46 protein-coding genes and 1 tRNA gene (1 of these 47 running past the window's edge) are annotated in these 57,671 nt (G+C 60.4%); 34 read left to right on the top strand and 13 right to left on the bottom strand.

Annotation, left to right across the window (positions count from 1 at the left end; genetic code table 11):
* The 9 genes in view from I2F59_RS04405 to cobK are tightly spaced (each overlapping or abutting the next) and all read left to right on the top strand, a layout consistent with a single transcriptional unit that may run on beyond the window.
* On the top strand, window positions 1-186 hold the 3' portion of the coding sequence (locus I2F59_RS04405) for a bifunctional adenosylcobinamide kinase/adenosylcobinamide-phosphate guanylyltransferase (RefSeq protein WP_195503380.1). The gene continues 363 nt to the left of window position 1, outside the view; 186 of the gene's 549 nt are visible here — the last part of the coding sequence; its start codon lies off the left edge, out of view; its stop codon occupies window positions 184-186.
* Window positions 183-950: an adenosylcobinamide-GDP ribazoletransferase gene (locus I2F59_RS04400; protein ID WP_195503379.1), complete on the top strand. Its 768-nt coding sequence runs from the start codon at window positions 183-185 to the stop codon at window positions 948-950. The genes I2F59_RS04405 and I2F59_RS04400 overlap by 4 nt, the downstream gene beginning before the upstream one ends.
* Window positions 947-1,948: a histidine phosphatase family protein gene (locus tag I2F59_RS04395; RefSeq protein WP_195503378.1), complete on the top strand. Its 1,002-nt coding sequence runs from the start codon at window positions 947-949 to the stop codon at window positions 1,946-1,948. The genes I2F59_RS04400 and I2F59_RS04395 overlap by 4 nt, the downstream gene beginning before the upstream one ends.
* Window positions 1,948-2,922 carry an adenosylcobinamide-phosphate synthase CbiB gene (gene cbiB / locus I2F59_RS04390; RefSeq protein WP_195503377.1) on the top strand — a complete coding sequence of 325 codons (975 nt, stop codon included), beginning with the start codon at window positions 1,948-1,950 and terminating at the stop codon, window positions 2,920-2,922. Before I2F59_RS04395 ends, cbiB begins: the two co-directional genes overlap by 1 nt.
* A complete protein-coding gene (locus I2F59_RS04385; protein ID WP_195503376.1) occupies window positions 2,919-4,142 on the top strand; it encodes a pyridoxal phosphate-dependent aminotransferase in 1,224 nt (407 codons plus the stop codon). Before cbiB ends, I2F59_RS04385 begins: the two co-directional genes overlap by 4 nt.
* Window positions 4,135-5,634: a cobyric acid synthase gene (locus I2F59_RS04380; protein WP_271755827.1), complete on the top strand. Its 1,500-nt coding sequence runs from the start codon at window positions 4,135-4,137 to the stop codon at window positions 5,632-5,634. The genes I2F59_RS04385 and I2F59_RS04380 overlap by 8 nt, the downstream gene beginning before the upstream one ends.
* On the top strand, window positions 5,631-6,146 hold the full coding sequence (locus I2F59_RS04375; protein WP_195503375.1) for a cob(I)yrinic acid a,c-diamide adenosyltransferase: 516 nt from the start codon (window positions 5,631-5,633) through the stop codon (window positions 6,144-6,146). Before I2F59_RS04380 ends, I2F59_RS04375 begins: the two co-directional genes overlap by 4 nt.
* Window positions 6,147-6,788, top strand: coding sequence for a precorrin-8X methylmutase (locus I2F59_RS04370; RefSeq protein ID WP_195503374.1), 642 nt, complete (start codon window positions 6,147-6,149; stop codon window positions 6,786-6,788).
* A complete protein-coding gene (cobK, locus tag I2F59_RS04365; RefSeq protein WP_195503373.1) occupies window positions 6,785-7,558 on the top strand; it encodes a precorrin-6A reductase in 774 nt (257 codons plus the stop codon). Before I2F59_RS04370 ends, cobK begins: the two co-directional genes overlap by 4 nt.
* 211 nt (window positions 7,559-7,769) lie before the next feature.
* Here the strand turns inward: cobK and I2F59_RS04360 are convergent, their stop codons facing one another.
* From I2F59_RS04360 to metK, 6 genes are all read right to left on the bottom strand, one after another.
* Complete coding sequence (locus I2F59_RS04360; protein WP_195503372.1) at window positions 7,770-8,984, bottom strand: ABC transporter permease; 1,215 nt, start codon at window positions 8,982-8,984, stop codon at window positions 7,770-7,772.
* Window positions 8,981-9,754: an ABC transporter ATP-binding protein gene (locus I2F59_RS04355; RefSeq protein WP_195503371.1), complete on the bottom strand. Its 774-nt coding sequence runs from the start codon at window positions 9,752-9,754 to the stop codon at window positions 8,981-8,983. Before I2F59_RS04355 ends, I2F59_RS04360 begins: the two co-directional genes overlap by 4 nt.
* Window positions 9,754-11,190, bottom strand: coding sequence for an efflux RND transporter periplasmic adaptor subunit (locus I2F59_RS04350; protein ID WP_195503370.1), 1,437 nt, complete (start codon window positions 11,188-11,190; stop codon window positions 9,754-9,756). The genes I2F59_RS04355 and I2F59_RS04350 overlap by 1 nt, the downstream gene beginning before the upstream one ends.
* Before the next feature lie 132 nt (window positions 11,191-11,322).
* Window positions 11,323-13,056, bottom strand: a complete 1,734-nt coding sequence (locus I2F59_RS04345; protein WP_195503369.1) for a L,D-transpeptidase — start codon at window positions 13,054-13,056, stop codon at window positions 11,323-11,325.
* A 149-nt stretch (window positions 13,057-13,205) separates the two neighbouring features.
* Window positions 13,206-14,813 (bottom strand): L-serine ammonia-lyase, iron-sulfur-dependent, subunit alpha, encoded by a 1,608-nt coding sequence (sdaAA, locus tag I2F59_RS04340; protein ID WP_195503368.1) that lies wholly within the window; start codon window positions 14,811-14,813, stop codon window positions 13,206-13,208.
* Between the two features lie 312 nt (window positions 14,814-15,125).
* On the bottom strand, window positions 15,126-16,406 hold the full coding sequence (gene metK / locus I2F59_RS04335) for a methionine adenosyltransferase (RefSeq protein ID WP_195503367.1): 1,281 nt from the start codon (window positions 16,404-16,406) through the stop codon (window positions 15,126-15,128).
* A 276-nt stretch (window positions 16,407-16,682) separates the two neighbouring features.
* Between metK and gltX the strand changes: the two genes are divergently transcribed.
* The 5 genes from gltX (at window position 16,683) to I2F59_RS04310 (ending at window position 23,869) form a co-directional block, all read left to right on the top strand.
* On the top strand, window positions 16,683-18,158 hold the full coding sequence (gltX, locus tag I2F59_RS04330) for a glutamate--tRNA ligase (protein ID WP_195503366.1): 1,476 nt from the start codon (window positions 16,683-16,685) through the stop codon (window positions 18,156-18,158).
* A gap of 88 nt (window positions 18,159-18,246) precedes the next feature.
* Entirely contained in the window at window positions 18,247-20,673 is a 2,427-nt protein-coding gene (gene priA, locus I2F59_RS04325; RefSeq protein ID WP_229065335.1) for a replication restart helicase PriA, read from the top strand.
* Between the two features lie 18 nt (window positions 20,674-20,691).
* Window positions 20,692-21,228: a peptide deformylase gene (gene def / locus I2F59_RS04320; protein WP_138374697.1), complete on the top strand. Its 537-nt coding sequence runs from the start codon at window positions 20,692-20,694 to the stop codon at window positions 21,226-21,228.
* Window positions 21,229-21,551: 323 nt separating this feature from the next.
* Entirely contained in the window at window positions 21,552-22,472 is a 921-nt protein-coding gene (gene fmt / locus I2F59_RS04315) for a methionyl-tRNA formyltransferase (protein WP_195503364.1), read from the top strand.
* Entirely contained in the window at window positions 22,469-23,869 is a 1,401-nt protein-coding gene (locus I2F59_RS04310; protein ID WP_195503363.1) for an RsmB/NOP family class I SAM-dependent RNA methyltransferase, read from the top strand. Before fmt ends, I2F59_RS04310 begins: the two co-directional genes overlap by 4 nt.
* A gap of 140 nt (window positions 23,870-24,009) precedes the next feature.
* On the opposite strand, the gene I2F59_RS04305 is transcribed toward I2F59_RS04310, so the two are convergent.
* The 7 genes from I2F59_RS04305 to glgB form a co-directional block, all read right to left on the bottom strand.
* Entirely contained in the window at window positions 24,010-24,246 is a 237-nt protein-coding gene (locus I2F59_RS04305) for an FmdB family zinc ribbon protein (protein WP_006233925.1), read from the bottom strand.
* 88 nt (window positions 24,247-24,334) lie between these two features.
* Window positions 24,335-27,631 carry a 4-alpha-glucanotransferase gene (locus I2F59_RS04300; protein ID WP_195503362.1) on the bottom strand — a complete coding sequence of 1,099 codons (3,297 nt, stop codon included), beginning with the start codon at window positions 27,629-27,631 and terminating at the stop codon, window positions 24,335-24,337.
* Window positions 27,632-27,849: 218 nt separating this feature from the next.
* Window positions 27,850-30,195 (bottom strand): glycogen synthase GlgA, encoded by a 2,346-nt coding sequence (glgA, locus tag I2F59_RS04295; protein WP_195503361.1) that lies wholly within the window; start codon window positions 30,193-30,195, stop codon window positions 27,850-27,852.
* A gap of 90 nt (window positions 30,196-30,285) precedes the next feature.
* Entirely contained in the window at window positions 30,286-31,413 is a 1,128-nt protein-coding gene (gene glgD / locus I2F59_RS04290) for a glucose-1-phosphate adenylyltransferase subunit GlgD (protein WP_117736345.1), read from the bottom strand.
* Window positions 31,414-31,417: 4 nt separating this feature from the next.
* A complete protein-coding gene (locus tag I2F59_RS04285) occupies window positions 31,418-32,566 on the bottom strand; it encodes a glucose-1-phosphate adenylyltransferase (protein ID WP_006233920.1) in 1,149 nt (382 codons plus the stop codon).
* 108 nt (window positions 32,567-32,674) lie between these two features.
* Window positions 32,675-35,101, bottom strand: coding sequence for a glycogen/starch/alpha-glucan phosphorylase (locus I2F59_RS04280; protein WP_117769654.1), 2,427 nt, complete (start codon window positions 35,099-35,101; stop codon window positions 32,675-32,677).
* A gap of 94 nt (window positions 35,102-35,195) precedes the next feature.
* Window positions 35,196-37,457 (bottom strand): 1,4-alpha-glucan branching protein GlgB, encoded by a 2,262-nt coding sequence (gene glgB, locus I2F59_RS04275; RefSeq protein ID WP_195503360.1) that lies wholly within the window; start codon window positions 37,455-37,457, stop codon window positions 35,196-35,198.
* A gap of 331 nt (window positions 37,458-37,788) precedes the next feature.
* On the opposite strand from glgB, the gene I2F59_RS04270 reads away from it, so the two are divergent.
* From I2F59_RS04270 to I2F59_RS04175, 20 genes are all read left to right on the top strand, one after another.
* On the top strand, window positions 37,789-38,478 hold the full coding sequence (locus tag I2F59_RS04270; RefSeq protein WP_195503359.1) for an HAD family hydrolase: 690 nt from the start codon (window positions 37,789-37,791) through the stop codon (window positions 38,476-38,478).
* A 9-nt stretch (window positions 38,479-38,487) separates the two neighbouring features.
* Window positions 38,488-39,129, top strand: coding sequence for a thiamine diphosphokinase (locus tag I2F59_RS04265; protein WP_195503358.1), 642 nt, complete (start codon window positions 38,488-38,490; stop codon window positions 39,127-39,129).
* A 115-nt stretch (window positions 39,130-39,244) separates the two neighbouring features.
* Window positions 39,245-39,320, top strand: a tRNA-Ala gene (locus I2F59_RS04260).
* 779 nt (window positions 39,321-40,099) lie between these two features.
* On the top strand, window positions 40,100-40,651 hold the full coding sequence (loaP, locus tag I2F59_RS04255; RefSeq protein ID WP_324249580.1) for an antiterminator LoaP: 552 nt from the start codon (window positions 40,100-40,102) through the stop codon (window positions 40,649-40,651).
* A 53-nt stretch (window positions 40,652-40,704) separates the two neighbouring features.
* The gene (locus tag I2F59_RS04250) at window positions 40,705-41,499 is read left to right on the top strand and encodes a sugar transferase (RefSeq protein WP_198019959.1); all 795 of its coding nucleotides are present in this window, start codon (window positions 40,705-40,707) and stop codon (window positions 41,497-41,499) included.
* Window position 41,500: 1 nt separating this feature from the next.
* Window positions 41,501-42,604, top strand: coding sequence for a glycosyltransferase family 4 protein (locus tag I2F59_RS04245; protein WP_195503356.1), 1,104 nt, complete (start codon window positions 41,501-41,503; stop codon window positions 42,602-42,604).
* Window positions 42,604-43,887: a glycosyltransferase family 4 protein gene (locus I2F59_RS04240; protein WP_195503355.1), complete on the top strand. Its 1,284-nt coding sequence runs from the start codon at window positions 42,604-42,606 to the stop codon at window positions 43,885-43,887. Before I2F59_RS04245 ends, I2F59_RS04240 begins: the two co-directional genes overlap by 1 nt.
* Window positions 43,888-43,890: 3 nt before the next feature.
* Window positions 43,891-45,027 (top strand): radical SAM protein, encoded by a 1,137-nt coding sequence (locus I2F59_RS04235; RefSeq protein WP_035138273.1) that lies wholly within the window; start codon window positions 43,891-43,893, stop codon window positions 45,025-45,027.
* Window positions 45,028-45,099: 72 nt separating this feature from the next.
* Window positions 45,100-46,203 carry a polysaccharide pyruvyl transferase family protein gene (locus I2F59_RS04230; protein WP_035138275.1) on the top strand — a complete coding sequence of 368 codons (1,104 nt, stop codon included), beginning with the start codon at window positions 45,100-45,102 and terminating at the stop codon, window positions 46,201-46,203.
* Between the two features lie 43 nt (window positions 46,204-46,246).
* On the top strand, window positions 46,247-47,335 hold the full coding sequence (locus I2F59_RS04225) for a Coenzyme F420 hydrogenase/dehydrogenase, beta subunit C-terminal domain (protein ID WP_035138278.1): 1,089 nt from the start codon (window positions 46,247-46,249) through the stop codon (window positions 47,333-47,335).
* A 46-nt stretch (window positions 47,336-47,381) separates the two neighbouring features.
* Window positions 47,382-48,320, top strand: a complete 939-nt coding sequence (locus tag I2F59_RS04220) for a glycosyltransferase (protein ID WP_082421944.1) — start codon at window positions 47,382-47,384, stop codon at window positions 48,318-48,320.
* A 1-nt stretch (window position 48,321) separates the two neighbouring features.
* Window positions 48,322-49,599, top strand: coding sequence for a glycosyltransferase family protein (locus I2F59_RS04215; protein ID WP_055287332.1), 1,278 nt, complete (start codon window positions 48,322-48,324; stop codon window positions 49,597-49,599).
* A 94-nt stretch (window positions 49,600-49,693) separates the two neighbouring features.
* Complete coding sequence (locus tag I2F59_RS04210) at window positions 49,694-50,968, top strand: hypothetical protein (RefSeq protein WP_195503354.1); 1,275 nt, start codon at window positions 49,694-49,696, stop codon at window positions 50,966-50,968.
* Window positions 50,969-50,970: 2 nt separating this feature from the next.
* Window positions 50,971-52,044, top strand: coding sequence for a polysaccharide pyruvyl transferase family protein (locus I2F59_RS04205; protein WP_117774364.1), 1,074 nt, complete (start codon window positions 50,971-50,973; stop codon window positions 52,042-52,044).
* Window positions 52,037-53,542 (top strand): lipopolysaccharide biosynthesis protein, encoded by a 1,506-nt coding sequence (locus I2F59_RS04200; protein ID WP_052044164.1) that lies wholly within the window; start codon window positions 52,037-52,039, stop codon window positions 53,540-53,542. The genes I2F59_RS04205 and I2F59_RS04200 overlap by 8 nt, the downstream gene beginning before the upstream one ends.
* An 8-nt stretch (window positions 53,543-53,550) precedes the next feature.
* On the top strand, window positions 53,551-54,768 hold the full coding sequence (locus tag I2F59_RS04195) for a Coenzyme F420 hydrogenase/dehydrogenase, beta subunit C-terminal domain (protein ID WP_052044165.1): 1,218 nt from the start codon (window positions 53,551-53,553) through the stop codon (window positions 54,766-54,768).
* Window positions 54,769-55,155 carry a hypothetical protein gene (locus tag I2F59_RS04190; protein WP_195503353.1) on the top strand — a complete coding sequence of 129 codons (387 nt, stop codon included), beginning with the start codon at window positions 54,769-54,771 and terminating at the stop codon, window positions 55,153-55,155. It abuts the gene before it with no gap.
* Window positions 55,082-55,723, top strand: coding sequence for an acyltransferase family protein (locus I2F59_RS04185; RefSeq protein WP_035138284.1), 642 nt, complete (start codon window positions 55,082-55,084; stop codon window positions 55,721-55,723). The genes I2F59_RS04190 and I2F59_RS04185 overlap by 74 nt, the downstream gene beginning before the upstream one ends.
* Window positions 55,724-56,064: 341 nt before the next feature.
* Window positions 56,065-56,964: a glucose-1-phosphate thymidylyltransferase RfbA gene (gene rfbA / locus I2F59_RS04180; RefSeq protein WP_195503351.1), complete on the top strand. Its 900-nt coding sequence runs from the start codon at window positions 56,065-56,067 to the stop codon at window positions 56,962-56,964.
* 12 nt (window positions 56,965-56,976) lie between these two features.
* The coding region (locus I2F59_RS04175) for a dTDP-glucose 4,6-dehydratase (RefSeq protein ID WP_195503350.1) at window positions 56,977-57,671 on the top strand (695 nt) is incomplete at its 3' end.

The raw sequence follows: 57,671 nt of genomic DNA, 5'->3' as shown, positions 1-57,671 counted from the left end.
GCTGCGTATACGGTGGTGGTCTCCGTCGACGTGTTCGCCGATGGGATGCGCTACGATGAGGGGACCGAGGCATGGAGGCGCGCGCTCGCGCGCGTGAACGCGGGCGTGGCGGCGCTGGCCGACCGCGCAGTCGAAGTGGTATGTGGGATTCCCGTGTGGATGAAAGGCGAAGGACCTACAAGGTGAAGATAGCAGAGGCAATTGGCGCGGCGTTCGGAACGTTCTCGCGCATCCCCGTCCCGAAATCGGCCTGGTCCGATTTCGGATCAACCCATGCGCTTGCCGCGTTTCCCCTGGTGGGCGTTGCGGAAGGTTTCCTCATGACGGCGTGGGGGCACGTGGCGAACCTGCTCGGCGTGCCCGCTACCATCGTCGCGGCCGTGCTCGTGGCGTTGCCTGTGGCGGTGACGGGAGGCATCCACCTAGACGGGCTCTGCGACACCTCCGATGCGCTTGCAAGTTGGGCCCCGCGCGAGCGAAAGCTCGAGATCATGCACGACCCGCGGGCGGGCGCCTTCGGGGTCATCGGTGTTGTTGTGTACCTTATTCTGCAGTTTTCCCTGTTCACCGCGCTGCCGCTTACGGCGGGGGCGTTCCTCGCGCTTCTGTGCTCGCTCGTGTTCTCCCGCGCGCTTTCGGGGCTCGCCGTAGAATGCTGGCCTGCCGCGCGGGCGGACGGCATGGCCGCGGGACTCTCGCCTGCTAAGAAGCGCGCGGCGATCTTCGTGCCGCTTTGCGCTTTCGCTGCGGCTTCGGCTGCAGGGATGGTCGCGTGCGCTCAGGCCGTCGGCGCCCTTATGGCGGTGGCGGGGCTTTTGGCGCTCGCGTGGTACCGTCATGTTGCCCTGTCCCGCTTCGGCGGGGTGACGGGTGATTTGGCCGGATGGTTTCTGCAATGGGCCGAGCTCGCGATGCTTGCCATGCTGGTGGCGGGAGGCATGCTCCTATGATTCTCGTGGTAGGTGGCGCGCATTCGGGGAAGAGGACCTTCGTGCGCGAAAAGCTCGGGTTCGCGGCGGACGATTTCGTCGACGCGGCGCAGCTTGCGGAGGGCGGCGTGCCCGCGGCTTTTGCCGGCCGTGTCGCGTACCGTGCTGAGGAACTCGTACGCGCGCTCGACGCTGACCGGGCGCTCGAGCGGCTGATCGGCTTCGACGCAGTGATTCTGTCCTTGGTCGGCTCGGGGGTCGTCCCCATGCGTGCGGAAGACGCCCAATGGCGCGAGCGCGCGGGGCGTCTGGGATGCGCGCTCGCTGCGCACGCCGACGTCGTCGTGCACATGACGTGCGGGATTCCCCAGGTCATCAAAGGAAACCTTACCGATGCGCCTCGAGGGACGCAGGGCGCGGGCGCGCCTTTGGAAGTCGTCTTCGTGCGCCATGGTGCCACGGCGGGCACGGAAGACCATCGCTACAGCGGGGCGGGCACCGACGAGCCCCTGTCGAGTGCGGGCGAGCGCGCTTTGCGCGAGCTCGCGTGCGATCGTGACGTGATCCGTGTTATCACGAGTGGCATGGCCCGCACCGACCAGACGGCACGCATCCTCTTCCCGAATGCGGAGCTTATGGCATGCCTCGGTCTGCGCGAGATGGATTTCGGTGACTTCGAGGGGCGAAGCGCCGCCGAGCTTAAAGAGGATGCGCGCTACCGCGCCTGGGTAGACTCCTGGTGCGAGACGCGCTGCCCGCATGGCGAGGGCAAGAGCGATTTCACCCGCCGCGTCGTCGCGGCGTTTCGGGAGGCGTGCGAATCGGAGCGCGCCCAGGGGAGTGGGCGTGCCGTCTTCGTCGTTCACGCGGGTACCGTGAAAGCGCTTCTTTCCGAGCTAGCTGTCCCGAAAATGGGATACTTCGACGTGCATACCGAGCCGGGCGGCGCATGGGCCGCCACCTGGGATGGGCGCTGCCTTCGCGACGTTCGCCCCGCTTCGGGGGGCGATGCACGGTGATGACGTTTCTTGCCGTCGCCGCCGGGTTCGCGGCCGACCTTGCCTTCGGCGACCCGCGCTGGCTTCCCCATCCCGTCGTCGCCATGGGGCGCGCGATCACGTGGGCCGAAGGCCGCCTGCGGGGCGCATTCCCGCAAACGTTCGCGGGCACGCGCGCCGCAGGGCTTGTGCTCGCCGTGGCGCTTCCGCTTGCGTGTTGGCTTTTGACCTGGGGAATCCTGCATCTTTGCGGCATGGTTCACCCCGGCTTGCGCTTTGTGGCCGAGGCATGGGCGAGCTATCAGATTCTCGCGGCATGCGAGCTGCGCCGCCAGAGCCTGGCCGTGGCCCGCGCGTTCTCGAAGGGCGGCCTTGTCGCGGCGCGCGAAGCCGTCGGGCTCATCGTGGGACGCGACACGTCTGTTCTCGACGAGCAGGGCGTTGCGCGCGCCGCCGTGGAAACGGTGGCGGAGAACGCGAGTGACGGCGTCATCGCGCCGCTTTTCTACCTTATGATCGGGGGTGCGCCCTTGGGCATGGCGTACAAGGCGGTGAACACGCTCGACAGCATGGTGGGCTACAAAAACGAGCGCTACATCGACTTCGGCTGCGCCTCGGCGCACCTCGACGATGCGGTGAACTGGATTCCCTCGCGCTTATCGGCCCTGCTCATGATCGCCGTGTGCCCGATCGTCGGGCTTGACGCGCGCGGGGCGGCGCGCATCTGGCGCCGCGACAGGCGTCGCCATGCGAGCCCCAACTCGGCGCAGACCGAGTCAGCGTGCGCGGGCGCGCTCGGGCTGCGCCTGGCAGGACCTGCGGTGTATTTCGGCAAGCTCGTTGAGAAACCGACGATAGGCGACGCGTCCCGTGAAATCGAGTGGGGCGACATCGCCCGGGCGACAAGGCTCATGCTCGCCGCGTCCGTATGCGCGCTCGTCGTCTTCGGCGCCGCGCGCGCGGCGGTCGTGCTCGCCGTGGGGGCGATGGCATGAGGGAAGACCACGCCGCGTCCCGGGCTGCCGGGGGAATCCTGCGCGCCCGTGCGCATGGGGGCAGCTCGCAATCGCTCGGCATCGCTTGCGAAGGGGGCGCCTCCGGCCTCATCGACTTCTCGGTGAACGTGAATCCGGCAGGCCCCTCGCCGCGCGCCGTCGCCGCAGCTTGCAAGGCGCTTTCTCGAATCGACGCCTACCCCGATAGGGAAAGCCGCGCCCTCGTTCGCGCCCTAGCGCGCGCCCAGGGCATTCCCGAAGATACTATCGTCTGCGGCGCGGGCGCGTCCGACATCATCTGGCGGCTCGCCGCGGCGGTGCGCCCGAAACGCATCGTCGTGTGCGCGCCGACGTTCTCTGAATATGCGGAGGCGGCATCGTACTATGGCGCATGCGTGCAGGAGTTCCCGCTCTCCGAAGCGGACGACTTCGACGTGCCCGCCTCCTTCGCCCGCACGATCGAGGGGCCGGGAGACGTGGCGTACCTCTGCAATCCGAACAACCCGACGGGGCGCCTCGTCGACCCCCGCGTGATCGATGCCGCGGCTTGCCGCTGCGAGCAGGTGGGCGCGCTGCTCGTCGTGGACGAGTGCTTCCTCGGATTTGCGCCCGACGCCCGCGAAAGGAGCGTGGCCGCACGCGCCGCGTGTTCGCGCCATGTGGCCGTGCTCTCCGCGTTCACCAAGCTCTACGGAATGGCGGGGTTGCGGTTGGGATATCTGATCAGCGGAAATGCCCAACTCATCGAGGGGATTCACCGGGCGGGGCAGGCGTGGCCCGTCTCCTCGGTCGCCGAGGCCGCGGGCATCGCCGCCCTGGAAGACGTCGAATACGTCTCGCGCACGCGCGATGTATTGGCGGGCGAGCGAGCGTGGCTTTCCCACGAGCTCTCCTTGCTCGGGCTTTCCGTCGTGCCGTCGGATGCGAACTTCCTTTTAGTCCGCACGCCGGCGAAAGACATCCCCGAGCGCCTGTATAAACAGGGGGTTTTGGTCCGCACGTGCGACTCGTTTTCGGTACTGTCCCGTTTCTGGTGCCGCGTCGCGGTGCGCACGCGCAAGGAGAACGCCCGGCTTGCGATGGCGTTCAGCCGCGCGCTTCGGGCGGAAGGCGCATCGGGCGAAGGCGAACCCGACGAACGGGGCGGCGCTTCTTGCAGCGGCGCTATGGCGGGCGCGGATAGCCGAGACTCGGCGAAGGAGGTCGATACCCGTGGGTAGGGCGAAGCCCATCATGATCCAGGGCACCATGTCGAACGCGGGGAAGAGCCTGCTTGCGGCGGGGCTGTGCCGTGTGCTTTCGCAGGACGGCCTGCGCGTGGCTCCCTTCAAGAGCCAGAACATGGCGCTCAACAGCGGTGTCACGGCCGACGGGCTCGAGATGGGGCGCGCCCAGATCATGCAGGCCGAGGCGTGCGGCATCGCGCCCGACGTGCGCATGAACCCCATCCTGCTCAAGCCCGAAAGCGACCACCGAAGCCAGCTCATCGTGGCCGGCAAGGCGCAGGGAGCCTTCGCTGCGAGGGACTACTTCGCGCGAAAGAAGGCGCTCATGCCGCAGATTTTGGAGGCGTTCGATTCGCTTGCTGAGGAAAACGACGTCATCGTCATCGAGGGCGCCGGCAGCCCCGCCGAAATCAACCTTGCCGAAAACGACATCGTCAACATGGGGCTCGCGCGCGCCGTGTCCTCCCCCGTGCTGCTAGCGGGCGACATCGACCCAGGCGGGGTGTTTGCCCAGCTCTACGGCACGGTCGCGCTCCTTGCACCCGAGCACCGCGCGCTTTTGCGGGGGCTTGTGGTGAACAAGTTCCGCGGCGATGTAAAAATCTTGCGCCCGGGTTTGGCTCCGCTCGAGAAGATGTGCGGGGTTCCCGTCGTGGGGGTCGTGCCGTATCTTGCGCTCGACCTGGACGACGAGGACTCGCTCGCGCCGCGCCTATCTGCCCGCGAGGCGCGCGGCGTCATCGACGTCGCCGTCGTGCGCCTTCCGCATCTGTCGAACTTCACCGACTTCGACCCGCTTTCGCGCGTGCCCGGCGTGGGCGTGCGCTACGTTTCCTCGACGACCGATCTGGGCCGACCCGACCTGGTGGTGCTTCCCGGCTCGAAGTCCACGCTCGACGACGCGCGCTGGATTGCGGCTAGCGGCATCGGAGCCTGTGTGCGCGCGCTTTCGGGTGCGGGCACGCCGGTGCTCGGCATATGCGGAGGCTACCAGCTTTTGGGAGACGAGCTTTCCGACCCGCACGGCAGGGAAGGCGCTGGCACCGCGCGCGGGCTCGGGCTCATCCCGGCAAGTACGGTGTTCAAGGAGGAAAAGCGCCTCGCCCAGTCGGAGCTGCGCATCACGGGCGCCCAAGGCGCGTTCTCGGTGTGGAACGGCATGACGGCGCGCGGGTACGAGATTCACGACGGCGAAACGACCGTCTCCTGCGCCCATGCGGGCACGATTGGCGGCAAACCAGAAGGCGCGGCCTGCGGAAACGTGTTCGGAACCTATCTCCACGGCCTGTTCGACGAACCGGGGGTGGCGCTCACCCTCGCGCGCTCGCTCGCGCGCATGCGCGGCCTGCCCGAGGGCGTCGTGGGTGCTGCGGGCGCGGCGTCCGCGGCCGATCACCGTGCGCGCGAGTTCGACCGCCTGGCCGACGCCGTGCGTGGGGCGTTCGACATGGAGTATCTCTACCGCATCATCGAGGAGGGCGTATGATCCACGTGTATCATGGCTACGGCAAAGGCAAGACCACGGCGGCGATGGGCCTCGCCCTTCGCATGCTCGCCGCAGGCCGCCGCGTCGTCGTCGTGCAGTTCCTGAAAGATGGCGAAAGCGGGGAGGCGCGCCTGCTCGTTGAGCATTTCGGCGTGCCAGTGTTCGCGGGGAAGGCGTCGGACAAGTTTACCTGGTCGATGACGTCGGAAGAACTTGCCGCGACGCGCGAGCTGCACGATGGGAACCTCGCTTCCGCGCTCGCCGAGCTCGAGGGCGCGCAGGAGGGGCTACTCGTGCTCGACGAGGCGCTCGACGCGCTTTCGAAGGGGCTTGTCGACGAGGCGCTCGTGGACCGCGCGCTCGATATGTCCGCGCGCGGCGTCGAAGTAGCGCTCACCGGGCGCGCGCCTTCCCGCAAGATCGTGGAGAAGGCTGACTACATAACCGAGATGCGGTGCGAGAAACACCCTTACGAGCAGGGGATATGTGCAAGGGAAGGAGTGGAGTACTAGATGGATTCCAAGGAGATGGCGCCCGGCGACATCGAGCGGCGCAGCTTCGAGATCATCACCGAAGAGCTCGGCGGCCGCACGTTCCCGCCGCTCGAAGAGCCCGTCGTGAAGCGCGTCATCCACACCACTGCCGACTTCACGTACGCCGATTCCCTCGTGTTCACCCATGGCGCCGCGCACTGTGCGCTCGACGCACTGCGCGCAGGGGCCACGGTGCTCACCGACACGAACATGGCGCTTGCAGGCATAAGCAAGCCCGCGCTCGCGAAGCTCGGCTGCAAGGCCGTGTGCTACATGGCCGACCCTGATGTCGCCGCGGCTGCGCGCGCCGCGGGCACGACTCGCGCCGTTGCGAGCATGGACAAAGCTTGCGGCATCGAGGGTCCGCTCATCGTGGCCGTCGGTAACGCTCCCACAGCACTTCTGCGCCTCGCCGAGCTCATGGACGCGGGGAAGATCGCGCCTGCGCTCGTCGTTGGGGTGCCGGTCGGGTTTGTGAACGTGGTCGAGGCGAAAGAGGAGCTACTCGCGCGACACGTGCCGGCCATCGTCGCGAGGGGTCGCAAGGGCGGCTCGACCGTGGCGGCCGCCATCATGAACGCGCTGCTCTACCAGATCACGCGCCCAGGCGGCCCGAAGTGACGGCGGCCGCATCCGCGCCGGCGCTGCGCATCTTCGCCGGCACCACCGAGGGCCGCCTTCTGTGCGAATGGGCGAGCGGTGTGGGCATCCCCGCCCGTGCCTACGCGGCAACCGAGTACGGAGGCGAGCTTTTGGGCGAGCTTCCGGGTATCGAGGTGCATGCGGGCAGGCTCGACGAGGCCGACATGGAGCGCGAGCTTTCCGGCGCGCACATCGTCGTCGACGCCACGCACCCCTTCGCTACGCTCGCAAGCGGCAACATCCGGGCCGCTTCGCTCGCCGTGGGTGCACGATGCCTGCGCCTTGCGCGCCCGGCCGAGGCGCTGCCCAAAGGCGTCGTGTCGGTCGCGTCGATCGCCTGCGCGGCGCGCTTTCTCTCCGAGAACCCGGGTCGCGCGCTTCTCGCGACGGGGAGTAAGGAGCTTGCTCCCTACACGCGCGTCGCCGATTTCGCGGAGCGCTTCTTCGTGCGTGTGCTCCCGCTGCCCGGCGCTATAACGAAGTGCATCGACGCGGGGTTTTCGCCGTCGCACGTCATCGGCATGCAGGGGCCCTTCACCCGCGAGCTCAACGAGGCGATGCTTCGGCAGGTGGGCGCCCAGTGGCTTGTGACCAAGGACTCGGGAACCGTAGGCGGCACGGCCGAGAAGCTCGCCGCCGCGCGCGACGTGGGAGCGCGCTGCATCGTGGTCGCCCGTCCCGCCGAGGGAGGCGGCGCCCTTTCGCTTCGGGAAGTGGAAGACGCGCTCTTACGGGAGCTCGCGCGCTAGGCGCTCGCCGCGCCTGCGCGCCCTCCCGCCCGCGAGGAGGAGCGCCCCGAGCAAGCTCGACCCGTACAAGCCCGTCATCTGCCAAAAGCTCGAGGACGACGCCCGGAACTGGCGCAAGCAGCCCTTCAATAAGTTGTGGTGAAATAGTGTCTGTTTTTGCTGCTAGACAGCATATTCAGTCCATAATTCACCGCAACTTGTTGGTGGTGGCTTACTGGTAGCGTAGGCACTCCACCGGGTCGAGCTTTGCCGCGCGGCGAGCGGGGTAGAAGCCAAAGATTACGCCGATGCCGACCGATACGGCAAACGCGATCAACACGGTCGTAATGGAGAAGCTTGGCGTGATCGTCCCGGTGGCTCCAAACTCGCTCATGATGCCCGAGCTTGCGGCAAAGAACGTGAGCCCCCAGGCCAGCAGATAGCCAATCACGACGCCCAGAATGCCGCCAGTGACGCACAGCGCCGAGGACTCGGCCAAAAACTGCGCGGTGATATCGCGACGACTGGCGCCTAGAGCGCGGCGGATGCCGATCTCGCGGATGCGCTCCGTTACGTTGGTGAGCATCATGTTCATAATGCCGATGCCGCCGACAAGCAGCGAGATGCTGGCGACAGCACCCATGATGAGCGAGAATGCGCCCATAAAGGAGTTGAGTGCATCGATGGCGCTTTTCATGGATGTCGCCGATACACTGTCGTACTCATCATCCTCCGCGATGCCCTTCATCGCACGCACCTTGGACTCGATGGTCTTACAAAGCTCATCCATGTCCGTGCCCTCGGCGGCAAGTGCCGTCACGCTGGGGAATGAAGGATTCTCGTCGCCAAACAGCCCGGAGATGGTTTCGCGTGGCATATACAGCGTGAGCGAGCCCATGGAGTCGCTGCCGCCATCAATCACGCCTACAATCTGCACCTCGCCGTTGGACACCTTGATGGTTTTCCCCAGCGAATCCTGTTCGTTGCCGTAAAGCTGATCGGCGCCGCCGCGGCTGATGAGCGCCACGCGCGAGCCTGATTGAGACTCGGCCTGGGAATAGGTACGCCCCGCAACGAGCTTTCCGGCCCCCACGGCGTCGAGCATGTCGCTATCGACACCCTGTGCCATGACGGTATAGCTTTTATCGCCGGTCTTGTACTCGGTATACGCGCTGTCGACAATGCCGATCTGCTCTATCTGCGGCACCAGTTTTTGAAGCTTCTCGATGTCCGACTCTGTGAGTTCTTGCGACGAATAGATTTGCACCATGCGTGCCGCATTGAGGCCCAGACTGTTGACTAGGCTGTTTTGGATGCCGCCGATGAGCGAAGTCATGGCGATAACCGAGGCGATGCCGATGACAATGCCCAGAATGGTGAGCAGGCTGCGCCCCTTGTTGGCCTCGAGCGAGTGAAGGGCTTCCTGGATGAGATCGCGGGCGCTCATGCCACCACTCCTTTCGGCGGGTTGGCGGAGGCGGAAATCATGGGCAGGCTATCTACGGCGCTGCGCAGGGTCCGCGGTGCATGTGGAATATACGCGCCATCGTGAATGCGACCGTCGCGGATGGTCACGGCACGGTCGGCCTCGGCGGCGATGCCGGGGTCGTGTGTGATAAGCACGATGGTTTTGCCGCGCTTCTGGAGCTTATGGAAGGTTTCCATCACAAGCGCTCCGGTAGCGGAGTCCAGGTTTCCCGTCGGCTCGTCGGCCAGAATGATGGGCGGGTCATTGACGAGGGCGCGCGCGATTGCGACGCGCTGCATCTGGCCGCCCGAGAGCTCGGATATGCGGTGGTCCCAGTGGACGACGGGCAGCGTGACAGCCTGCAGCGCGTGCACGGCGCGCATTTCGCGCTGGCTACGGGGCACATTGGTGTAGGCCAGCGGCAGCATCACATTTTCGATAACCGACAGGCGCGGCAGCAGGTTGAAGCTCTGAAAGACAAAGCCAATGCTCAGGGCACGAACTTCGGTGAGCTCCTCATCATCGAGCTCGGCCACGTTGAGCCCTTGCAGGTAGTAGTCGCCCGCCGTCGGCTTATCCAGACAGCCTAGGATGTTCATGAGCGTCGACTTGCCCGAGCCCGAGGGGCCGGTGATAGCGACGAATTCGCCGGGATTTACCGCCAGGCTCACGTTGTGCAGGATGTGGGCGCACCCCGCCTCGCTCTCAAAGATGCGGTGCACGTTGCGGATGTCGATAACGGGACGCATTACATGCCCTCGTCGGCAGACATACTGCCCGAATCCGCACCGTAGCCGCCGTCAGCCGTTGCGTCCGCTCCGGTGTCCATGACGAGGGTGTCGCCATCGCGCAGCTTGGTAACCGGAACGTTGGGGTTGATCTCGTTGCCCTGGTCGTCGCGCTTAACCTGTGTCTTGCCGACTACGGCTTCGTTGTCGTTTTGCGTCACGACGGTCACCTTCACGCGATGGGTTTGCTTGCCCTCGTCATCGGTTGCGACGTTGACGTAATAGTGTTCGCCGTCTTCGGTCATGAGCGCCATCGTCGGCACCATCACCACGTCGTCGAGCTGCTCGGTCACCACCGAGACCTCGGCCGTCATGCCCGGCTTCAGGCGCGCGTCGGGCGCCTCGATGAGAATGTCGACGTTAAAGGTCACGCTGCCGCCGCCACCGTTGGCGGCGTCGGAGTTTGCCACCGACGCGATAGCCGTGACGGTGCCCTGGCTCACGATATCGGGAAACGCGGGATACGTGACGTTGGCGCTCTGCCCAACGGCGATCTTGGCGATGTCCTTTTCGCCCACCTGCACGGTCACCTTCATCTTAGATAGGTCGGCGATCTGCATGCACTGCTTGCCGCCGCTCGTATCGCTTTCGCCCATGATCATGCCGCCTGTAACCGTGGCGCCCACTTTGGCATTGAGCTCCACGATGCTACCCGAGCTCGGGGCCGTGACCGTGCGACTGGAGGCCTTGGCGTTCGCCTGGTCGAGGTTTGCCTGGGCTGATGCGAGGCTGCGCTGCGCGGCCGATACGGCGTTCGTGTCCACTGATGCGGCGGAGACGCCAGCCGCTGCGGAAGCTCCCTCGACGTCCGTCGTTGGGGTGGCCTGCGCAGCAGCTGCGGCTTTCTGCGCGTTGGAGAGGTCTTCCTGAGCGGCTGCAACTGCACGCTGCGCCTCGGCAACGTTGCGATCGAGCTCGTCGTTTTTAATAGTCATAAGCACGTCGCCCTCGTTGACGGATTGGCCTGCCTGCACGTTGATCGAATCGACCGTACCGTCGACAGAAGGGGAGACCACTGAGGACGAAATGGGTTTGAGCTGGCCTCTCGCCTCGACCGTTGTGGTAAACGTGCCCTCGGTCACCATGTCGGTCACCGGCCCGCTAGCGCCCTGTGGCTGCGCATTGATAACCAGGGTTGCGACAATGGCGATGAGCGCGATGGCGCCCACGACGCCGACGGCAATACCGCGGCGAATCAGCTTTTTGCGTCGGCGCTCGGCACGTTTTGCCTTGAGCTTGGCATATGCCTCTTCATCGGAAATCTCGGCCGCATCGTTCGTGCGTCCGTTCTGCTTGTCGGCATGTACGTTTGTAATCAGAGGAATCGTTTCGGTGACATCTTCGAGCGTGTGCTCGGTATCATCCGGGCCCGGGGTGGTCGTGGGGACATTCGGCATAGCGTCTCCTTTATAGAAAGTACCTCGATAAGTATATGCGCCCACCGGTTGAGGCGGGCGCATAAGACGGTTTCTTTCGGAACTGTTAGATTGGTCGCAGCGGTTCCACGTTGTATGAATGTGCGCGTTGCACTACGAGTGGACAACCACACACAGGCCGACTTTGATGCAGTCGTGAAGTGCCTTGGCGTCTGCCAGGCGCAGGTTGATGCAGCCGTGGCTGCCGCACCATTTGTACGACTCGGCGTTATCGAAGCTCTTGTCGTTTTGCCAGGTGGCATCATGGAAGCCGATCATGTTGCCCTCAAACGGCATCCAGTAGCTCACCGGACTCTCGTATTTGGGCTTGCCGGTCTCGGGGTCCTTGGCTCCGATCAGGGTGCTGCCGCCGTCGTTGCTGTTGATCTGCCAGACGCCCTCGGGCGTGGCGTCCTCGCCCGGCTTGCCCGAGATAAAGTTGGCCTCCCAAACGATATTTCCGCTCTCGTCATAGTAGCGCGCGTGCTGTTCGGACAAGTCGACGTCGATATACGCCTTCCAGTCGGGCTCTCCCTTTGCGGTAAAGGTGTCGGCCTTCTGGGAGTACTTGATCTCGATTTCGCCAGTCTGCTTGTTGTTAATGGCGTCCTCGACCTGCTTGGCGAGCGAGCTGCTGTCGATGGACCAACCAAAGTCACCGCCTTCGACGGCGCACTGCTTGCTATCGGCGCGCGTCCACCAGCGAGTGGAGCCCACGGTATTAAAGCCGTTAGCGAGCTCGGCTGCCCAGCTGCTGATCTGCGTCGTATCGAGCGTTGGGTTGGCCGGATCGGCAAAGCTGATCCACTGCAATACGGAGCTGCCATCAACCTTGCCAGCATCCTCGCCGTTGAGCAGGAGGGTCACGTTGACGCCCAGGAAGTTGTTGGCGGCATCGCATGCGGCCTGAATCTGATCATCGGTCAGCGTTCCATTGAGCGGCTCATAGGCATCGTTGCCGAGCTTGGAAAGATCTACGGTCTCGGCCAGCGAGGCAAGCTCGAGCTCGGCATATTTAATGACATGCTCGCGGTTGAGTTTTTCGTTGGAGCGCGCCTTCTCGACGGTAAACTTGCCGGCCTGCTCGTCATAGGAGCTATTTGCCTCGAACGTGCCCGAACGGCCCTCGTTAAACTCGTCGATGGCGGCGCCCAGATCCTTCTCAAACTTCTTTTGGTCAAAGGTGTCGGAGAGCATGGACAGGTCGACGTCTTGATCAAGATCGACTTCGTTGGAGGTAGCGGTTGTTTTGGTCTTGCCGCTTAAGGATTCCACAAGGCGGACCGGCCATACAAAGGCTTCGTTGTGGCTGATAATCTCTTTTGCGGCAGCTTCACCGTCGACGATGGGCTCATCGGACTCGGGCTGATAGGTCCAGTTAAAGTCATCGCCTGTCACGGTGAGCTTATAGTGCTTCCATGCCGAGTTGACCTTGGTGGCGGCAGACGAAGCGTTGGAGAACGAGACGTCGACGCCGGCGATGGTGGTGTTGGGGTAGGCTACCTGCGAAAATGCTACGACGCCTTCGATATAGACAATGACGATTAGACCCAGGACGACAAAGAGCGTCGTCTTTTTGCCCGACTTATTGTTGCCGGCGGACTTGCGCGCGGGGCCGCGATCGCCTCGAGCGTGCGTGGGGGGCTGCTTGGGCGCATTGCCGTTTGCCTGGTGCTGCTGACGTTGTTGACGCTGCTGTCGCTGTTGGTTCGGGCGTTGAGAAGCGTTTGCCGCACCACGCTGCTGACCGTGGCTCGGCGCGATAGGACGCGGCGACTGAACGCCGCCGGCGTGCCTGCTCGGCTGCTGCGGATCGGGAATCAGTTGAGTTCGATCGTTTTGCGACATCGTATGCATATCCTTCGATTTTCGCCTTGCGGTTCATCGTGTTTTTACTGGGCTTGCATTATAGCGATTGCCCTGCTGTTTGTGGTACGGAAACGGTGGCATTCAAAAGAGGTGGGACATTTGTCCCACCTTTGAGTCGTTCTTTGTCGCTATCCGCACACGCCGCATTTTGCACAGGCCGAAAGTGCGGCCGGAGCCTGCGCGATGCCGCCCTTTGCCGTCTCGCGCAGCGTGGCTGGCAACGCGTGGCCCACCGAGAGCATGACATGTGCCATCTGGTCAAACGGCACCAAGCTCTTAATGCCTGCGAGGGCGAGTTGTGCCGAGCTAAAGGCCGCTGCCACGCCGATGGCGTTGCGGTTTTGGCAGGGCACCTCCACGAGGCCACCGACGGGGTCACAAACGAGGCCCAGCAGGTTACTCAGCGCGATGGAACTGGCGTCGAGCGCCTGCTCGGGCGTGCCGCCGAGCATCTGCACCAGCGCGGCGGCCGCCATGGCGGCGGCGCTTCCCACCTCGGCCTGACAGCCGCCCTCAGCGCCGGCGACGCAGGCGCTTGTGGTGAGGTTGAGGCCGATGGCGGCTGCGCAGTAGAGCGCGTCCATGACCTGCTCGTCGTCGAGCTGCAGGCGATCGGCGAGCGCCAGCACGCAGCCGGGCACAACACCCGCGGATCCTGCCGTCGGAGCTGCGACGATTACGCCCATCGTGGCCGAGCGCTCGAGCACGGCCATGGCGCGGGCTACGGCGTCGGTCTGGACGGCGCCCATCAGGCTCGTGCTCAAATCGTTGCGGCCGGTGGCATCGACGAGTTTGGCCTCGCCGCCGATAAGCCCGCCGAGCGATCGCTGCGGATTGGCGATGGGGGCCGTGGTCTCCTCCCGCATGACGTCGAGCACGCGACGCATGGCGTCGACGGCGTGGGCTTCGCCGGTCAGGCGCGCCTCACGCACGGCCATGACGGCGCCGATGCTGAGCCCCAGTTCCTCGCACGCATCGAGCAGCTGCTCGCCGTCGTCGAAGATCTCCTTGGCCGAGACGCCGGGGGAGAGCGACGAGGCAGAACCGGGGAGCTCGATAAAGGTCGCGTAATCGACATTGTCGAGCTTGCGTAACATGGGGACGACGGTGTCGTCGGGCGCACCGTCGGTCTCAAAGACGGAGTAGGCCTGGCCGCCCACTTCGGTTCGGTAGGTGCGGCAGAAGGCGATGTTCACGTGGGCGTAGGCGAGCAGGTTCGTGAGCGCGGCGAGCACGCCGGGAACGTCCTTGTGCGCCACGAAGAGCGTGGAATACATGCCCGAGATGTCGACGCCGACGCCGTTAATGCGGCTGATGCGCATCTTGCCGCCGCCCAGGCTCTCGCCGCGGACCTGCGCCGTGGCGCCCGTGTCGTCGACCATATCGATGTCGACGGTGTTGGGGTGGATGGAGGCGTCGTCGCCCTTGATGTCAAAGTGATATTCGAGGCCCTGCTCGCGAGCGAGGTCGAAGGCCTGCTTGATGTTCTCGTCATCGGTGTCGAGGCCCAGGATGCCCGCGACGAGCGCACGGTCGGTGCCGTGGCCGCGGTAGGTGTGGGCGAAGGAGTTCCATAGGCCAAAGGTGACTTTGGTGATGCGGCCTTCCAGCAGGCTGGCGGCAACTTGGGCGCAGCGTAGGGCGCCGGCGGTGTGCGATGAGCTGGGGCCGACCATGACGGGGCCCAAGATCTCGAATGCCGAGGTCGTAGCTAGTGTTTGCGGCTTGCCTGCCATGGGTGCTCCTTCTCTATCCCGTCGTTCCGAGGGCTTTGGTATTTGGTCGCCTGCTCTACAGTCCTGGCTCGCACGGAGGCCACATTAAGTGGCCTCCGGCTCGTGCGGAACTCGCGATCGACCAAATACCAAAGCCCTCGGAACTTAGGATACATGGTAGAGGCGCTCATGCTGCAAAATCCATCAGCTGGAGACCTATTCTGTGCTCCATGTCGACTCATCTTCACCACCGATTAAATAAAAAAGAGGTACCGGTTGTTTCGGTACCTCTTTTTGGTGCGTTTCTATTTGGCTGTAGCTTTAGCCGCGTGCTTACAGGCCGCAGGCTGCTTTGAGTTCTTCGACTCGGTCGGTCTTCTCCCAGGTGAAGTCGGCGTTTTCGCGGCCGAAGTGACCGTAGGCTGCTGTTTTCTCGTAGATGGGGCGACGCAGGTCTAGGTCGCGGATGATTGCGCCCGGGCGCAGGTCGAAGGTCTTCTCTACGGCCTCGACGATCTTGTCCTCGGCAACATGTGCGGTGCCGAAGGTGTCGACCATGATTGAGAGGGGCTTGGAAACGCCGATGGCGTAGGCAAGCTCGACTTCGCAGCGGTCGGCCAGACCGGCGGCGACCACGTTCTTGGCTACCCAGCGCGCGGCATACGCGGCGGAGCGGTCGACCTTGGTGCAGTCCTTGCCGCTAAAGGCACCGCCGCCGTGACGGCCATAGCCGCCGTAGGTGTCGACGATGATCTTACGGCCAGTCAGTCCCGTGTCACCCATAGGTCCGCCCACGACAAAGCGACCGGTGGGGTTCACGTAGATGTCGGCGTTGTCCCACGGCATGTTCTCGGCGGCCATGACCGGGGTGATGACGTGCTCGATTAGGTCGGCCTTGATCTTGCCCATGTCCTCGATCTCGGCGGCGTGCTGCGTGGAGATGACGATGGTCGTGACCTCGACGGGCTTGCCGTCCTCGTAGCGCACGGTGACCTGGGTCTTGCCATCGGGACGCAGATAGGCGAGGGTACCGTCGTGACGCACGGCAGCCAGGCGCTCGGCCAGGCGGCTTGCCAGGTAGTGAGGCATGGGCATGAGGGTCTTGGTCTCGTTGGAGGCGTAACCGAACATCATGCCCTGGTCGCCGGCACCGATCAGGTCGATCGGGTCGGTGGTAGCGCCGGTCTGGGTCTCGAAGGACTCGTCAACGCCCTGAGCGATATCGGGTGACTGCTCATGGATGAGGCTCATAACGCCGCAGGTATCGCAGTCAAAACCGAATTTGGCACGGTTGTAGCCAATGCGGCGGATAACGCCGCGGGCGATTTCCTGAACGTCGACGTAGGCCTGGGTGCGAATCTCGCCGGCGACGATAACGGTGCCGGTGGTCACGAGGGTCTCGCAGGCGCAGCGGACGTTCTCCACGTTGGCGGGCACGCCGTTGGGGGCGATGTAGCCCTGCTCCTGCAGCTCTATTTCTTTGGCGAGGATTGCGTCGAGGACGGCATCGCTGATCTGGTCAGCGATCTTATCGGGATGACCTTCGGTCACCGACTCCGACGTAAAAACAAAGGACCCGTGTTGGGGTGGGATGGAACGAAGTTCTTCTGACATGATTGTCCTTTCAAAAACGTGTCCCGCGACCGTTACCATTCCGCCGGGCTCTCTATGCAAGGGCACATCATAACGCGTAAATCAAACATTCACACCCTTTCCGCACCTACTCATTGGGGACAGACTTAAATGACCAGCCTTAAACTAAGAACGTCTCCAACGACTGGTCATTTAAGTCTGTCCCCAATGATTGGGTCGGTGCCCTTTGTGCGGAGGTTGCTTTGATGCTTTATACTGATGCGGTTAGACATCCATCCTGCAATCGAGGAGATTTCCATGGCATCAGACGTTCGCGTCCGCTTTGCACCCTCACCGACGGGCAAGCTGCACATCGGCGGCGCCCGCACCGCTATCTATAACTGGGCTTTCGCCCGCGCAAACGGCGGCACGTTCATCCTGCGCATCGACGACACCGACCCCACCCGCTCCACCGACGAGAACACGCAGATTATCCTGCGCGCCATGCGTTGGCTGGGCCTGGACTGGGACGAGGGTCCCGAGGTGGGCGGCGACTTTGGCCCCTACGCCCAGACCGAGCGCCTGGACCTGTACAAGCAGGCCGCCCAGAAGCTTTGGGACGAGGGCAAGGCCTATCCCTGCTTCTGCACCAAGGAGCAGCTCGACGCCGACCGCAAGGCCGCGCAGGAGCGCAAGGACCCCTTCCAGGGCTATCAGCGCCGTTGCCGCGATCTTGATCCCGAGGAGGCCCGCCGCCGCATCGAGGCCGGCGAGTCCTACGTCCTGCGTATTAAGGTGCCCGAGGACCGCGGCGACGTCGTCATCCACGACGCCGTCCACGGCGAGGTGACCTTCGACGCCAAGGAGCTCGACGACTTTGTCATCTTCCGCTCCGATGGCACGCCCACGTACAACTTCGCGACCGTCGTCGACGACGCCATGATGAAGATCACCCACGTCATCCGCGGCGACGACCACCTGTCCAACACCCCGCGTCAGGTCATGGTCTACGAGGCCCTCGGCGCGCCCGTGCCTACGTTCGCCCACATCTCCATGATCTTGGGTGCCGACGGCAAGAAGCTCTCCAAGCGCCACGGCGCCACCTCGGTGGAGGAGTACCGCGACGCCGGCTACCTGTCCGACGCCTTCGTTAACTACCTGGCGCTGCTCGGCTGGTCGCTCGACGGTGAGACCACGATCATCCCGCGCGATGTCCTGGCCAGCAAGTTCTCGCTCGACCGCATCTCTAAGAACCCGGCGACCTTCGACCCCAAGAAGCTCGATTGGGTCAATGCCGAGTACATCAACGGCATGTCCGATGCTCAGTTTGCCGACGAGATCATGGTCCCCGATCTGCACGAGGCGGGTCTCATCGAGGGCAATGTCGAGTACGGCGAGGATTGGATCGACGCGCTTGCCGCCATCGTCAAGCCGCGCACCAAGATGCCGGCCGACGCCGTGACCGTCGCCGCTCCCATCTTCGCTACGGCCGAGACGCTCGAGTATGACGAGAAGTCCGTCAACAAGGGCCTGGCCAAGGAGGGCATGGGTGCCATTCTGGATGCCGCCAAGGCCGCTCTCGAGGGCGTGAACGAGTGGACGGCTGCCAACATCGACGCCGCGCTTGAGCCGCTGCCCGAGCAGATGGACCTTAAGAAGCGCGTGGTGTTCCAGGCCGTGCGCGTCGCCGTCTGCGGCAACATGGTGAGCCCCCCGCTGGGCGAGACCATGGCGCTCGTCGGCCGCGACGACTGCCTGGCGCGTATCGACCGCGCCCGCACGATGGCGCTGTAGCAGCCGCGTAAACGCATGTATCCGAGCCCCGTTCACCCGAGCGGGGCTCTTGTTTCTGAAGACGCATGGGATGGGAGGTATAGGGGCCATGGTCGAGCAACTGTCGCTGTTTGGTTCGCCGGAACCGGAGGAGACTCCGGCCAAGCCTGAGTTCGCGCCTGAACCCGTCGCCGCCTATGCGAGCGTAGTCCTCGACATTCCCACCCGTGCGCTGTCCGAGCCGTTTGCTTATGGCATTCCCCGGTCCCTTGCCAACGAGGCGCAAATCGGATCCACGGTCCTGGTCCACTTTGGTAACCGTGCCGCCGCGGGCTATATCGTCGACATTGCGCCTGAGCTGGGTGACCTGCAAGGCATCAACGCCCTCGACCCAGCCCACATTAAAGCCATCAAGGCTATCCTCAGCAAACCGCTCTTTACCGCCGAGGCTGCCCGTATCGCACGCTGGATGAGCCGCGAGTACGTCGCAACGCTTTCCGAGTGCCTGCGTTTGTTCTTGCCCCCGGGTGGAAGCCCGCGCGTGGTCAAAGGTGACGACGGCGTGTGGGCCGTTGAGCGCCCCGCCGTCAAACCCATCCAAAACCGCTGGGTCATGCTCACGCCCGAGGGCTTCGACTATACGCCGCCCAAGACCGCGGTCCGCCAGCGTCAGCTCATCGAGGCGCTCCAGTGCGGCCCGGTCACGACGCGCGACCTCAACCTTCTCTATAACAGCATGTCGGCGACCATCAAGGCGCTCGAAAAACGCGGCGTCGTCGTGGTGGAGGAGCGTCGTGCGTGGCGTGGCTGCAGCGAGCAGACCACGCTGTCCTCGGCAAGCGGCAAGGCGCCGGTCTCCCTTACCAACGGCCAGAAGCAGGCACTCGCGCAGATTGAGCGCGCCCGTCTGGACGCTCATGGCGACGTGGTGCTGGTCGACGGCGTCACCGGCTCCGGCAAAACCGAGGTGTACCTCTCCGCCATCGAGCGCGTGCTGGCGGCCGGCCGTTCGGCTTGCGTGCTGGTGCCCGAGATCTCGCTGACGGCCCAGACCGTCGGCCGCTTCCGTTCGCGCTTTGGCGAGACGGTCGCCGTGTTCCATTCGCGCCTTTCGGCCGGCGAGCGCCTGGACCAGTGGGATATGGTCGCCAGCGGTGCGGCCCGCGTGGTCGTCGGCGCCCGCTCGGCGCTCTTTTGCCCGCTCAGCGACCTTGGTCTCATCATCATCGACGAGGAGCACGAGACTAGCTATAAGCAGGGCTCCAGTCCGCGCTACCACGTGCGCGAGGTGGCAGCCGAGATGGCGCGGCGCTACCGCTGCCCGCTCGTGTTGGGCTCCGCCACGCCATCTGCCGAGTCCCTCGACCGCTGCCGCCGTGGCACGTATAACGGTGCCACCTGGACGCGCGTCGAGATGCCCGAGCGCCCGGGACACGCCGTGTTGCCCACGGTTCGCATTGCCGATCTGCGTCGCGAGTTCTCGCACGGTAGCCGCTCCATGTTCTCAAAACCGCTTATAGAAGGCCTTGAGCGTGTGGTCGAGCGCCGCGAGAAGGCCGTGCTGCTGCATAACCGCCGTGGTTTTGCGCCGTTCCTGATGTGCCGCGAGTGCGGCTGCGTCCCCACCTGCAACCACTGCTCCACCGCGCTTACGTATCACGAGCGCACACACACGCTGCAGTGTCACACATGCGGTTCGTCTTGGCGCGTGCAGCCCTATCCGGCGGCCACGAGCCGTTGCCCCAAATGTGGCAGTCGCTACCTGGCAAAAATGGGCCTGGGCACTCAGCAGATCGAGGACGCACTGCACCAGATGCTGCCCGACGACGTCGCCATCATTCGCATGGATGCCGATTCCACGCGCGGCAAGGACGCGCACAAAAAGCTGCTCGAGCAGTTCGATGCCGCCGATTGCGCGGTGCTGCTGGGCACCCAGATGATTGCAAAGGGCCTTGACTTTCCCGAGGTCACGCTGGTGGGCGTGGTCAATGCCGACTTTGCGCTAAAGCTGCCCGATTTTAGAGCGGGGGAGCGCGCCTACGATCTGCTGGAGCAGGTTGCAGGCCGTGCCGGCCGCGGCGATCGCCCCGGCGAGGTTATCATCCAGACCTACCTGCCCGAGGATCCGGTCATTCGCGCCGTCGCTGAGCACGATCGTTCGATCTTTACCGACTACGACCTGGATCAGCGCCGCGACGCGCTGTACCCGCCGTTTGTTCGCCTGGTCAACATCTTGGTGTGGTCGGCGAACCGAGACGACGCGCAGAACTACATCGGACGTATCGCAAAGCTTCTTAAGCGCCGCTGGCATGCCGCCGCGCCCGACTTTTTGCGGGCGGGGAGTGCCGTGCCGCAGGTGCTGGGCCCGGCTTCGTGTGTAATCGAGAGAGCCAAGGACAGTTACCGCTTCCATCTGCTTGTGAAGTCGCCCGTGGGGTACCATGTCTCTGATGATATCGACGCCTGCCTCAAAGAGGTGGGCTCCGTGCGCGCCGTGAGCGTGAGCGTTGACGTCGACGCCTATGATTTGATGTAACAACCCGAAAGGATGGCCATGGAAGCCAACGGAATCGTACTGTCGCCTGACCCTCGTCTGCGCCAGGAGTGCGCCGTCATCGAGGAGATCACCCCGGCGATCGAGGCACTTGCCGAGAAGATGAAGAAGATGATGTTCGAGAACGGCGGCTGCGGCCTGGCTGCCCCGCAGATCGGCGAGCTCATTCAGCTGGTCACCATCGACTGCGACTACAGCGACAAGAGCGACTACGATCCGTACGTGCTCATTAATCCCGTGATCGTGGAGCAGAGCGACCATCTGGTGCCGTTTAGCGAGGGCTGCCTTTCCATTCCTGGTATTAGCTGCGAGATCGAGCGTCCCGACCATGTCGTCGTCGAGGCGTACGACCTGGATGCCAACCTGATTCGCTACGAGGCCTCGGGCGACCTGTTCTGCGTGTGCCTGCAGCACGAGATCGATCATCTGCACGGCAATACCATGTTTGAGCGACTCAAGCCCATGCAGAGGATCAAGGCCGTCAAGGAGTACCAGGACGCCCTGGCCCGCGGCGCTCGACCGGGCGAGACGGAGTAGGTTTGTCCGTCTCCGGGGCGCCCGCCTATATCATCCCGTGCTCAAACATTCTCGCTGCGCTGCGAAACTGCGCGCGGGACGATATAGGCGGGCGCCCCGGGGACTACGTTGACGCTGCTTGTCTCGCCCGTGCGCCGTTGGGCCAGGGAGGGGCGTCTTCGCTGATAATTGCTTTGTTGGAAGAGCTGCTTTTATTGCGGCTCTTTCTTTGGTTTTGGGTATATTTGTTTTTGTTGGACTGTTCTGGCGGCTGGGTGCGTTTGCGACCTGGAGCGCTTCTTTTGTAGCCGTCTCGGCTCGTTATTGAGAGGAGACTAACTTTTATGCGTATTGTGTTTATGGGTACGCCTGATTTTGCTGTGCCTTCGCTGACTTCGCTTGTTGCGGCTGGCAACGAGATTGCGCTTGTTGTTACTCGTCCTGATGCTGTTCGTGGGCGCGGTAAGAAGCTTGAGCCTTCTCCTGTTAAGGCCAAGGCGCTTGAGCTGGGGTTGCCGGTTGTTGAGGCTAATCGTATGACGCCTGAGGTTGTTGAGGCGCTCCGGGCTGCCCAGGCTGACATTTTCTGCGTGGCTGCCTATGGTTGTATTTTGCCTGATGAGGTCTTGAATATGGCGCCGCTCGGCATTGTGAATGTTCATGCGTCCTTGCTGCCTCGTTGGCGTGGGGCTGCTCCTATTCAGCGTGCGATTCTCGCTGGTGATGAGGCCGCTGGCGTTTCTATCATGCGCATCGGTCATGGCGTGGATACTGGTGCTTATTGTGCACAGGCCTCGACCACGATTGCCGGTAAGCATGCCGAGGCGCTGACCATGGAGCTTGGTGAGCTTGGCGGCAAACTGCTTGCCGATACACTTCCTTCGCTTGCCGATGGTTCGGCGGTTTGGACCGAGCAGGATGAGTCGCTCGTCACTCATGCTGCCAAGATTTCCAAGCTGGAGATGCGTCTGGATCCGCAGATGGCTGCGCTCGATTGCGTGCGTCATGTGCTCGCTTCGTCCGATACCGCGCCTGCTCGTTGCGTGATTGCCGGCAAGACCGTGCGTGTGCTCGATGCTGCGTCGGCTGATGTGTCGCTTGGCGAGGGCGCTGTTGCCGTTCAAGCCAAGCGCGTCTACCTTGGCCTTTCCGATGGCTCGGTTGAGTTGCTCGAGGTTAAGCCCGATGGCAAGCGTGCCATGGCCGCTTCTGCTTGGGCTGCTGGGCTGCAAGGCGCCGATCTTATCTGGGGTGTTTTGTCATGAGCAAGCTTTCTCCCGCGCGCAAACTTGCGCTCGATGTGCTAATGGAGGCCGATCGCCGCGGCATGTATGCGCGTGACGTGCTGTCCTCTCGCGCATCGGCCAAGGCTATTGACCAGCGCGATTCCGCTTTTGCCGCCCGCTTGGCACTGGGTGTGGCCGCCACGCAGGGTATTTTGGACGAGCTGCTCGATCAGTTTCTCGATAAGCCTAAAAAGGTTGCGCCGCGTGTTCGCATGGCGCTTCGCATCTCGGCCTTCGAGATGCTCTATCTGCATACGCCTGGCCGCGTTGCCGTAAGTCAGGGTGTTGAGCTGGTGCGCAGCGGAGCTAAGTCTGCCGCCGGTTTGGCCAACGCCGTGCTGCATAAGGTCGCGGACAACGTTGAGGACTTTGCCACGGCGTCCGATGTGAATGAGTCTGAGCGACGCTTGGTTCGTCTGTCGCGCTTGATGGGTCTGCCGCGTTGGCTGTGCGCTCGTATCATGGCGTCGTTTGACACGCCAGAGGGTGCGCTTAACTTTGCCGGCAACTTGGCACCTGCGCCGCTGGCCCTGCATGAGAACGCCTTTGCGACCAAGCCCGATCCGTATATCTCGCAGCTCGTCGCGCCTGTCTTCCCGGGCTGCCATGCCCCGGTTGATGCCCAGGTTACCGTTGCTTCGGGTGTGTTTGAGCGTGCTGCCGCGGTGGCATCTGATCTCAACGCGCAGCTTATCGCCACAGCTGCCACGCGCCCTGGTAGCTGCCTTGAGATTGGTGCCGGTCGTGGTACCAAGACCTATGTGATGATGTGCCAGGCCAAGCATGCGGGCTATGAGCGTCAGCATACGGCGCTCGATCTGCATGATCGCAAGTGCGATCTGAATCTCGCTCGCCTGCACAAGGCCGGTATTCAGGGCGTTCGTACGGTTTCGGGTGATGCCTGCGAGCTTGATGAAGTACTGACGTCGTTTGATGCCATGCTTGGCAAGCCGGTTAAGTTCGACACGGTCTTTATCGATGCGCCGTGCTCGGGCACCGGCACCATGCGCCGTCATCCTGAGATCCCCTGGCGCCTGACCGAAAAGGATGTAGCGGTTGAGCTGCCCAAACTGCAACTGACGATGCTCAAGGAAGCCGCCGCGCGCGTGGCTGCCGGCGGCGAGCTGATCTATGCGACGTGCTCGGTCTTCGACGAGGAGAACACGCAGGTCGTGGACGCGTTCCTTGCTTCTCCCGAGGGTGCCGGCTTTAGCGTGGCACCGCTTTCCGAGGCACAGATTCTGCAACTCCCCGAGTTCGATCAGGCCAAGAAGCTCGTATCCGTACGCCAGAACGATCGAGGCCTCTTCCAAAGCGTGCCAGTAAACGCCGACTCCTACGACGGCCACTTCTGCGCCCGCTTGGTCCACAAGTAATGACTATGTTGCGGTGAAATAAGGATTGAATAGCGGCCTCTACCCGCCAAACGGTCCTTATTTCACCGCAACTCATAGAGCGACCTGCGACACAAAGAAACAGCCCCGCGATCGATGCTGATCGCGGGGCTGTTTGGTTCCTAGTGGCTATGCGGGCAGTTGGCGCAGCAGCCACTCGTGGCGTTGGTGCTGGAGCCGCCGCTTCGCTGGTCGGTGTTGTAGAAACCGCTGCCCTCAAATTTAATGCCGCTGGCCGAGAACGTCTTGGCCGCCGGGGCACCGCAGCTGGGGCACACGACCTCGGGAGTCTCGGACATGGGATGCTCAACCTCAAACACGTTGCCGCAGCTCGAGCACTTGTAATCGTAGCGCGCCATAATACTTCCTTTTCAGCACAAAGCGGGCAGATTACTCTGCCCGCAAAAATTCAAACGTCTGTAACTGTACCCTATATCGGGGGTTTTATCACGCTTCGCCCCAGAATCTATGGTTGTTGCGCAGGAGCTGTGCGGTTTTGCCCTCGGCGGCTGCAATGTTCGCCTCGTTAGCCTGCCAGGTCCAGTTGCCCGTGGCCACGCCCGGAACGTTCATGCGCGCGTCGTCGCCAAGCCCCAGGACATCCTGCAGCGGCATCATCACCAGGGGAGCGTCGCTTGCCAGCGCGTCGCTCATCAGCTTGGCCGCCACCTCAACACCGCTCGGTTCATCGCCGCCCGCAAAGGAACGCGTACACCAGCCGGCCAGCGTCGACGTATCGTGCGTTGAGGTGTACAGGATCTTTCCTGGCGTGGGGTGCACGCCGCAACGGACGTCGTAATCGCTAAACTCCAGCACGTTCATGCCGGGGAAACCGCAGGTCGAAGCCATGGCGCGAACACCGGGCGTCAAATAGCCCAGGTCCTCGGCGATAAAGTTGAGCGGACCCAGCTCGTCGTAGGCAGTCTGGAACAGGTCTTTGCCCGGTCCCGCCAGCCAGCGACCGTCGGCGCAAGCCTTGCCTGCGGGGATACTGAAGTAGCTGTGGAATCCCAAGAAGTGATCCAGGCGCACGCGGTCGTAGAGCGAAAACGCACGACGCAGGCGATCCATCCACCAGCTATAGCCGTTCTGCTTCATGTGGTCCCAGCGGAACGTCGGGTTGCCCCACACCTGGCCCTCGGGCGCAAAGTTGTCGGGCGGCGCGCCGGAAATCTCGATTGCCTTGCCGGTATCGGACAGCCAGAAGTTCTCAGGTTCGCTCCACGCGTCTGCCGAATCGTCCGACACGTACATAGGAATATCGCCGATAACCTCGATGCCCTTCTTGTGCGCATAGTTCATGAGCTCGCACCAAGCCAAGTCAAAGCGGTACTGCATGTACGCCTGAAGCTCGGCCTCGTTGTGGAAGCGCTTGTCGTCGATCAGATGCTCGTTGTAGCGCGCGACATCTGCCGGCCAATCGTGGCGCGACTCGCCCTCAAAGTACTTCTTAACGGCCATGTAGACGCAGTATTTCTCGAGCCAATCGGCATTGCGATGCTTAAACGCTGTGTATAGCGGATCGGCATCCTCGCCTCCGCGGGCCTTCCAGGTCTCAAAGTCGGCGGCCAGCTCCTCGTGGCTTTCGGGCAGCAGGTCGATATTGCCTGCAAAGGCCGAAGGACCGGCGTAAGGGGAGCGGAAGAAGTCCGTGGGGTTGACGGGGAGAACCTGCCAGTAGCGCATGCCCATGGCGGCCAGATGGTCGATAAAGCGACGCGTGGGCGCACCGATTGTGCCGGGCTTACCGTCATCGGTCGGCACCGAGGTGATGTGGCACACAACGCCCGCGCCATGATCGAGCGGCTCCTGCAGGCGCTTCTCGGCATGGTGATAGATGATCGAAGAGCCCAGCGGGTACAGGTCGAGCGTGACGGTACCGTTGTGGATCTCGCACTCGTGACCGCTGATCACGTCGCTCGCGCATTCGCCGAGCGCCGGAATCGTCACGCGGTGCGAATTGCGCAGGCTGCGGTTGATGATAACCGTCGCGGCCTCGCCGTCTTTGCCCGTTCGGGTGTAAGCCAAGACTTCGTCGTTGAGCGCAAAGGCCTTGATCTCGCCATCGACCATAAAGGGCAGCGCACGGCGCACGGCAGACGCGTTCTTAACGATGGCCAGCGTGTCGAAGTCGTGGAGTTGGTCCTTGGTCGGCAGGGTACGGCGGTTGCCCGGATCGGTGAGGCCCTCCAGGCCGTACTCATCGCCATAATAGATCGAGGGCACGCCCGGGAAGGTCATCTGCATGAGCGTCGCCAACCAAAAGCGGCTCTTGGCCAGGCCCATGGAGTTCTCGTCCAGACGCCACTTGCTGCGCTCGCTCTCGGGCAGCTGCGACTCGTCGGGGCCACCGCCGAGAACCGAGATGATGCGCGGACGGTCATGGCTCGAGAGCAGATTGAGCGCGCAGGACAGGGCCTCGCGCGGGTAGTTCTCGCGCAGGGTTTCGATATCCTCGGCAGCCTGATAGGCGTTCTTGTAACCCATCAAAAAGCCGATGACCATGTCGCGGAAGGGGTAGTCCATGGCAGAGTCGAGCTCAGAACCCTGCAGATAGCGGCGTAGATGGCCATAGCTGATCTTGTTGGAGGCGTCTTCCCAGACTTCGCCGAGCAGCAGCGCGTCGGGCTTTTCGGCGAGCACGGCCTTTTTGATCTCGGCCAGGAAGTCGTCGGAAAGCTCGTCGGCCACATCGAGTCGCCAGCCGTGGGCACCGGCGCGCAGCCATTTGCGAATCACGCCGTCCTTGCCCAAGAGCTTCTCGCGCACCAGCTCGGAATTCTCGTTGATGGCGGGCATGTTGCCCACGCCCCACCAGCAGTCATATGAGCCGTCCTCGTGGAAATTAAACGCATCGCGCCACGGCGAGTCCTCGCTCTGCCACGCACCGACGCCGGGATAATTGCCGTAGCGGTTGAAGTAGATCGAATCGTCGCCCGTATGGTTGAAGACGCCGTCCAGAATGATGGAAATGCCGAGCTTCTCGGCTGCCTCGCACAGCTCCGTAAAGTCCTGCTCGGTGCCCAGGATCGGGTCGATCTTGGTGTAATCGGCCGTGTCGTAGCGGTGGTTGCTCGCGGCCTCAAAGATGGGGTTGAGGTAGATGGCTGTAAAGCCCAGCTCGGCAATGCGAGGTAGGTCTTCTTGGATACCCTTGAGCGAACCGCCGTAGAAGTCCCAGGTCTTGATGGAGCCGTCTTCGGCACGCTCGTACACGGGCGGCTCGTTCCAGTCCTCGACCATGCGGCGCTGGATTCCGTTGCGCGGTTTTTCGACTTCGGCCTGCGTGCGCTCGCGCCAGTTTTCGTCGCGGGCGTAGCGATCGGGGAAGATCTGGTAGACCATACCGCGCTCGTACCACTTGGGTCGAACTTCGCGGTGCTTGTAGACGGTGACCTGGAACGACGGCACCTCGGCGTAGTTATAGGTCACGCCCTCGCCGCCGGTGCGGCCCTGCGGTGCGCCCAGGCGAACCTCGGGCTGGCCCTCGATATTGCAGATAAAGCTGTACCAGATAAGACAGGGCTCGGTGCACTCAAGCTCTACGGTAAATATGCCGTCGCCTTCGTGCGTCATGGGATATCGAGACTCACCGATCTCATCGACCCAGGTGCGCAGCGTAAGCGTTGCCTGCGCGGGATCGGCATCCTCCAGAATCACGGAGAGCGAAAGGGTAGTTCCAGTGGTCACAGCGCCAAACGGAGTGCGAAACTGCGGCAGACGGCTGTTGTGAATCAATCTCATAATACGGTCCAGTTCAATAGAATCACGGCCTGCGGGCCATGGGCTTTACGCACAGGATGTAAGTATATCTGTTGTACACAGGCTGTATAAACAACATCCGTTTACCATCGGCGAACGGTTGTCCTAGAAAATCGTTTTACCAACTATCTATAGAGAAGGGGCGCCCGGTTGGAGCGCCCCTTACTTAGGGTTTGATTAGGTTTTGGATCGTCTGTGGGCTAGTGGCGCTTGCGGGTGGCCGTTGCCTTGCGGACGGAGGTCTTCTTGGTCGGAGCCTTTTCATCGGCGGGAGTGGCGGGGGAGACCGGGGCCTTCTTGGCGGACTCGGTCTTTGCCTTAGCCTTGGGAGCGGCCTTGACCTCGGCGACCTTTGGTGCCGGCTCGGCCTTTACTGCGGGCTTTTCCTCGGCCTTAGCCTTTGCCTTGGGAGCTGCAGCCTTGGTTGTGGTCTTCTTGGTCGTCGTCGTGGTGCGCTTGCGCGTGGTCGTCTTGGCGGCCGGCTTTGCCTCGACAGCAACCTCGGCCTTGGACTCGGCGGTCGTCTCCACCACTTTGGCGGCCGGCTTTGCGGTGGCCTTCGGGGTCGTCTTCGCAGCGGTCTTCTTCGTAGCAGCCTTGGTCGTCGTCGACTTCGTAGCCGTGGTCTTCTTGGCGGTCGTGGTCTTGGACGCAGCCGTCTTCTTGGCAGCGGTCTTGGCCGGAGCCTTTGCCGCGGTCTTAGTCTCGGCGGCGGCCTCGTCCTTTACCTCGGGAGCGACCTCGGCCTCGGTGGCCTTCTTGGCAGCGGCGGTCGTGCGCTTGCGCGTGGTCGTTGCCTTGGCAGCGGTGGTCTTGGCAGCGGTGGTCTTGGCAGCGGTGGTCTTGGCAGCGGTGGTCTTGGCAGCGGTGGTCTTGCTCGCAGCGGTGGTCTTGCTCGCAGCGGCCTTCGTGGCCGTAGCCTTCTTAGCCGTTGCCTTGCGGGCTGTCGTCTTCTTGGCAGCAGGCTTTGCCGCGGGCTTTACCTTGCCATCGTCAACCGGCTTCTCCTCGGTCTTGGGCTCCTCAACAGCAACCGGCTCCTCCACAGCCGCTGTAGCCTCCACAGCCGCCGGCCTCTCAATCTCCGGGTGCATAAAGAAGTACAGGTCCAGATACTTGTCGGCCGAGCGCGTCCAACTAAAGTCCTGGCTCATGGCCTGCGTGACCAGCTGGTTCCAAGCATCGCGGTTGTCCCAGAACAGGCGTGCCGCGCGGAACACGGCGTCGCCCATCTCGTCGCCGTTAAAGTTGGTAAACGAGAAGCCCGTGCCTTCGCCGGTAAACTCGTTGTACGGCTGCACGGTGTCCTTCAGGCCACCGGTCTCGCGCACGATGGGCAGGGTGCCGTAACGCATGGCGATGATCTGCGACAGGCCGCAGGGCTCAAACTTCGAAGGCATCAGGAACATGTCGGCGGCGGCGTACATACGCTGCGACAGTGCCGGATCGAACTCGATGCGCGCGGCCATGGTGCCGGGGTACTTGTCCTGGAAGTAGCGCAGTCCGTCCTCGTAGTCGCGGTCGCCGGTGCCCAGTACGGCCACCTGCACGCCGCCGGCCAGAATGCGGTCGAGTGCATACATGACCAAGTCCAGGCCCTTTTGGCGCGTCAGGCGCGTGACCATTACCATGAGCGGGCGGTCGTCGCGAACCTCGAGCCCCAACTCCTCCTGCAGCTTGGCCTTGCACACGGCCTTGCCGGAACGGTCCTCCACGGTGTAGTTGGCGGCAATGCGCTTGTCGGTCGCCGGGTCAAAGCCCGCAACGTCAATGCCGTTGAGGATGCCCTGCAGTGCGTAGGAGCGCACGCGTAGCACGCCGTCCAGGCCCTCGCCAAACTCGGGCGTCTGGATCTCGCCCGCGTAGGTGGGGCTCACCGTGGTGATGGCATCGGCATAGTGCAGCGCACCCAGCATGTAGTTGATGCTGCAGGCGTCGCAACGCAGCTGCGAGGCGGCCGCGGGAATATGCGCCACACCCAGGATGTCCTCCATCACGGTGTCGCTAAACTGTCCCTGGAACGCTACGTTGTGGATCGAGAACACGGTCTTGACGCGGTCGTACAGCGGCAGGCCCTGGTAGAACTCGCGCAAGAACACGGGCGCCAGCGCGGTCTGCCAGTCGTTGCAGTGCAGGATGTCGCACTCAAAACCGGCCGGCAGGTGCTGCAGGCTCTCGGTGATGGCCTTGGAGAAAAACGCGAAGCGCTCGCCGTCGTCAAAGAAGCCGTACGGATAATCGCGCGCAAAGTAGCGCTCGTTGTCCACGAACATATAGGTGACGCCGTCGCGCTCGAGCTTCTCAAGCCCGCAGTACTCGTTGCGCCAGCCAAGGCTCACGTAAAAGTCGGCAAAGTGCTCCATCTGCGCCTTGTACTCGTCCTTGATGGTGGCGTACTTGGGCACCATTACGATAACCTCGGCGCCGGCGCGCACGAGTGCTGCAGGCAGCGAGCCCGCCACGTCACCCAGGCCACCGGTCTTTACAAACGGTGCGCACTCGGCCGAGGCAAACACAATCTGCATCTTTTTGCTGGAATCTGCCATATTGTCTCCCATGTTGTAATTCGAGAATAGCCGCCTGGCGCTAACCGGGCGGCTATTCTACATGTTACGAGCGATGTTGCGGTGCCAACGTTAACGTACGATGGTGGTGTCGGAAGTTAACGGAGCCTTGCCCAGCACCAGGATGTTCTCGGGCGTGCCGCGAAGCTCGGTGTTGGTGGGGACCACGTTGTTCTTGTCCAGAATGGCATTCTCAACGCGTGCGCCGCTCTTGATGATGCAGCTCTGGTTGATGATCGAGTTGGTCACCGAGGCGCCTTCCTCGACCACGACGCCGCGCGACAGGATCGAGTTGCGCACGGTGCCCTTGATGATGCAGCCGGCCGAGATGATCGAGTTGCACGCGTGGCTGCCGGTCGCATAGCGCGAAGGCGGCACGTCGTGAGCCTTGGTCAGGATCGGGCGCTCGGGGTCAAAGAGCTGATCGGCCACGGTCTGGTCGAGCAGGTCCATGCTGCGGCGGTACAGCGACTTCTCGCTAAACACGCCCACGACCTCGCCCTTGTACTCGTAGCTGCACACGTCGATGTTGCCAAAGTCGCCCTGGAGTGCCTCGAGCAGGTCCAGATAGTCGGCGGCCTGGTAGTGGTCGATGATCTCGAGCAGCGTCTCGCGGTTGACGATGCAGCAGTCCATAGAGGCGTTGTCGCCGTACACGACGCCAGCGCTCACGCCCGTCAGGCGGCCGTTCTCGTTAATCTCGAGCTTGGTCTCGTCATCTACATTGCGCGTGGCCTTGCAGTACACCACGGTCATCTGGGCACCGGAGTTTTCGTGCGCGTCGATGATGGTGTTGAGGTCCATGTTAAAGATGATGTTGGTGCCCATCATCACAACATAGGGCTTGTCCGAGCGCTGGAACAGCGTCTTGTTGGAGATGATGTCGCGCAGCAGGAAGCGCATGCCGCCCTTGGTGGTGCCATACGCGTTGCCGGGCACCATGAACAGGCCGCCCTTCTTGCGGTCCAGGCCCCAGTCCTTGCCCGAGCCCACGTGGTCGATCAGCGAGCGGTAGTTGCCCGGCATGACGACGCCGACGGTCTTGATGCCGGCATTCATCATGTTGGACAGCGGGAAGTCGATCAGGCGGTAGCGGCCCAAAAACGGAACGGACGCGATGGGGCGGTCCTTGAGCAGCACGCTGCCGTAGGTCGAAGAGTAGTTAGCGGTGATATAACCGATGGCCTTGCGATTGATCATCGGATCATTCCCCCTTCCCGATAACGACGTCATTTCCAACGACGGCCGTATCCTTGGTGGTATCGACAGAGCCGAGCTTCACGCCCTCTTCGACCGTGGAGTTCTCGCCCAAAATAGCGCGGCAGATGTGCGCGCCGCTCTTAACGTGCGCACCCGGCAGCAGCACGGAGTCCTCGACCACGGCGCGCTCCTCGATGATGACATCGGTCGAAAGGATCGAGTGGCGAGCGGTGCCGTAGATCTTGCAGCCGTTGGAGACCAGGCAGTCGTCCAGGCGGCCGTCCGGGCCAATGTAGTGCGGCGGACGCGTGGTGATGTTGGACATGATGGGGAAGTGCTTGTCGAACAAATCGAACTCGGGGTTGTTGCCCAGCAGGTCCATCGAGGTCTCGTGGAAGCTGGCGATGGTGCCAACGTCCTTCCAAAAGCCGTGGAACTCGTAGCTGTACAGGCGCTTGCCCTCGCCGAGCAGCTTGGGGATGATGTCCTTGCCAAAGTCGTGGCTCGAGCGCTGGTCTAGAGCGTCCTCCTCGAGCGCCTCGATCAGCACGTCGGCCGAGAAGATGTAGATGCCCATGGACGCGAGATTCGAATCGGGCTTATCGGGCTTCTCGGTGAACTTGGTGATGCGGCCGTCCTCGGGGTCGGTGGTCAGGATGCCAAAGCGGCTGGCCTCCTCCCAAGGCACGGGCATAACGCTCACCGTGAGGTCGGCGTTGTTCTCAATGTGCGTCTTGAGCATCTTGCGGTAGTCCATGCGATACAGGTGATCGCCCGAAAGAATCAGGACGTACTTGGGGTCGTTGGCCTTGATGTAGTCGAGGTTCTGCGTAATGGCGTCGGCCGTGCCCGCATACCAGGCGCCGCCGGTCTGCGTCTCATACGGCGGCAGAATCGACACGCCGCCGTCGCGGCTGTCCAGATCCCAAGCCTCGCCAGAGCCCACGTAGGCATGCAGCAGGTAGGGACGGTACTGCGTCAGAACGCCCACCGTGTCGATGCCCGAGTTGGAGCAGTTGGACAGCGAAAAGTCGATAATGCGGAACTTGCCACCAAAGCTAACCGCCGGCTTAGCGATCTTTTGGGTGAGTGCCCCCAATCGGCTGCCCTGTCCTCCTGCGAGGAGCATCGCGATGCATTCTTTCTTACTCATCGATTTCTCCTTCTGTCATCGATGTTCCTAAACCCATTAGCGACGGGCGCGGCGCAACGTCACGCCCGTCGAGTAATGCCGTGCTGGCATAGGGGAGCTCGTGCGCCTTTACGCGTGCCAGATCTCGTCGCGGTACTCGCGAATGGTGCGGTCGCTCGAGAACCAGCCGCTCGAGGCGGTGTTGAGCAGGGCCTTGCGGTTCCAGGTCTCCTGGTCGCCGTAGCTGCCCGTGAGCTTCTCCCACGCATCCACGTAGCTGCGGAAGTCTGCCATGACCAGGTCGGGGTCGTTGTTGTTCATGAGCTCGTTGTAGATGCTCTCAAAGTTGCCCGAAAGACCCGCAAAGGTGTTGTCCTTGAGCTCGTCCATCACGCGGCCCAGGCGCTCACGGTCGCCGTTGAGGGTATCCCACGCAAAGTAGCTATTGGATGCCCAGAGCTGCTCGACCTCGGGAGCGGTCAGGCCAAAGATAGCCTCGTTCTCGCGTCCGGCCAGGTCGGCGATCTCGATGTTGGCGCCGTCGAGGGTGCCCAGCGTAATGGCACCGTTCATCATGAGCTTCATGTTGGACGTGCCCGAGGCCTCCTTGCCGGCCGTGGAGATCTGCTCCGAGATTTCGGCGGCAGGGTAGATGAGCTGGGCGTTGCTCACACGGAAATTGGGGATAAAGCAGACCTTCATGACCTCGTTGACGCGGGCATCGTTGTTGATGACGTCGGCCACGGAGTTAATGAGGCGGATGGTCTCCTTGGCGAAGGTGTAGCTCGAGGCGGCCTTGCCGCTAAAGATAAAGGTCGTCGGCGTCACGTGGAAATTGGGATCGGCGATGCGACGGTTGTAGATGTCCATCACCTTCATGATGTTCATGAGCTGGCGCTTGTAGGCGTGGAAACGCTTTACCTGAACATCGAAGACGGTGTTGGGGTCAATGACCAGACCGGTTTCGGACTTGACATAGGCGGCCAGGCGCTCCTTGTTGGCGCGCTTGGAGGCACCCACGGCCTTCAGGAACTCGGAGTCGTTCTGGAACTCCTTGAGCTTCTCCAGCTCAAAGGCGTCCTTCAGCCAGCCGTCGCCAATGGCCTCGGTTACGAGCTTGGCATAGGTGGGGTTGGCCTCGGCAAAGAAGCGACGGTGCGAGATGCCGTTGGTCTTGTTGTTGAACTTCTCGGGCGTCAGGGCGTAGAAGTCCTTGAGCACGATGTTCTTGATGATGTCGGAGTGGATCTTGGCCACGCCGTTGACGCTGTGGCTGCAGATCACGGACAGGTTGGCCATGCGAATCTCGCCGTCCCACAGGATGGCGGTCTGGCGCAGACGCTCCTGCCAGCCCTCCTGCGTGGTGTCGAACGACTCGTGCCAACGACGGCTGATCTCGTCGATGATCTGGTACACACGGGGGAGGAGCTTGGAGAACATGCCGATGGGCCACTTCTCCAGGGCCTCGGGCAGGATGGTGTGGTTGGTGTAGCTCACGACCTGCGTCACGATGCTCCAAGCGTCATCCCACTCGAGCTTTTTCTCGTCGATGAGGATACGCATGAGCTCGGGACCGCACATGGCGGGATGCGTGTCGTTGGTGTGGATGGCCACAAACTGCGGCAGCAGCTCCCAGTTCTCGCCGTGCTCCTTCTCAAAGGTGTCGAGCAGGCTGTAGATGCCGGCCGAGACAAACAGGTACTCCTGCTTCAGACGCAGCAGACGGCCGTGCTCGCCGGCGTCGTTGGGGTAGAGGATGGCGCTGATGGCCTCGGCCTCGGCGCGCTCGGCATCGGCCAGGGCATAGTCGCCGCGGTTGAAGGCCTCAAGGTCAAAGTGCTCCTCGACCGGCTCGGCGGCCCAGACGCGCAGCTTGTTGACGGTCTCACCGGCATAGCCCACCACGGGGATGTCATAAGGGACGGCCAGAATGTCCTGCGTGTCCACCGTGCGGTAGAACGTGCGTCCGTTCTCCTCAAAGCCCTCGACGTGGCCGCCAAACTTAATGGTCACGGCCTTGTCCTGACGTCGGACCTCCCAGGGATAGCCGTGGGTGAGCCACTCGTCCGTGGCCTCGACCTGGCTGCCGTTGACGATCTCCTGCTTAAACAGGCCGTAGCGGTAGCGCATGCCGTTGCCGTAGCCGGCGATGCCCTCGGCTGCCATGGAATCCAGGAAGCATGCGGCCAGACGGCCCAGGCCACCGTTGCCCAGCGCCGGATCGGGTTCCTGGTTCTCGATGACGGAAAGGTCGAAGCCCATGTCGTCGAGCGCCTCGGCGACCATGTCGCGCACGCCAAAGTTGAGCAGGTAGTTATCGAGCAGGCGACCGATCAAAAACTCGATCGAGAAGTAGTACACGCGCTTCTTGCCCTCGGCGGTGGCACGGGCGTCGCTCTTGGTGGCAACGGTGCGGGCCTTCTCGGCCACGAGCTTGGCCAGGGCGTTAAAGCGGTCCAGATCGCTGGCGGCCTCGACGCTCTTGCCGCTGATGCTCATGACGGCATCGCGATAGAGCTCGGTAAACTCCTGCTTGTTGTCGAAGATCTTATTCATACGTTCCTTTCCCCCGGGGATGTTTCTCCCGGAACGGTTATGACTTGTATCCTACGCCCCCACGGGACGGGTAATTGCACCCGTAACGCTTTTGTTACGCTTTCTTGGCAGGAGCCTTAACAGCGGCTGCCTTGGCCTTGGAAGCAGTCTTTTTGGTGACCGCCTTCTTGGCCGTGGTGGTCTTGGCCGAAGCCCTGGCAGCGGGCTTGGCAGCCTTCGCCTTTGCCGGAGCCTTCTTAACAGCCGCAGGCTTGGGCTTTACCGAGGACGCACGCTTGCGCGTCGCCTTCTTGGGCTTCTCGACCACGGGCGGCTTATAGCTGCTGGGCCCGCGGCGCTTAAGCACCACGCCTGCCAGGCCGGGTACCTTAATCTCGATGGAGTCCATCTGCCCGTTCCAGGGATAGGGCTCGCTCGAGCAGGTATAGGGCTCCTCGCCAGCATAGCCGCTGCCACCAAACTCGGGACGGTCGGAATCGAAGATGACCTCCCAGTCACCCTCGCGCGGCACGCCCACGCGGAAGCTTTCGTAGCTCGCAGGGTCAAAGTTGATCAGGATCACCAGGTCGTCGTCGACGTCCTCGCCCTGGCGCACAAAGCTCACGATGGACTGCTTGGAGTTGTCCGCGTCGATCCAGGTAAAGCCGTCGTCGGTGTAGCCGCGCTCGTACAGGGCGGGCTCGGCGGTGTACAGGTGGTTGAGCGCCTTGATAAACGCCTGATGATGACGGTGGGTCTCGTACTCCTCGGTCAGGAACCACTGGATGGACTCGTAGTAGCGCCACTCAATAAACTGGCCGATCTCGTTGCCCATAAAGTTGAGCTTGGCACCGGGATGCGTCATCTGGTAGAAGGCCAGCGTGCGCAGGCCGGCAAACTGGCGCCACCAGTCGCCCGGCATTCGGCCGATGAGCGAACACTTGCCGTGTACGACCTCGTCGTGGCTGAGCGGGCAGATGAAGTTCTCGGTAAAGGCGTACATAATGGAGAACGTGAGCAGGCCGTGGTTGCCGGGACGCCACGGAAAATCGGTCTGCATGTAGTGCAGGGTGTCGTTCATCCAGCCCATGTCCCACTTGTAGTGGAAGCCCAGGCCGCCGTCCTGCGGCGGATAGGTCACGAGCGGCCACGCGGTGGACTCCTCGGCCATCATCATCACGTCGGGGTAGTGTGCCTCAACGGCGCAGTTGACCTGACGGATAAATGCGCTAGCGTCCAGGTCCTCCTCGGTACCGTACTTGTTGAACTTCTTTTGGCCGGGATCGTCAATCCCAAAGTTGAGGTACAGCATGCTAGACACGCCGTCCATGCGAATGCCGTCCACGTGGAAGTTCTCGAGCCAGTACAGCACGTTGGAGACCAGGAAGGAACGGACCTCGCCGCGGGCGAAGTCAAACTTGTGCGTGCCCCAGTTGGGATGAATCTCGTGCTCAAACAGCATGTGGCCGTTAAAGGTGGCGAGGCCGTGGGAGTCGGCGCAAAAGCCGCCAGGCACCCAGTCCATAATCACGCCGATGCCCGCCTCGTGGCACGCATCGATAAAGTGCATGAGCTGCTGCGGATTGCCGTAGCGCGACGTGGCGGCATAGTAGCCGGTCGTCTGGTAGCCCCAGGAGCCATCGAAGGGATGCTCCATAAGCGGCATGACCTCGATATGCGTATAGCCCATGTCGCGCACGTAGTCCACGAGCTCCACCGACAGGTCGTCGTAGGTGTAAAACTCACCGCGCTGCGCGGGGAAGGGGTCCATGGGTCCGGGGTAATTGCCGTACTCGTCCGGCTCGCCCTGCGGTGCGTCGCCGTGGCGCTTCCACGAGCCAATATGCACCTCGTAGATGTTGAGCGGCTGCGACATGTGGTTGTGGCTGGCGCGGCGCTTGAGCCACGCGGCGTCGTTCCACTTGTAGCCATCCAGGGTCCACAGCACGCTGGCGGTACCCGGAGGGCACTCGGCCTTAAAGGCGTACGGATCGGCCTTGTAGAGCTTTTCGCCCTCGTTGGTCTCGATAAGGTATTTATAGAGCTGACCCTGCTCGGCGCCAGGAATAAAGCCTTCCCAAATAGCGCTCGTATGCACGGGTACCAGCGGGTTGGCTTGTTCATCCCAATTGTTGAATTCACCGATAACGTGAACGCTCTTTACGTCGGGAGCCCAAACGCAAAAACGCCAGCCGCGCGTACGCTGCTGCGTGTCGGGATGCGCACCCATCTTTTCCCAGCTGCGCTCCCACGTGCCAATGCCAAACAGATAGACATCGTCCTTGGTGAGCTCCGGTGCGTGCGGGGCGGCTTTACGGGTAGCGGGCTTTTTGGTTGCTGGCTTTAGCTTTGTATCGCTCACGTTTGATCCCATCATGACGCGGCAGCGTATTGCCTTGGTGACTAGATGCGAAAGGTCCAAGGCTGCACGAATCGAAGGGACGGAGAAGTTTCTGTGATTCGTTCCACCTCGCGTGCTCGGTGGAACTTTCGGCAAAAACTACGATAACACCTGTACGTTAGTTTTATGAACGAAAGCGGATTTGCAGGGGCGTTTAATCGGTAAGCGACATGTTTATACCACTGGCAGAATTGCCGTGGTAAAACTCTTGACAGTTTTACCAATTTGGGTTTCAAAATTGTCTGGCTTACGTTGGGTAAAACGTTTTTAGCAGGATGTTTACCATTTGATATCGAAAGGTTCGTTTATGTCCCATACCGCCGCTCCCAAGGTTGCTTTTATTTTCGATTGCGATGGCACGCTGGTAAATAGCACCCCCGTCTGGGGTTATGCGCAGCCCGAGTTATTGCACCGTCACGGGATCGACGTGACCGTGGATGACTTTGCCCAATTTGAGCACCTGTCACTGGAGGACGAGTGCCAGGCTTACCACGACACGTGGGGCATTGGGGCGAATGGCGAGGAGCTCTACCGTGAGCTGAGCGACATCCTGATCGATGGCTACTCTAAGGTGCCGCCGCGCGAGGGGCTCCTGGCATTTTTGGAGCAGGCGAAGGCGGCGGGCATTGCCATGTGCGTGGCTACGTCCACGCCGGCCGAGCTGGTGCAGTCCGCGCTCGCTGGTGCCGGGCTCGACGCTTACATGGAGTTTGTTACCACGACGGGCGAGGCGGGACGCTCCAAACAGTTCCCCGATGTGTACGAGCTGGCGCTGCGCCGCCTGGAGGAGCGTCATGGGTGCAAGTTTGAGCGCGCGTGGGTGTTTGAGGACGCGGTATTTGGCCTTAAGAGCTCTGGGGTCGCCGGCTTTAAGCGTGTGGGTATTTATGACCCGCACGGCCGCATGAAGCGCGACGACGTACGCGCCAACTGCGATATCTTTATCGACAGCTACGAGGAGCTGGATCTGGCCCGCGTGCTTTCGTTTGAGGGCTAGGCGAGGGCTGTGGCTTGTAAAGTACTTGTAGTCTGCGGCTCGCCCGTGGTGGCGAGCGCGGATTTGTTGCGTAGGCTAGCGGGGGCGTGCGACCACGTTGTCGCCGTGGACCGCGGACTCGACGCGCTACTGGGCGCGGGGCTGGGCTGCGACGTGTATGTGGGAGATGCTGACACGGTGAGCGATGCGGGTCGCGCGCTGGTCGATGCCGCCACCAACTTTGATGTTGAGCGCCATGATCCGTATAAGGACTATACCGATCTGGCGCTGGCGCTCGATTCCGTCCGCCGTCGCTGGCCGGGTGCCGAAGTGGTTGCGACCTGCGCCACCGGCGGCCGTCCCGATATGGCACTTTCCGTGCTGGGACTGCTCGCGGGCTACGAAGATGCCCCTGTCTGGATTGCCGAGGACAAGGTGATCGCCCGTATCCTTCACGCAGGCGAATCGTGGACCATCGAAGGCGCCGAAGGAAAGACCTTCTCCATCATCGCAATCGCCCCTAACACCAAGGTCAGCGAACACGGCCTAGAATGGGAACTCGATCACGCCCAGCTAGCTCTACTAGCGGACACCGGCATCAGCAACGTCGTCCGGGGCACGGCAACCATTCAAGTTCACGCCGGCACCGCTATCGCTTACCTCTACAAGTAAGGTCTATCGCATCAGGGTTTTATCCACCGTCCAAGGAAAACGCGTAAGGCGGTAAATCAATCCAAAATTCCCCTTGCATCCCCGAAGATCTTCCCCTATAGTACTACCTCGTCACGGGGGCGTAGCTCAGCTGGGAGAGCGCTTGACTGGCAGTCAAGAGGTCAGGGGTTCGATTCCCCTCGTCTCCACCATCGTGAATTCAAAGGCCTTCGGTATCCCGAAGGCCTTTTTTCATGCCAAAATATCTCGCGCCGCAAACCCCACCTACGCCAACAAAAAGTTGCACAATTTATTTCCCATCTCTGTACATAGTTTGTTAGACAAACGCAATTACCAGTGCAGCTCGCCGTTCCATTTGTGCTTCAAGATCACCCTTAATCACCGCTAGCACCCCAATAACCTGCATCAATGTGAACAACATCCCAAAACAACCCCCTTAAGCACGCCAAATGAACGATATGTTGTCCGACGCAGCCCAAATCAGTTTCGCTACCAGCTTGTGCTAGGATACCTAATGTTACATGAGTTCAACTGCGCTCACGGCTCCAGCAAGTCGCAAAGCGCAGGGTCGATCAGCATCCGGCCGTAACGGCGGTGCCAGAAACACCACGAGCTCCAATATCGATTGCCATACTCGATTTTGCATTAGTTTTTGTGGCTATTTATAAGTTCGCATTACGCGTGCAATAAGTTGGTATGGCAAACCACATCAGTCCTACAGCTGTTTGCGTGCGGTCCAGTTTTGTTCCCGCTTGACTGGTTCGCACGCAGCCAGCTGGGGATGCGGTCTTTTTGCGATACACGTCCGCGTCTCTAGCAACTGCATTTGTACATACCGTTCACGGTGGGGCAGAGCCACGCGCTTGTCTAACTGGGCTCAGGGTTTGAATATGGAGCGCCTTTGCGCACAAGCGCCCTGGCGAAGCCATACCCAAACCCCGTTAGCCACACGTATGACAGCAAGGGGGTGGTGCTCGTGTGGTATGTGATTCAGGTCATTAACGGTCGCGAAAATGTAATGCGCGAGCGCATAGAGCGTATGGTGCCGGCGAGCGCCATGCAGGAGCTCTTTTATCCCCAATTTCAAACCGAGATCAAAGTTCACGGCAAATGGGTCAGAACGACCAAGCCGCTCTTTCCCGGTTATCTCATCTGCGATACGGCAGATCCCCGCACCGTGCAACAGTGTCTGCTGCGCATGGACGACTTTGCCCGGGTGCTTGCCCAGGACGGTCAGTTTGTGCCGCTGGCAAAAGAAGAGACCCAGCTCATTGGCAGCTTTACCCATAAGGGAGACAGGGTAGTGCCCATGAGCGAGGCCTTAAAGGACGGCGACCAGGTTGTAGTGACGGCTGGTCCGCTGCTGGGCCACGAAGGCCTAATAAAAACCATTAACAGACGCAAGAGCACTGCCTTTTTGGAGCTCGACTTGTGCGGCCGACGCGTAACCACCCGCGTTGGCCTTGCGGTGCTTTCAAAAGAGCAGCGCGTTATGCGCAATCACAGAAGAGCGATCGCCTAGCTGCAAGCTCGCAAGCGGACGACCGAAGGCAAAAAGTATCGGGGGAGGGGCTCTTGGAGCCTACGATGATGACCATGGCACAGGGCGCGCGGGAGACGCGCACGGCCGCCACGGCGAATTCCGTCACTGCCGCAGCCGGTGCTGCGGGGGATTACCTTACAAACGAAGAAGCGTACAAGATGCTGCGCGGTGCCAACTCCGGCGTGAAGCCCGAGCTTGGGCACAGGCTCTACCGCGTTGTTAAGCGTACGGTGGACATTGTCGCCGCCGGCGGAGCCCTGGTGTTGCTCTTTATTCCCGGGGTAATTCTGAGCGTGGTCATTTGCATAAAGAGCCCGGGCGCCAGCCCCCTATATTCACAGTGGCGCGTGGGCCGCGTGCGCAAAGACGGCACGTTCTACCTGTTTAAGATCTACAAGTTCCGCAGCATGGTTCCCAACGCAGACCAAATGCTCAAGGACTTGCAGGCCCAAAACGAGGCCACTGGCCCCATGTTTAAAATGAAGCACGACCCGCGCATTATTCCCGGTGTGGGTAACTTCATTCGCAAGCACAGCATCGACGAGCTGCCCCAGCTCATCAACGTGTTCTTGGGCCAAATGAACCTCATTGGCCCGCGCCCCGGCCTGCCGCGCGAGGTTGCCCTGTACAGCGAGCACGACATGAAGCGCCTGGCGGTAAAACCCGGCTGCAGCGGTCCTTGGCAGGTAATGGGCCGCAGCCACCTGGGCTTCAACGAAATGGTTGAGCTGGATCTTCACTATATAGAGAATCGCAGCCTGCGCCAGGACCTGCGGTTGATATTCGGCACGCTGAAGACGATGTTCTCTGGGGAAGGTGCCGTGTAGCATGCGCATCGCCATGATAGGCCAAAAGAGAACGGGTTCGCGCGAGGGCGGCGTAGAAGTGGTGGTAGGCGAGCTTGCTCGCCGTATGGCAGACCTTGGTCACCAAGTAACCTGCTACGACCGTATGGGCGAAGGAGCTCCTTCCGAGCCCTACGAGAAGGATGGCTACCGCATCGTTCCCGTAAAGGCTCTGGACATCAAGGGGCTCTCTGCGCTCACGAGCAGCTTTGCCGCAACAAGGGCCGCCATCAAAGACGGGACAGACGTAATTCACTATCACGCAGAGGGGCCGTGCGTCCCCCTTCGTTTTGCGCGTTCCGCGGACATCAGGACCGTGGCAACGATCCACGGCCTGGACTGGCAGCGTGCAAAATGGGGCGGCTTGGCTTCCAAGTACATCAAGTTCGGCGAGGCGACGGCGGCCAAGTGCGCGGATGCGCTCATCGTGCTTTCCCGGGGCAATCAGGAGTACTTCAAGGAGGCTTACGGCCGCGAGGCTACGCTCATTCCCAACGGCATCACTCCCGAGGCGGATCTTCCCGCGAAGGAGATCTCCGAGCGCTTGGGGCTCACCCAGGGCTCCTATGTCCTCTACCTCGGTCGCATTGTGCCCGAGAAGCGACCGGAACTGTTGGTGGAGGCGTACAAGCAGGTAAAGACGGATAAGCGCCTGGTTATCGCGGGCGACTCCTCCGATACGGACGACTACGCCGTGGCGCTCAAAGAGGCTGCCGCGTCCGACCCCCGCGTGCTCTTTACCGGCCACGTTGAGGGCAACCTGCTCTCCGAGCTGTACTCCAACGCGTATTGCTACGCGCTCCCCTCCGACGTTGAGGGCCTGCCCATGAGCTTGCTGGAGGCCATGTCTCACGGTGCGGCATGCGTTACCTCGGATATTCCCGAGTGCGCGGATGTTCTGCAGGGTTGCGGGCTCACGTTCCCACACGGAGACGCGGGGGCGCTGCGCGACGTGCTTGAAGGCCTGATAGCGGATTCTGCCCAAGCGGAGAGGCTGGGCGCCATGGCACGTGACCGCGCGATTAATGGCTATGACTGGAACAGCGTCGTCCAAAGGACGCTTGCTTTGTATGAGGGTGTTGCGTAATGAAGATCCTTCTTGTAAATAAGTTTCATTGGCGCAAGGGTGGAAGCGAGACGTACTACTTTGCTCTTGCCGATGGTCTTCGCGCTCTTGGGCATGAAGTTGCCTTCTTCAGCATGGAGGATGAGCGTAATGAGCCGACTGAGTGGTCGCGTTACTTTGTAACGAATCGCGACTATAACGGACCGAGCTCTATTGTCGATAAGGCGAAGGCCGCGCAGGCACTTGTGTATTCCAAAGAGGCGCGCGAGAAGTTCGATGCGCTGTGCCGTGAATTCCAGCCCGATGTAATCCATCTCAATCTCACTCATAGGCAGATTACGTTTTCCATCTTGGACGCTCCTTGGCTAAAGCAGCATCCAACGCCGGTTGTGTATACCTCGCACGACTTGATTCTTGCTTGCCCGAGCTATCTTATGCTTGATTCCGAGGGCAACGTTTGCGATTCGTGTCTCGGGGGTCATTTTGGCAATTGCCTTAAGAAGAAGTGCGTAAAGGGTTCGATCGCAAAAAGCGCGTTAGCGGTGGCTGAGGCGGAGTGGCTTAAACGGCACAAAACCTATTCACGTCTCAATCGCATCATCTGCCCGAGTGAGTTCATGCGGAACAAGTTTATTGAAGCGGGGCTTCCCGAGCGTCAGCTTGTCCTCATGCGGAATTTCCTGAATCCCGATTCGATGTCACGGGAAGTTGCCAACCAAAATAATGAAGATCCCTACATGCTGTATCTGGGACGCCTTTCTCGCGAGAAAGGCGTGTTAACGCTCGTGCATGCTTTTGAGAAGGCGGCACCGGTGATCCCTGATTGGCGTCTTGTTATTGCAGGCGATGGCCCTGAATGTGATGCTGTGAAGGTCAAAGTGTCCGCAATGCCAAACGAAATAAGCTCGAGGATTGAGCTGGTTGGATATAAAACCGGTGACGCCCTGCGCGGACTTGTGAATCGAGCCACTCTGGCGGCTGCGCCGTCAGAGTGGCTCGAGAACGCGCCATATGCGGTTCTCGAGGCACTCGCCGCGGGCAAGCCCGTTATCGGTACGAACATGGGCGGAATACCCGAGCTGGTACGTGAGGGTGAAACGGGCTTCCTGGCTGAAGCCCACGATGAGGCAGGACTCGCAGATGCAATCCGTAGGGGTGCGGCGGTGGCCGCCGATCCTGCGGCTTACGCCGCGATGAGCGCGCATTGCCGTTCATTCGTGGCAGAGAACTGTAATCAAGAGGAATACATCCGGAATCTCGTCTCCCTGTATCAAGAACTAATTGACCGGAAGGTGGTGGCCTAACCCATGGCCGAGAAGAAACTCAACGGAACCGTAATCGTAACGTACCGCTGCAACGCGCGCTGCACCATGTGCAACCGCTACAAGGCTCCCAGCCGTCCGGAGGAGGAGCTCTCCCTCGACGTGATCAAGAAGCTCCCGCGCATGTACTTCACCAACATCACCGGTGGCGAGCCCTTCATCAGGACCGACCTTGCGGATATCGTGCGCGAGCTGTACAAGAAGTCCGACCGCATCGTCATCTCCACCAACGGCTTCTTCACCGACCGCATCATCGCCCTTGCCGAGGAATTCCCCCAGGTGGGAATCCGCATCTCCATCGAGGGTCTGCAGCAGACCAACGATGAGATCCGCGGTCTCCAGAACGGCTTCAACCGCGGCTACGAGACGCTCAAGAAGCTCGTGGAAATGAAGCACCCGGACGTGGGCTTTGGCATGACGGTGCAGGATCGCAACGCTGCGGACTTGGTGCCGCTGTACAAGCTTTCCGACGAGCTCGGCATGGAGTTCGCCACCGCCAGCCTGCACAACAGCTTCTACTTTGTCGAGGCGAAGAACATCATCAAGGACCGTCCCATGGTGGCCCAGAACTTCGAGGACCTGGTAAACGAGCTCCTCAAGTCCAACGAGCCCAAGAAGTGGTTCCGCGCGTACTTCAACATGGGCCTCATCAACTACATCTATGGGCAGAAGCGCCTGCTCCCGTGCGATATGGCGTTCGACACGTTCTTCATCGACCCCTACGGCGACGTCATGCCCTGCAACGGCACCAAGGAGAAGCTCGTTATGGGCAACCTTAACGACGAGTCTTGGGATGAGCTGTGGGAGAGCGCCCAGGCCGAGAAAGTGCGCGGCTGCGTGCGCCACTGCGACCGCAACTGCTGGATGATCGGCTCCGTGTCTCCTGCCATGCACAAGTACATCTGGAAACCCGCGTCGTGGGTGCTGGCGCACAAGCTCAAGCCCGGCAAGAAGTTCGACATGCACGAGCTCCCCATCGTGCGCGACTACGAGTCGGGCAAGGTGACGAAGGAGGAGCTGGACGCTCTTTCCACCTGCGACATGCACGCCGCGATCAACGACGGCCTTTCCGACGCAAGCCGAGCCGACGCGCACGTGTACGAGACTGAGGAGGCGCTGTAGTGCAGCCGGGTGGAAAAATCGAATGCAAAAATTCAGAAATAGCGGTTGCTCGATATCAATCGGAGGAAACACGTGAAAGTATCCTGCATAACCAGGCACGCAATCTCTAATTATGGCTCCCTGCTCCAGGCATATGCGACACAACGAGCGGTAGAGAGCTTGGGGCATGAGTTCGAGATTATGGACTATGTACCTGCTTGTGAGGACGTATCCCAGCAGGTGAGGACGCTTCTTTCGACAAAGCCGTCCTGGAACGGGAACCCGTTGAAGAAGTCTGTCTACAGACTTCTGATGGAGCCTGAGACAAGGGTGGCGGGCAAGCGGTTTGCGCGTGAGCGTTCCCAGCTGCTTAAGATGAGCCCTCACTATGCATCCCTGGAGGAGCTGAAGGCTAATCCGCCCAAGGCCGATGTCTATATGACTGGAAGCGATCAGGTGTGGGGTCCCATCAGCTCGGGCGCATACGACCTGTCATACGCGCTTGAGTTTGCTCCCGAGGGCGCAAGGCGCATCTCATATGCGGCAAGCTTTGGTAAGAAGAATATCCCGGATAGCGTGCGCCCCAGGTTTCTCGAGGACCTTCGAGCATATGAGGCCGTGTTCGTACGCGAGGATGCCGCGCGCGAGCAGCTTGCCTCGTGGGGCATAGAGGCCGGACAGGTTGTCGATCCCACGCTGCTGCTTGATGGCGAGGCGTGGAGAAGGATGGCGGCACCTGCCCCGAAGGGCGAATACATCCTCGTCTACCAGATTCACAGCGACCCGACGGTGGGGCAGTACGCCGTGAAGGTTGCCAAAAAGCTTGGCTTGCCCCTGATACGGATCTCCGCAAGCCTGCACCAGGCCTCACGCGAGGGCAAGTTCAAGTGGCTGCCGACGCTTGCTGAGTTTCTCTCGTATGTCGACAACGCAGCATGCCTAGTCACGGACTCGTTCCACGGTACGGCTTTTGCCATAAATCTCAATACGCCGCTGGTAGAAGTGCTGCCCAAGAACGGAACCTCGAGCAGGAACGTGAGTATTCTGCGACTCACGGACCTCACGGACAGAGTGCTTCAGAATCTAGATGATGTCGAGTTAGCATCCAAGCAGATTGACTTTGGTCGGGTCAACGACGTGATGGGTGCGGAGAGGGAGAAGTCCCTAGCGCAGCTCAAGAGCATGATTGAGGAGTAGGGCATTGTCAAACGTTGGCACTAGGACGGTATGCAAGAAGGATATGTGCGCTGGCTGTATGGCCTGCGTCGATTCATGCCGACATGGAGCGATTGCCATTGAGGATACGATTGAGGCGTATAACGCCCGTATTGATCCTACAAGGTGCGTGGGATGTGGACTGTGCGAGAAAACGTGTCCCCAGATGGTATCCCCATCTTCGTTGCGTCCTCTCGAGTGGCTACAGGGGTGGGCGAAAGATACATCGCTCAGAATGTCATCTTCGTCCGGGGGTCTGGCTACGGCCATCTCGGAGGCGTTTGTGGCGTCAAATGGATTAGTGTGTTCATGTGCACAGGAGGGCGGTGAGTTCCGGTTCCACCTCACTTCTGATGCGGATTACTTGAGGAGGGCCCAAGGCTCCAAATACGTCAAAAGCAATCCGCTTGGTGCGTACCGCGAGGTTAGGGAGGCCCTGCAAGGTGGTCAAAGGGTTCTCTTTATCGGTCTTCCTTGTCAGGTTGCTGCGATGCGTAACTTCGTTGGAAGCCGTTTAGCCGATTCCCTTTACACCATCGACCTTATCTGTCATGGTTCACCGTCCCCCAAGGTCCTGAGCCGATTCTTGGAAGAGACAGGTAACAACCTGTCTAATGAGCTGATACTGGACTTTCGAAAGAAAGTCCAGTTTCAGCTCCGCTATCGCGGAGCTGAAACTGTGGGTAGGACGGGTGTCCGCGATCGCTACTCGATTGCTTTCCTCTCGGGTTTACCGTATACGGAAGGCTGCTACTCCTGCCGCTACGCCAAGGGTGATCGTGTCTCCGATATTACGCTTGGCGATTCATGGGGTAGCGAGCTTTCTGATGAGGTCGCGAACGGGATATCCCTCGCACTTGTGCAGACAGACAAGGGTCGAGAACTGTTAGAAATGACGGACCTTGAGCTTTTGCCGGTTGATCCTGGTCTAGCTGTGGCCAACAATGAACAGCTTCAACGTCCTTCGACGAAGCCTATAGAAAGAAATACCTTTATGGACGGCTTTCGTAACGGGGTACGGGTTAACCGACTCGTTCTCAGGGCGAGGCCAAAAGACTGCGCCAAGTACTTGGTCAAGGATATACTGCTTGCACTGGGTTTGCTCAGGGGTTAACACATCGAGAGCGTTTGCTTTAGGCATTAATGATAAGGTAATCCATATGTTGAGTAATTCCAAGGTGCCAAAGTGCGTCGTATTAATGGCGTCATACAACGGCATCCCATTTATTTCAGAACAAATTGACAGCATTCTCTCGCAGGCTGAAGTTGACGTACGTCTTTTTGTCCGTGATGACGGGTCATCTGATGGTACTCGTGATCTTCTGCAGCGCTATGCAGATGAGGGCAGTCTGACTTTGTTAACAGGAGAAAACCTAGGACCTGCTTTAGGGTTTTTGACGTTGTTGCGGAATGCTCCCGAAGCTGATTACTATGCGTTTTCCGACCAAGATGATATTTGGGATAGCGATAAACTGATAACTGCGATTAAACAGCTTAAGAAGCAGGAGAATTTGGCTCTTTATCATTGCAATTCAAGACTTGTAGATTCAGCTGGTAATGAGATGGGCCGGTTAACCTATGGGCAACAAAGGTGCATATCTTATCGAGATAACGACCCTCTCAACCAGCTTTGCATTGGGTCACCTATGGGATGTACGCAAGTATTTGATAGGCGTATTTGGGAAGTTGTTTGCTTGCATGAGCTGCCCCATCCCGTCATCATGCATGATAAGCTGATAGCTAATCTATGCGTGCTGCTGGGTTATCGGATTGTTTTCGATGCTTCTCCTCATATGGGATATCGCCAGCATGGTCGTAATGTGGTCGGTGTGAGTACTGATTTACCATCTAAAGTGATTGAGAAAATCAATAGTTTTTGTCATCCGCGAGAGATTACTCTTGCAAAGCAAGTTACTGGACTTCTTTCAACTTATTCCGACTGCATTCTTCCTCCAGAGCGTGCTCTTGGAGAGTTGGTATCGAAAATGGACGCTTCTTTCATGGCTAGGTGCAGGGTTTCTTTCTCTTCGAGGCTGAATTTCGGCAGTCTACAAGAGGGCCTTTTCAATAGATCTCTCCTCTTGTTTGGGAAGCGATGATATGAGTAAAAGCATCCCCAAACCGCACAATAGTGGGTACGTCCTAGCGCTTGCCTTTTGCGACTATCTCAAGGACAAGACCGGCACCCCAAAGGCTATTATGGCGAGTCAGCAGGCCATGGCGTCGCACGGCATAAGTTACGTCTATCTCCACTCGGTTAAGAAGACCCTGTTCAGGGACGACCAGATGCTATTTTGCGAATTCGGGGTTACGGTCGACGGGGTGGAGGCTGGTGTTTTCAGTATTGCCCAGGTGTGCGAGGCCCTTTGCAGCTGGCAAAAAAGCGGCTTCAGCCTTCTTGAGCTTCATATCCACCACCTTCTGTACGTGAGCCTTGAGAAAGTCTCCGAACTGCTAAAAGTTACAGGCAAAACACCGGTCAGGGCCTTTCTCCACGACTATTACCTGTGTTGTACAAGCTATAACCTCCAAAATAGGAGCGGCTTTTGTGACAGCTCAAGGCTCGGCGACGCTCCCTGCGAGAAATGCCCCCACTTCAGTAACAGCCTTCGTGTGGAGTCGAAGATCCAAGGGCTGTTTGACTCCATCAAAAATCTCCGTTTTGTTGCACCTTCGACCTATACGAAGAATCGGTTTCTCTCATTCAGGCCCCAATACGAGGGCCTTGTTGATGTAATACCGCACCAAAAGCTGCTTGGAGAGTATCTGGGCAACAGACGTCCTCTGAACGCAGGGGAGCGCATCAGGGTTGCCTTTCTGGGGATGCCGAGGAAGACAAAGGGCTGGGAGACCTGGCTTCGCCTCGTATCTGCGGTCGATGAACAAGAGTACGAGTTCTTCGTCTTCAACAGCTCGAACGATATGTATCCAGGGATGAACAAGCGGTTTGTCGAATTTGATGAGAAGCACCCAAATGCCATGACCGACTCTCTCAGGGAGTGCGAGATTGCCATCGTTGTCATGTGGCCATCTTGTCCAGAGACCTATAGCTACACCTGTATGGAATCTTACTCCGCAAACGCTTATACGATTTCGAGTGCATGTGCAGGCAATGTCGCCGACTTTGTCGTTGAGCATGGGTCCGGTTTGGTGCTGAATAACGAGGAGGAGCTAATCGGGCTGTTTAGGGATAAGAGCCGGCTTATCAGGGAGGTCAATCGTTTCAGGAGCGGAAAGCCTGGTCCGCTCGATCTTGTCGATTCAGATGAGATCGTAGACCTGCTTCCATGCTCCTCGGTAGGTCTCAACACGGGAGTTCACATGCACACGAGGCTGATTGAACGTGTGCTGCTGGAGGTACTCAATGCAAGATCATAGGCATGCGAGGCTCGTTATAAATAAAGCGGAGGAGCGGGCTGGTCGAAGAGGTCGTTGCTATCTCCCTAATAAGCAAGGCGTTCTAACCGTTTGCATGGGTGACCTGGCGGATGCGACGATCGTTATAGGTATCTTGGCGCAGGTTTTCTTCCTTGAGTACTATGGTCTGGGGCGATACCTCAACTGGGTAATTACCGGCATGATTTGCGTGAGGGCGCTCTTCTCCGGATGGAAATATAGCGGTAGAGCGCTACTACTTGGGCTGATTACCGTTGCAGGGTGGCTGTCTGGTGCCCTCTTGGGTGGCAATATGGAAACGTTTAGGGCGAATATTTTGCTGCTCCTCTACCCGTTTGTCTATACGCTTTACTTCTTTCTTTTGGTCACTAACAAGAGGGATTTTCTTCTTGGACTCTTTGATACAGGTTTTCCGGTCTTCAACGCCATATTGCTTCTCAATATGGCGATCATGTTTATCCAGTACTCTACCCATGGGATGATCGCTGCGACAACGAACGACATCAGTTACTTCGAGGACAATATCTCCGGCCTGTTCTCTTATGCGTCCGTCCATGCGGTGGCCCTTTACACTTCATTCGTCGTGCTCTACAACTTCGTCTGGATTAGGAGGCTTCGGGGTCCTCTCTGGCCATCCCTTGCCATCGCTTACAACGTCTGCCTTATCGTCCTGTCCTTCTATCTTGCGACACTCAACGATAATAAGGCGCTCTTCATAATCCTTCCTCTCGTTTTAGTGATGTTCTGGCTTATTTCAGTCATGAGAGGAGAAGCGGATGTTTCGGGTCCCTTCTTTTGGCTTGTCGCCTTGTATTTTATCCTGACAATTGCATACGCCTTGGTGCCTGCGTTCCAGATCCTCGTGGATACGCAAGTGTTTGGTCTGTTCGATATGGTTGGCAGTTCAGCTTCCGTCGGTACTGCTGCCGACGGCAGTAACGAGAGGATTGCTATCATCGGCTTCGCTCTCTTGAGACCGGCTACATGGAGTCTCGGAGAGGGTCTTGGAGCCTCAAGCTTCTACGCGTCCGGGTTCATGTCGTTTAACCACTTTGGTCAAGCGGATATGGGGTCTTTCTTGATTCTCATGGGGGTTTGGGAGACGGCAGCGTATGTAGCGTTTTTCCATTCCGTGGTTAGTGAGTTTATGGAGCAGGAAAAAGGATCTAATGGCCGGATTGTTCGTTTGCTCCTTTTGCTAACAATTCTTATTACCTTTCTGTATACGCAGTGCTTTACAAGGGTGAACTGCTGCTTGTGCCTACTGCTGCTCTGTGGAGCGCTGGCTTGGTCGTGGAATTCCTCGGCTGCAGACTATTTGATTATTGATAGAGACGAAGAACAGGTTTGAACATGAAAATAGGCATTTCCACATTTACGCATGGGGACAACTATGGGCAGAGGCTCCAGAACCTTGCTGTCCAAGAAACTCTCAAACTCTCGGGTGCAGATGTCCTTACGTTCAGACAGAAGGACTCGAGATCTGCCAAATACAAGCTCAAGTCTTTGGCTTCGCTCATTCCAAAGGGGCTTGCCGTTGCCCACATCCAGAGGCATCGTTCGTTTGAGGATTTCAATTCCCGTAACATTTCCTTTAGCCGGGAGGTTATATCTGATTCCAACCCTCCACGTGACATTAAATCCTATGACTTTTTCGTTGCTGGGAGCGACCAAGTTTGGTCTCCGTATTCCCCTGACGCTAACTCCACTATGTTTCTCACGTTTTCGCCAAGAGAAAAGCGCATTGCTTTTTCGCCAAGCTTGGCAGCTCCGACGATTCCCGAGGAGAAGCGTGAGCTGTTCCACGGCTATTTCGACGGGTTTGATAGGCTGTCCGTTCGTGAGCAGAAGAGCGCCGAGCTTATAAACAGTCTGTACGGCTTAAAGGCCGAGGTGTTGATTGACCCAACACTGATGTTTGACGGCTCCTGGTGGGAAAGGTATGAAAAAGAGCCGCACTGCGGGCTTCCAAATGATTATGTATTGACGTACTTCCTCGGGAGTGCAGCTTACGAAGAGAGGGTTGCCGAAATCTGTGATTCACTTAGCTGCAAGAGGGTCGATTTACTAGGGGATGCGCGCTACTACGCCCTCGGGCCTTCAGAGTTCCTCTATGCCGTCCGTCACGCAAAGCTTGTAGCGACAGATTCATATCACGGATCAATTTTCTCGATCTTGTTCGGGAAGCCGCTGATTTATTGCCCTCGTGAGTCCACTGGTCCAGACATGAGCAGCCGATTCGACACGCTAGCCAGCGAGCTGGGTGTTTCTTTCGTTGAGCGGTCAATTCTTTCCGTATGTAATTCGGAACTGCTCGAGAGTGACTATTCAAAGGCGTATGACAGGTTGGCAGCTCAGAGGAAGATCGTTGTTGAATTCCTCGATAGATGTGGATTGAGCATTCCCTCGGAGGCCGCCCGTGGCTAGCCAGCGTAAGGCGGGCGCCCTCCTAGGCTACGCCAACATCCTCGCAAAGAACCTCGTCAACCTCGTCTACACGCCGATGCTACTGTCCTACGTGGGGCAGGCGGACTACGGCGTCTTCCAGAGCTCGAACTCCTTTGTCTTCTCGCTGACGCTCCTGTCCTTCGGCTTCTCCGAGGCCTACGTGCGCTTCTACACGCAGACGGTGGCGCACGGCGGCGAGCGCGACATCCGGCACCTGAACGGCATGTACCTCACGCTTTACGTCGCCGTCACAGCCGCGGCGGTCGCCCTCGGCATGGGCTTCTCCGCAAACGCCGGCGCGGTGTTCTCGGCCGGGTTCACCGAGGCGCAGGTCTCGCTCGCCCGGGAGCTGCTCGCCATCATGACGCTCAACGTCGCCTCGACGTTGTTCACCGTCGTGTTCAATTCCTACATCACGGCGCACGAGCGCTTCGTCTACCAGCAGACCAGGCAGCTCGTCACCACGCTTGCGACGCCGCTGTGCGCCTGGGCCCTGCTGGCCGCCGGTATGGGGCCCGTGGGCGTTGCCCTAGCACAGCTCGCGGTGAACCTCGTCCTGCTCGCCCTCAACGCGCGCTACGCCATCGTCGTGCTGGGCATGCGCTTCGAGCTCAGGGGTGCCGACTGGGGCGTCATGCGCGGCATCGCCGCCTTCAGTGCCTGGATCTTCGGTAACCAGGTCTGCGAGATGGTCAATCAGAGCGTGCCCAACATCATGCTGGGGGCCATCTCGGGCGCGACTGCGGTATCTCTGTTCGCGGTGGCCGTGAACATCCGCCAGGTCTTCTACTCGCTCTCCACCACGATGTCGAACGTCTTCATTCCGAAGGTCAACCGCATCGTCGCCACCTCGGACGACAACGCCGAGCTCACTCGCCTTATGACGCGCGTGGGCCGCTACCAGATGGTACTGTTTTGCTGGGTGTACGGAGGTTTCGCTATTCTCGGGAAGTTTTTCGTGACGAGGTGGGCGGGCCCGGGCTTCGCCGAGGCCTACTGGCTCGTGCTCGCCATGACGCTACCCGTCATGGTGCCCCTCTGTCAGAACGTCGGCATCGAGATCCAGAGGGCCAAGAACATGCACCACGCCAGGAGTCTCGTCTACCTTGCGATGGCGGTCGGGAACGTTGCCTTCACCGCCGCGGCCGCCCCGGCGCTGGGGCCGTGGGCCCCCGCGATCGCCTATGTCGTCAGCATCGTGCTCGGCAACGGACTGTGGATGAACTGGTACTACCAGAAGCGGGTCGGTCTCGACATGCTCTTTTTCTGGAAGCGGAACCTGCCGGTGCTGCTCGCCTGGGCTGCCGTCACCGTCGCCTGCCTCGCTGGCACGGCGGTCCTGCCCGTCAACGGATGGCCCGCGTTCCTCGAGTGGGGCGCCGTTTACAGCGCGCTTTTCGCCATAGCCCTTTGGCTCGCCGTCCTAACGAAGGACGAACGTATCGCGGTCGTCTCTCGTCTCCCGTTCCTTAGATAGGGTCCATCATGAATGATTCCGAGAAATCCCCGAGGGTCGTCTCGCTTGGCGACCGTTGCTGCGGCTGCGGCGCGTGCGCTGCCCGCTGCCCCAAGTCATGCATCTCCATGGAACCCGATGATTGTGGCTTCCTACACCCCACCGTCGACGCCTCCGGGTGCGTAGGCTGCGGGGCGTGCGACGCCGTATGCCCGGCGCTCAACGCCCCTGGGGAGGACGGGTGCGAGTTCGCCCTCTGGGCGAAGGCTCATGACGTCGGCTTACTCGATAGATCGTCGTCGGGCGGCGTGTTCGGTCTACTCGCCGGTGACGCTCTCTCGCGCGGCGGTGTTGTGGCGGGCGCCGCGTGGACGGACGGTTGCCGCGAGCTTCGTCACGTGCTCGTGGAGGACAGGCCGGCGCTCGGCGCCGTTATGCGCTCGAAATACGTTCAGAGCGCGGTTGGCCGCGGCGTCTTCGAGGGCGTCCGCGCTGCCCTGCGTGAAGGCAGGCCGGCGCTCTTTGCCGGTACTGCATGCCAGGTGGCTGGCATGCGCTCATACCTGGGGAAACTCGCCGACTCTGACCTCTTCCTCGGCGTCGACGTCATCTGCCACGGTGTTCCGTCTCCAGAGCTCTGGTCGCGCTGGGTCGACTACCGTGGTGAGGCCTTCGGGTCGGACGTCTGCGACGTCAATATGCGGAGTAAGACAACCGGATGGTTGTCTTACTCCGCTATGTACAAGCACATAGCGGAGAAAGACAACACCGGGGACACCGAGTCCCAGATATTCGGCAAAGACTGGTACATGAAAGCGTTTCTGGCCAATGCGAGCCTTCGTTCGTCCTGTCTGGCATGTCCAGCAAAGCGCTCCAGCGGCGCCGATATCACGCTCGGTGATTTCTGGGGGTTCCAGAATACCCATCCCGAGGTCGACAACTCCAAGGGCGTATCTGCCGTCCTATGCAATACCGAGAAGGGCGTGCGGGCATTCGAGGCTATTTCTGGGCTTACTGCAAACGGTCCGGCGACGCTTGATGGGGTAATCGCGGGCAACCCTAGCCTCGTCCATTCTGTCACGCCTTATCCAAAGCGCGACGAGTTCTTGAACGACGTGTCTGCCGGGCTTTCCATCCCAGATCTCATGGACAAGTGGGATTTCCGTCCCACTCTCTGGCAGCGTGTCCGCGGCAAGCTTGGTGGTATTAAACGACGACTAAAGAGACTCGTTGGAAGGAGAGCCTAGATGGCCAAGGATCGCTACCTTCAAGCTCTTCGTGGGCTTGCGATTTCCGCAGTGGTGCTTATCCACTGTCTTCCTCAATGTGCCGCGTCGGTCGCCATTCGCCCATTCCTCAACTTTTCTGTTGCGTTGTTCTTGTTTTTATCCGGTGTTCTTACCGACGAGCGCAAATTTAATGCGGGGGGGGTCTTCGACGCCGCATTAGCAAGGTTGCCGGACCTTATGCGTTCTGGAGCGTTATCTATCTTGCGGCGTTTCCCGCCCTTCATGGGCGTCTGGGTTTCTGGCGTTCGCCGTGGGCTCCGTATCGGCTCAGATGTACTATCTATTGGTCTATTCACAGCTTGTGCTGCTTACTCCGGTACTGTTCAGGCTCCTTTCACGGTATAGGTTCTTTGTCTATTGTGTGACACCGGCTTGCTTGCTTCTAAGGGAGCTCGCTGCCGTTGCCGGTATCGCATTGCCTCTAATACAGGTTTTCTGCCCCATGTGGCTCATCTTTTATGTTTTCGGTCTCGACTGGAGGCGTTGGGCTGCGCTCATTGAAGGACGAACCACTCAGCTTGTTGCAGTGCTCTTTATATTTTTAATAATTCAGGAGGTCGCAGGCTTCTGGTGGTATTTGACTGGCGATTTCAATATGGCCACAACTCAGCTTAAGCTCGGTTCTGCCGCGACCTCTTTAGCTGTGATCGCGCTTCTTATGGCGGTTCCGGGATCATTCAAGTCGCGATTATCTTCTACTTTGCTTGTTGACCTTGGGAACGCCTCTTTTGGAATCTACCTCTGCCATATACTTGTTCTCAAGGCCGTTTGGAAACTGCTTGGATTATTCGTCATTCCACTTGGTGTTTCGACATTTGCTGTTTGGGCGCTAACTCTTGCCGGATCTTATTCGCTTGTATCACTTTGCGGTCGTTATTTGCCCGAACGAATTCACATCATTGTGGGATTATAAATTGATTTTCGATACTGGCGCTTTTCATAGCGTTGAAGCAAAGTGAGTCCATTACCAACATTTGGCACGCGATCATCGGTGAAGATACCGGACTTCCTGTTTTCGAACGAGAAGATGACTTTTTACTCAAAATGGCTGATTGGATTAACCAACCTGAAATAACCGGAATCAATCTCCCTTGGTCGAGCATCGAAAAATGGAAGGGGCAATTCAGGTAGCCATATTCCGCAGTCATTACCTTGCCTATTTCGTTAAGAATGAGGGGGTTTAGCAAAATAGGATACCCAAGTCTTATTTATCACTCGATCTAAAGCGCATTTCGATTGTAGAGGACAGATTAAATGAAAGGCATCATCCTCGCGGGCGGGTCCGGCACGCGACTGTACCCGCTCACTCTCGTGACCTCCAAGCAGCTGCTGCCGGTCTACGACAAGCCCATGATCTACTACCCGCTGTCCACGCTCATGCTGGCGGGCATCAAGGACATCCTGGTCATCTCCACGCCGACCGACCTGCCCAACTTCCAGCGCCTGCTGGGCGACGGCTCGCGCTTCGGCGTGAACCTCTCCTACGCCGAGCAGCCCTCGCCGGACGGCCTGGCGCAGGCCTTCACCATCGGCGAGGAGTTCATCGGCGGCGAGCCCTGCGCGCTCGTGCTGGGCGACAACATCTTCTACGGCAACGGCCTGTCGCGCCACCTGACGCGCGCCGTCCAGAACGCCGAGTCGGGCCGCGCCACGGTCTTCGGCTACCACGTGGACGACCCCGAGCGCTTCGGCGTCGTGGAGTTCGACGGCGAGGGGAGGGCCGTCTCCATCGAGGAGAAGCCCGCCGAGCCCAAGAGCTCCTACGCCGTCACCGGCCTGTACTTCTACCCGGGCGACGTGTCCTCCCGCGCCGCCGAGGTGAAGCCCTCCGCACGCGGCGAGCTGGAGATCACCACGCTCAACCAGATGTATCTGGAGGAGGGGACGCTCTCCGTGGTGACCCTCGGCCGCGGCTACGCGTGGCTGGACACCGGCACCATGGAGTCGCTCCACGAGGCGGCGGAGTTCGTCCGCGCCGTCGAGCACTCCCAGGACCTACCGGTCTCGGTGCCCGAGGAGATCGCCTGGGAGAACGGCTGGATCACGACCGCCGAGCTGGAGGAGGCGGCCAAGGCCTACGGCAAGTCGGTCTACGGTCGGCACCTGAAGAAGGTCGCCGCCGGCGAGATCGTCAACAGCCCGCGCGAGTACTAGGAGGAACCCCTCATGTCTGAGATCTTCGAACCCAAGAACATCATCGTCACGGGCGGCTGCGGCTTCATCGGCAGCAACTTCGTGCACTATGTGGTCAACAACCACCCGGGCGTCCACGTGACCGTCCTGGACAAGCTGACCTACGCCGGCAACCCCGAGAACATCTCCGGGCTGCCGTCGGACCGCGTGGAGCTCGTCGTCGGCGACATCTGCGACGCCGGGCTGCTCGATAGGATCGTCCCCGGTCACGACGCGATCGTGCACTACGCCGCCGAGAGCCACAACGACAACTCCATCGCCGACCCGGAGCCGTTCCTGCGCACCAACGTCGAGGGCACCTTCCGCCTGCTGGAGGCCGTCCGCAAGCACGGCATCCGCTACCACCACGTCTCCACCGACGAGGTATACGGCGACCTGGCGCTCGACGACCCGGCGAAGTTCACCGAGGAGACGCCGTACCGCCCGTCCTCGCCGTACAGCTCCACCAAGGCGTCCTCCGACATGCTCGTGCGCGCCTGGACCCGCACCTACGGGCTGCGAACCACCATCTCCAACTGCTCCAACAACTACGGCCCCTACCAGCACGTGGAGAAGTTCATCCCCAGGCAGATCACCAACATCATCGACGGAGTCCGCCCCAAGCTCTACGGCCGCGGCGAGAACGTCCGCGACTGGATCCACACCGAGGACCACTCCTCGGCCGTCTG

Origin of the sequence: Collinsella aerofaciens, assembly GCF_015556945.1 — a bacterium.
In the GTDB taxonomy this organism is placed as follows: Bacteria; Actinomycetota; Coriobacteriia; order Coriobacteriales; family Coriobacteriaceae; genus Collinsella; species Collinsella aerofaciens_AO.
This window is presented reverse-complemented; position numbering and strand designations above follow the sequence as displayed.

What these genes read in the sequence shown, in the direction of transcription:
- I2F59_RS04395 (WP_195503378.1), top strand. Translation starts at nt 947, where the DNA reads ATGATTCTCGTGGTAGGTGGCGCGCATTCGGGGAAGAGGACCTTCGTG.
- cbiB (WP_195503377.1), top strand. Translation starts at nt 1,948, where the DNA reads ATGACGTTTCTTGCCGTCGCCGCCGGGTTCGCGGCCGACCTTGCCTTC.
- I2F59_RS04385 (WP_195503376.1), top strand. Translation starts at nt 2,919, where the DNA reads ATGAGGGAAGACCACGCCGCGTCCCGGGCTGCCGGGGGAATCCTGCGC.
- I2F59_RS04375 (WP_195503375.1), top strand. Translation starts at nt 5,631, where the DNA reads ATGATCCACGTGTATCATGGCTACGGCAAAGGCAAGACCACGGCGGCG.
- I2F59_RS04370 (WP_195503374.1), top strand. Translation starts at nt 6,147, where the DNA reads ATGGATTCCAAGGAGATGGCGCCCGGCGACATCGAGCGGCGCAGCTTC.
- I2F59_RS04360 (WP_195503372.1), bottom strand. Translation starts at nt 8,984, where the DNA reads ATGAGCGCCCGCGATCTCATCCAGGAAGCCCTTCACTCGCTCGAGGCC.
- I2F59_RS04355 (WP_195503371.1), bottom strand. Translation starts at nt 9,754, where the DNA reads ATGCGTCCCGTTATCGACATCCGCAACGTGCACCGCATCTTTGAGAGC.
- I2F59_RS04350 (WP_195503370.1), bottom strand. Translation starts at nt 11,190, where the DNA reads ATGCCGAATGTCCCCACGACCACCCCGGGCCCGGATGATACCGAGCAC.
- I2F59_RS04345 (WP_195503369.1), bottom strand. Translation starts at nt 13,056, where the DNA reads ATGTCGCAAAACGATCGAACTCAACTGATTCCCGATCCGCAGCAGCCG.
- sdaAA (WP_195503368.1), bottom strand. Translation starts at nt 14,813, where the DNA reads ATGGCAGGCAAGCCGCAAACACTAGCTACGACCTCGGCATTCGAGATC.
- metK (WP_195503367.1), bottom strand. Translation starts at nt 16,406, where the DNA reads ATGTCAGAAGAACTTCGTTCCATCCCACCCCAACACGGGTCCTTTGTT.
- gltX (WP_195503366.1), top strand. Translation starts at nt 16,683, where the DNA reads ATGGCATCAGACGTTCGCGTCCGCTTTGCACCCTCACCGACGGGCAAG.
- priA (WP_229065335.1), top strand. Translation starts at nt 18,247, where the DNA reads ATGGTCGAGCAACTGTCGCTGTTTGGTTCGCCGGAACCGGAGGAGACT.
- def (WP_138374697.1), top strand. Translation starts at nt 20,692, where the DNA reads ATGGAAGCCAACGGAATCGTACTGTCGCCTGACCCTCGTCTGCGCCAG.
- fmt (WP_195503364.1), top strand. Translation starts at nt 21,552, where the DNA reads ATGCGTATTGTGTTTATGGGTACGCCTGATTTTGCTGTGCCTTCGCTG.
- I2F59_RS04310 (WP_195503363.1), top strand. Translation starts at nt 22,469, where the DNA reads ATGAGCAAGCTTTCTCCCGCGCGCAAACTTGCGCTCGATGTGCTAATG.
- I2F59_RS04305 (WP_006233925.1), bottom strand. Translation starts at nt 24,246, where the DNA reads ATGGCGCGCTACGATTACAAGTGCTCGAGCTGCGGCAACGTGTTTGAG.
- I2F59_RS04300 (WP_195503362.1), bottom strand. Translation starts at nt 27,631, where the DNA reads ATGAGATTGATTCACAACAGCCGTCTGCCGCAGTTTCGCACTCCGTTT.
- glgA (WP_195503361.1), bottom strand. Translation starts at nt 30,195, where the DNA reads ATGGCAGATTCCAGCAAAAAGATGCAGATTGTGTTTGCCTCGGCCGAG.
- glgD (WP_117736345.1), bottom strand. Translation starts at nt 31,413, where the DNA reads ATGATCAATCGCAAGGCCATCGGTTATATCACCGCTAACTACTCTTCG.
- I2F59_RS04285 (WP_006233920.1), bottom strand. Translation starts at nt 32,566, where the DNA reads ATGAGTAAGAAAGAATGCATCGCGATGCTCCTCGCAGGAGGACAGGGC.
- I2F59_RS04280 (WP_117769654.1), bottom strand. Translation starts at nt 35,101, where the DNA reads ATGAATAAGATCTTCGACAACAAGCAGGAGTTTACCGAGCTCTATCGC.
- glgB (WP_195503360.1), bottom strand. Translation starts at nt 37,457, where the DNA reads ATGATGGGATCAAACGTGAGCGATACAAAGCTAAAGCCAGCAACCAAA.
- I2F59_RS04270 (WP_195503359.1), top strand. Translation starts at nt 37,789, where the DNA reads ATGTCCCATACCGCCGCTCCCAAGGTTGCTTTTATTTTCGATTGCGAT.
- I2F59_RS04245 (WP_195503356.1), top strand. Translation starts at nt 41,501, where the DNA reads ATGCGCATCGCCATGATAGGCCAAAAGAGAACGGGTTCGCGCGAGGGC.
- I2F59_RS04240 (WP_195503355.1), top strand. Translation starts at nt 42,604, where the DNA reads ATGAAGATCCTTCTTGTAAATAAGTTTCATTGGCGCAAGGGTGGAAGC.
- I2F59_RS04235 (WP_035138273.1), top strand. Translation starts at nt 43,891, where the DNA reads ATGGCCGAGAAGAAACTCAACGGAACCGTAATCGTAACGTACCGCTGC.
- I2F59_RS04225 (WP_035138278.1), top strand. Translation starts at nt 46,247, where the DNA reads ATGTGCGCTGGCTGTATGGCCTGCGTCGATTCATGCCGACATGGAGCG.
- I2F59_RS04220 (WP_082421944.1), top strand. Translation starts at nt 47,382, where the DNA reads ATGTTGAGTAATTCCAAGGTGCCAAAGTGCGTCGTATTAATGGCGTCA.
- I2F59_RS04215 (WP_055287332.1), top strand. Translation starts at nt 48,322, where the DNA reads ATGAGTAAAAGCATCCCCAAACCGCACAATAGTGGGTACGTCCTAGCG.
- I2F59_RS04210 (WP_195503354.1), top strand. Translation starts at nt 49,694, where the DNA reads ATGGGTGACCTGGCGGATGCGACGATCGTTATAGGTATCTTGGCGCAG.
- I2F59_RS04205 (WP_117774364.1), top strand. Translation starts at nt 50,971, where the DNA reads ATGAAAATAGGCATTTCCACATTTACGCATGGGGACAACTATGGGCAG.
- I2F59_RS04195 (WP_052044165.1), top strand. Translation starts at nt 53,551, where the DNA reads ATGAATGATTCCGAGAAATCCCCGAGGGTCGTCTCGCTTGGCGACCGT.
- I2F59_RS04190 (WP_195503353.1), top strand. Translation starts at nt 54,769, where the DNA reads ATGGCCAAGGATCGCTACCTTCAAGCTCTTCGTGGGCTTGCGATTTCC.
- I2F59_RS04185 (WP_035138284.1), top strand. Translation starts at nt 55,082, where the DNA reads ATGTACTATCTATTGGTCTATTCACAGCTTGTGCTGCTTACTCCGGTA.
- rfbA (WP_195503351.1), top strand. Translation starts at nt 56,065, where the DNA reads ATGAAAGGCATCATCCTCGCGGGCGGGTCCGGCACGCGACTGTACCCG.